Raw genomic sequence first — 56838 nt, forward strand, 5'->3', positions numbered from 1 at the left:
GTGTAAGACCTCAACGAGAGTCCTCTCGGACGAGGCAGTCGTCGGTGAAGCAGGAACCCCCTGGGGTGACCCAGGGAATCCCCGCCCTTTAGGGCGGGGAGGACTGTCAAGGTAGCTCCTGCTTCGGCACACGCCGTCGGTCGGCGACCCGCGAAACTACCGCACCAGGGCAACCGCGCCGCGGTGCCCGCCCCCGCCGTGACGGTCGCCTTCAAGCACGACCCGACGGCCTGACGGAGCCGCAGGCCACCCGTCGGGATCGCCCGGGCCGGCCGACAGCCGGCGCTGCCGAGCGCCCATGGCGTCACATGCGGGCGCGGAGCACGTCTATCTCGCAGCCCGGTTTGGACGGGTCGAAGCCGTGCTCGACCAGCCAGCGGACGTTCAGCAGGCTGCGCAGCGACCACCACGCGCGGATCGCGTCGAGGTCGGCGCCGGGGCCGTAGCCGGCGATGACGTCGTCGAGGTGCTCCTCGTGGCCGAGCGTCAGGCTGGCGAGGTCGAACATGGCGTCGCCCCGGCTCGCCTCGGACCAGTCGAGCACGCCGGTGACCTCGTCGCCGTCGACGAAGACGTGGGAGATGTGCAGGTCGCCGTGGGTGAACGCGGGTGTCCACGGGCGGAGCGCGGCCTCGGCGACCTGGCGGTTGCGGGTGACGAGGTCGGTGGGGAGGACGTCGTTCGCGATGAGCAACGTGCACTCGGTGTCGAGGTCCGCGGCGATGGCGTCGACGGTGCAGCCGGGCCAGGGTGGCAGGGGCGCGTCGTGCAGCTTCCGCACGGTGGCGCCCGCCGCGGCCCACGCCGCCGGCGACGCGGTCGACGGCTCGCCGAGACGGCCGAGCGCCACCCCTGGGAGGGCGGCGAGCGCGAGCACGGGCGGCCTGCGCCACAGGACCTCCGGCGTCGGGACGGGCGCAAGGGTCATCGCCTCGACCTCGATGTCGACGCGTGCCTGATCGGTGTCGACCTTCAGGAACACGTCACCGACGCGCAGCGTCGCGCGCTCGTGATGGGCGATGACCACCTCGATCCGATCCATGGCTGCCATTTTCGTGCAAGGACCCCGGACGTCGCCACGCAATTGGGATTCAGCGGACGGCGGCCGCCTGGCGCGTGAAGCCTGCCGCCTCCTGGCGCAGCGAAGACCGCATCAGCCCGCCGAGCACCGCCATGACGCCGGACAGCGGGCCGTCGGTCTCGATGACGAGTCCCATCCGGGTGCCCGAGCCGGCCGGCTCCAGCAGGTGGCGGCCGGTCAGGCGCAGCCCCTTGCGGCTGGTCTCCCAGGTGAACTCGCGCTCCGGCTCGAGCCGGGTCACGGTCCAGACCGCGCTGCTCTGCGCCGGCTGCTTGATCCGGGCGGTGCTGCCGACCCGCAGCTCGCCGCCGTCGAGCCGCTCCAGCCGCTGCACGGTCGGCAGGAACTTCGGCCAGTCCTCGACCTCGGTGGTCAGGCGCCACATCAGGTCGACCGGCGCGTCAATTCGGGTGAATTCCTCGTAGCGCATGTGGCCACTGTACCATCTGGTACATGTCTGAGTCCCGTGACGATCTGCTCGCCCGCGTCCTCGAGTTCGCGGCCCGCGACGGGCTGGCCGACCGCAGCCTGCGGGAGATCGCGACCGGCGTCGGCACCAGCCACCGGATGCTGCTGTATCACTTCGGCTCCCGGGAGGGACTGCTCGCGGCCGTCGTCGGCGCGATGGAGGCCCAGCAGCGCGCCACGATGGCCGCCCTCGCCGAGACCGCGGCGACCCCGGCCGAGCTGATGACCGGCGTGTGGCAGGCCGTGTCGAGCCCCGAGGTCCGCCCGTTCGTGCGGCTCTTCTTCGAGGTGCTCGCCCTCACCACCCGCGGCGGCGCACCGGGACCGGACGGCCTCACCGCGAGCTGGCTCGACGACGCGGAGAAGGCCGGCGAACGCCTCGGCATCGAGACCGACCGGGCGTCGCTGCGGCTGGGCGTCGCCGTCACCCGCGGCCTGCTCGTCGACCTCGTCGCAGGCGAGGACCCGGCCGAGGTCGACGCCGCCTACGCCCTCTTCATCCAGCTCGCCGCCGACCCGAAGCAGTGATCGGGTATCGGGCGAGTTCGACGACCTGACCGTGACGGTGCCGTGCTGCCACGCCCGGACAGCGCTGGGGTTCGACTGGCCGTGCGGCTCCGCAAGGTTCGAGGCTGTGGCACCTGAAATCGTGGGGTCACGAACGGCCGTCTCAGCCGATCGAGTCAGCTGAAGGGGCGGACCTTTGCGAGGAGTTCGGTGGGGGAGCCGGTGAAGCCGGCGCCGGCCAGTTCGAGGGCCTGGGTGGCCGCGGCCGGTTCCAAAGCGTCGAAGCCGGCGGCCAGCAGCTCCGCCACGATCGAGCGGAGGCGGGGGACGGTCGTGGGGGCCGGGCCGGCCAGGGCGTCGGTGATGCCCAGCAGCTGCGGCACCCGCCGCGGGCGGGCCGCGACCAGTGCCGCCGCGTCGTCGGTGGTCGCGTAGGGGACCTGCACGGGGGCCATGCCGCGCGGGCGGATCAGCACGCCGCGGCCGGGTGGGTCGGCGGTCACGTACGCCTGCGGGATCTTCACCACGGTGTTGAACAGGTGGGCGCGCGGCTGGCGCGGGCCCAGCAGCAGGCCCGCGCCGGAGCGGCCGGCCTCTGCGGCGAAGCTGCCCGGCGGTGGTGCGGCCAGGTCGTCGACGGCGGCTGCGACGACCATCCCGAGGTGCGCGGGGTCCGTTTCGAGGAGGAACTCGCGCAGGACAGCGCCCGCGTCGCCGCGCAGCAGGTGCTCGGCGTCGTCGACGAGGACGACGCACCCGGTGGTGCCGGCGGCGGCGAGGGCCAGCTGCGCCTGGCGGACGGAGGGCTGCCGGACCCCCAGGATGGCCGCGACCCCCGGTACACCGGACAGCGCGTGCAACGGTGAGGTCCGCACCGGCGCGAGGATCACGACCTGCGTGCCGCGTGACAGCAGGTCCAGGGCGATGCCGAGCAGGGCGGTGCTGCGCCCGCTGCGCCGCTCGCCGGTGACGTAGAAGCCGGGGCCCTCGGCGGTCAGGTCGACGCCGAGCAGGTGCAGGTCGTCACCGCCGACGCCGGCCGGAACCCAGGACGGGGAGGTGCCGCCGGCGCCGGCCGGGATCCCGGACGGGGAGGAGTCACGGGGCAGGGTCGCGGCCGAGGCGACGCTGATCTGGTCCGGCAGCTCGTCGACCCGCCACGGGCGGATGGTGACCGCGGCGGCGGTGACACCGGGGTCGGCGACGGCGACCTGGACGATGCGGTGCCGGCCGGTGAGCCGGATCGCCTGCCCGGGGCGCTGGTCGCCGGGCACGGCGGTCGCCGGGATGCCGAGCAGCGCGTGGTCCCCGGGTGCGAACGGCAGCGCGAGCAGGTCCCGTGACGACTCGGTCAGCGCCCGGAAGCGGCCCGACGTCAGCAGTGCGCCGCTGCCGGCGACCGCGACGTGCACGCCGACGGCCGGGCCCTTGCGGGCGATGCGGACCAGCGCGTCGTACAGGGTGCCGTGGTCGACCTCGCCGAACGTCTGCAGCCATGTGTCCCAGTCGTCGACCAGCAGCAGCGTGCGGGGGCCGCCGCCGCGCTCCCGCTCGCGGATCAGCGCCTCGAGGCGGGCCAGCAGCCGCGCGCCGCGGTCCAGCTGGCCGGCGTCCACGACCGCGCCGCAGTGCGGCAGGGCCGCGAGGTCGCCCAGGGTGCCGCCGCAGTCCATCACATAGATGTGGATTTCGCCGGTACGAAGGGCCGCTGCCGCCACGGTCCGCAGGAAGGTGCTCCGGCCGGACCGGGGGCGGCCCGCGACGAGCAGGTTGGTGCCCTCGTGCAGGTCCCAGACGGCGGCGGGCTGGGCGCGCAGCTCCGGCTGGTCCTCCCGCCCGAACACCAGGCCGGACGGTGCGGACAGGGGCACCGAGGACAGCGGCAGCGCCGCCGACAGCTCGTCCAGCCATGGCCGCTCCGGTCCGCTCACCCCGGCGGCGGGCGCCGCCGCGCGGACCGCGTCGACGAGCACGTCCACGTCGCGGGCGGCGCTGCGGGCGGCGTCGGCCGGCGGGTACCCCAGGCGCGGCCACGGCGAGCGGATCAGCCGGACCCGTTCGCCGGGCGCGCGGCGGGTGCCGCCGCCGAGGAACGCGGACTGGAACAGCACCAGGTCGGTGTCCTCGCCGCGGCGCAGGTACGCCTGGCCCTTCCCGGTCAGGGTGCTGGCGTCGGGCCGGCCGATGACGTCGAGGGAGTGCTCGGCCGGCAGGTGCAGCGCGACCTGCAGGTTGATGTTGGGCCGGATCTCCGCCGGCACCACCCCGCGCGGCGTCTGCGTGCCGATGACCAGGTGCAGGCCGAGGGACCGGCCGACGGTCGCGACGTGCACCAGCCGGGTCAGGATCTCCGCCGGCAGCTGCTCCTTGAGCATCGCGAACTCGTCGATGACGACCAGCAGCCGCGGCAGCCGCGGCGGGCAGCCGGGCGGCAGGGTGCCGGCGTCGGCGCGCTGCTGGTACAGCTCCAGCTTCTCCACCCCGGCCGCCGCGAGGTACCGCTGCCGCCGGTCGAGCTCACCGGCGAGCGAGTCCAGCGCCCGCATCACCTGCCGGCCGTCGAGGTTGCTGATGCTGCCGACGGTGTGCGGCAGGTCGGCGAACGCCGCGAACGCCGCGCCGCCCTTGAAGTCGACGAGGACGAACCCGAGCTCGTCGGGGCGGTTGGCGAGGGCGAGCGCGCCGATGAGGCTCTGCAGGAACGCGGACTTGCCCCAGCCGGTCGCGCCGGCGACGAGCAGGTGCGGCCCGTGTGCGGCGATGTCGACGTTGAGCGGCCCGTCGCCGGTGCGGCCGATCGCGACCCGGGTCTGCCGCGGCCGGCGCCGCCACCGGGCGTCGAGGTCGGCCGTGTCGGCGAGGTCGAGCAGCGCCACCTCGGCCGGCATGCCGCCGCCGGCGTGCTGGGTCTCCGGGTCGCGCAGCGGCGCGAGCGCCCGCCCGGCCCGCTCCGCGGCGACGGCGCTGACCTGGTCGGCGACGACCCCGTCGAGGTCCGGCTGGTGCATGCGGCGCAGCCGGACCCGTGCGGCGTCGGTGAAGTCGACGGTGATCGGGCAGCGGTACGGCAGCTGCCCCACCGCGACGATGAACACGCCGGCGTCCGGGCCGTGGGCGAGGACGTCGGCGAGCCCCGGCACGTCGAACTCGGGCAGGTTGTCGACGACGACGAGCCAGTTGTGCCCGAACCGGCGCGGCTGCGCGTCGGGGCGGCGCCGGGCGGCGACGACCGCCGCCAGGGTCTCCACCTGGTGGGTGAGCGTCGCGGTGTCCACGCCGACGCGGGCGAGCGGACCGGTGTCGGGGCGGGCGTGTGGCAGCCACCGCACCCAGTCCCAGGAGGCGGCGGCGCCCGTGTCGTCGGCTGCGTCGCCGGCCCTGGTCAGCACGGCGACGCTGAGGTCGGCGGGGCCGCTCTGCACGACCGCCTGCAGCAGCAGCCACCGGGCCAGGGCGCGGGCCTGCGCGCGCGGGCCGGCGATCCCGACGGTGCCGGCCGTGCCGAGGTCCGCGAGGACCGGCACCTGCGGCTGCACCGGCTGCTGCACCGGTGGCGCGTCCGGGGAGGCGGACGGGTCGCGGACCGTGATCTGGCTCGGCTGGTCGGCCACGCCGATGCGCAGCCGCAGGAAGTCGTCGTGGGTCGGCCGGCGCTGCCACAGCCGCGCGTCGTGGTGCTGGGCGAGCAGGACGGTGCCGGCGACGTCCGGCGACTGCTCCAGCAGTCGCTGCCGCTCCTCGGTGAGCAGCGCGGTCAGCTCGGCCTGCCGGTCGTCGCTGGCGGTGCGGAACCGCTGCTGCTCCCGCCGGCTGTCGCTGCGCCCGCGCCACCACGTCCACACGCCGGTGGCCAGCAGCGTCACGGTGCTCACGCCGGAGAACAGCAGGAACATCGCGTTGTGCCACACGAGGAACGCGACCACGCCGAGGACGAGCCCGCCCGCGGCGCCGATGCCGACGGCGGCGGTCCCGCCGCGACGCTCGTCGGGGCGGCGCGGCAGGTCGACGGTGACCACCGGCGCGGCCGGCACGAACCGGTGCGGCCGGGTCACGCGCAGCGTGCCGTCCGGCAGGGGCCGCGCCGCGTCCGGCGCGTCGGTCGCCGGGGCGTCGGCCGGAAGGAGGTCAAGGACGAGCTCGTCGCGGCCGATCCGCAGCACCGCGCCCGGGACGAGCCGGGCGGGGGCGGTGAGCCTGGCCCCGTCGAGGGTGGTGCCGTTGGACGAGCCGGTGTCGGACACCTCGACCCCGCCGGGCCCGACCCGCAGCGCGGCGTGCCGGCGGCTGATCCCGGTGCCGGTCAGCTGCACGTCGTTGTCTGCGGTCCGCCCGATCGTGACGGTGCCCGTGCCGGGCAGCGCGAACACCACCCCGGCGTCGGGCCCGGCGACCACCCGCAGCCGCCGGCCGGCGGCCTGCCCGGTCGCCGGCGCGGCCGCGCCCGGACCGGTGCCGAGGGTGACGTGCAGGAGGGCGCCGGCTCGTACACCCGCATCCACCAGCGACGCGTCGGCGTCGAGGGGGCCGGCGGCCGTCGCCACCCCGACCTCGCCGGGCGTCGCGAAGTGCGCCGCCAGGGCCCGGGCCAGGTCCTCGACCCGCGCGTCCGGCTGCACCTCCGCGTGCAGCTCGTGCGCCGAACCGGACAACATCACCGTGACCGGGAACCGCACGCGTTTGCCCCCTCCAGAACCGTTGCGCTGAGGAAACTCGACGATCTCCACCGCGCGCAACGGTCCTCCGGTCAGTCCGGGCCGCCGTTCGTTGCGCCGCGGCCGTGTTCAACCGAGGTGCGGCCGCCAGTCGAACATGTCCGCGGGCGGTCGCCGGCATCGCCGCCTGCCTGACCGTTGACTGCGTTGCCGAACAGGCCGAGACTGCCGGAGCCGGCAGGACAGGGGCGACGGCGACGGGGGCGGCGATGAGCGGCGACGAACGGATCGAACGGGCCAGGGACGGCTACGCGCGGGCGGTGTACGGCGGCGACCCGGGCGGGCTGGACGGCGCCGAACGAGGACTGGACGCGGTCGAGGCCGACACGGCGCTGGCGCGCGGCCTGATCCTGCACGCGCGGTATCAGAACGCCGCCGCCGACACTGGTGCGTCGCCGACCGAGGACCCCGCCGAGCTGCGGCTGTTCGAGCGGGCGCTTGAGCTGTACCGGACGCTGGGGGACACCCGCGGCGAGGCCGAGGCGCTGTTCTGGGTCGGTTGCGTGCACCAGTTCATCCGGCATGACGACGAGGTCGCGGTGCCGTTCCTGGAGCGGTCCCGCCTGCTGGCGGAGCGGACCGGCGACAAGCCGACCTGGTCGGAGGCGCTGCGGCACCTGGGCATCGCGGCGCACCGGGCCGGCCGGCTGGACGAGGCACGCGAGCGCCTGGAGGAGTCCTCCCGCCTGCGCCGCGAGATCGGGGCCCTGCCGGGCGTGGCCTCCAACATGATCGGGCTGGCCTACATCGCCGCCGCCCAGGACCGCCGCGAGGACGCGCTCGCCACCCTCGACGAGGCGCACGCCCTCGCTGACGCCAACGGCGCCCACGCCATCGTCCGCCACATCGAGCAGGCCCGAGCGCAGCTCTGACGGGCGGATCCGCGTAGCCTGACGGCCCGCATTGCTACCCGTGACCATCCGCAGGCGCTCACGCGGGTCCCGGCCTGCGCCAGGACGGGACCCGCACCGGGACCGCCGCGCGGCGGTCAGCAGCGTGGCACGCCGGGGATGAAGCCGTCGTAGCCGGTGAGGACGTAGGCGTCGGCGATGAACCGGCCGGAGCCGATCCGGTCCCAGATGTTGCTGGTGCCGTACGTGCCGTCGACCGTCGTGCCCGTCGTCTGGCAGCCGATCGTCACGGCGACCCCGTCGGCGACCGTGTCGACGGGGGCGTAGTTCGTGCCGGGGCCGGACCGCACGGTCAGCGGCGTGCCGGAGGTGTTCACCGTGCCGTTCGCGGAGCCGGACGGGCACCCGTTGTCGCTGGTGTAGTTCTTCGTGCCCCAGTACAGCGCCTGCGTGCCGTTGAACTTGATCTTCACGGCGGTGCCGCCGGAGCGCTGCTCGTAGTGCAGGTGGGGTCCGGTCGAGCCGCCGGTCGTGCCGACGTAGCCGATGACCTGGCCGTAGCGGACGGTCTGGCCGACGGACGCGTTGAAGCGGCTCAGGTGGGCGTAGTAGGTGGTGTACCCGCCACCGTGGTCGATCCGCACGTACTTGCCGTAGCTGGTGTTGCCGAGGTCGGTCACCCGGTCGACGGTGCCGGACGCGCTGGCCACGACGGGGTCGCCGTCGTCGTTGGCGCGGTTGAAGTCGATGGCGTTGGCGGGGCTGTGGTCGGAGCGGGTCTGACCCGACCACACCTGGCCGCACGGGAACGGGACCTTGAACGTGGGCGCCGCGAGCGCGGCGGTCACCGGGACGACCGCGGCGGCGGCACCCACCATGACGGTGAAGGCGCGGATCATTGCGCGCCGGGACGGACGCAGATTCACCATGCGCCACACGATATCGTCAGATATCTATGAATACGCCTAAAGGTTTCGGCAAGACATGAGCCACAACCATCGGTTGTACGTGTTTACGGTGTACCGGTGGACACGGAGGGGCTGCGGTCGTTCGTCCGGGCGGCCGAGCTCGGGCAGTTGCGCCATGCGGCGCTCGAGCTGGGGGTGACGCAGCAGGCGGTCTCGAAGCGGATCGCCGCGCTGGAGCGGGAGCTGGGCGTGCGGCTGTTCAACCGCACCGCCCGCGGCGTGGAGCTGACGCCCGACGGGCAGGCGTTCCTGCCGCACGCCCGGGGGATCGTCGCGGCGGTCGAGCGGGCCGTCACCGCCGTCAGACCCGGCTTCCGGGCGCTGCGGATCGACGTCCTCGGGCTGCGCAGCGCGCAGGCGGTGGTGCTGCACGAGTACTGGCGGTCGCACCCCGGCACGAACCTCGACGTGGTGACGCTGCGGGTCGACGATCCGCGGACGGCGGCCGCCGCCGTCGCGGCCGGTGACGTGGACGCCTCGTTCCGGACCGTCACCGAGCCCGCCTCGCTGCCGCACGAGCTACGGATGATCCACGCGTTCGACTCGCCGCTGGAGCTGCTCACCGGGCCGCGGCACCCGCTCGCCGCCGCGCGGGAACTGACGCCGGAACAGCTGCGCGGGCACCGGATCTGGGTGCCGGGCATCGCGCCGCGCAGCGAGTGGGCCGACTTCTACGACCAGCTGACCATCGCCTTCGACCTGCGCCTGGACGCGGCGGGACCACACTTCGGCGACGAGGTCCTCCTGGACGTCCTCGCCGGGTCCGCGGACGTCGCCACACTCGTCGGCTCGCGCGACCGGTACATCTGGCCGACCGGCCACGACCTGCGCCGCATCCCCATCGTGGACCCCGCGATCGTCTACCCGATCTCGCTCATCCTGCCGCGGACCAACCCGCACCCGGGGCTCCGCGGGATCGTCTCGCACCTCGACACCCTGCCGAAGCCCGCCGCGCCGCTCTGGCGACCGTCATGGACCGTGGAAGGACCACCACATGCCCGATGACCTGCTCATGCGCATCCGCAGCGCGGAGTTCCAGGCGATGTCCGAGCGGGTGCTGCGGGTCACCGAGCTCACCTCCCGCCTGAACGTCCTGCCGTTCGACGACGAACGGGGCAAGGCGGAGCTCCTCGAACAGATCCTCGGCCGGCCGCTGCCCGCGAAGGTGACGATCTACCCGCCGTTCTACACCGACCACGGCCTGCGCCTGGAACTCGCGGAGCGGGTGTTCATCAACCAGAACTGCACGTTCCTCGACTACGCCGGCATCCGGCTCGGCGAGCGCGTGATGATCGGCCCGAAGGCCACGTTCATCACCGTCGGCCACCCCGTCGACCCCGCGCCGCGCCGGGAGTGGCTCACCGGCGCGCCGATCGACGTGGCCGAGAACGTCTGGATCGGCGCCGGCGCCACGATCCTGCCCGGCGTCACCATCGGCCGCGACGCCGTCATCGCGGCGGGCGCCGTCGTGGCCGACGACGTCCCGGCGGCGACGCTGGTGACCGGCCCCAAGGCCACCGTGCGCCGGAAGTGGCAGGGCTGAGGCGTGTTCCGCCGCGCTACGCCCCCGGCTTTCGCGCGGCGACGGCGGTGGGCGCCGATGCTGCCGGCCCGGGTTCCATGGACGACCGGACCGTACGCAGGTTCGTGCGGACCGCGACGCTGAGCATGAACACGCCGCACACGGCCTGCTCGACACGCAGCCAGGTCGGGAACGCGTTCGGCCAGGCGACGACGCCGACGATGGCCGCCAGCACCACCATCGAGATGATGCGCAGCCGGCGGAACGAGCCCCGATCGCCGGCGGCCGCGCGGCGGGCCAGGAAGAGCAGCACCGCCGCGCTCGCCGCGACCAGCGGCGTGCGGATCCAGACGGCCGAGGTGACGAGCGCCGGGTTGTGACGCATCACCACCGCGGCGACGACGGTGGACAGGCTGATCGTCAGGAAGGCTGCCAGCAGCTTGACGACGGTGTGCAGGTGGTCGTTTCCCATGCCGCCCAGACTGCTTCCCAGGGGCGCGGTGAGGCATCGGCGCGCGGGTAGAAGTCGTCTCTCCACCCGCAGGTGGAGACGCGCCTCTACCGACGGGTCGACGCCGGCACGGCGGCACCCGTTTAGGGTCGAAGGGTGCAGACGGAGGATCCCGCGTTGACCCGTCTCCGGGTCGTACGGTGGATGCAGTTGCTGACGCCGCTGATGCTGGCATGGTTCGTGTGGGCCGCGGCCACCGCCGAGCCCGGATTCGGGCTGACCGGGAAGCGGCTGATCGTGGTGCTGGCCACCGCCGTGTTCGTGACCGGGGTGTTCGGCCGCAACGCGACCACCGAGCTGCCGGTCCGACCGGCGCATGTGGTCTTCGTCGGGGCGATGCTCGTCAGCTCGGTGGCGCTGGTGGCGGTGCAGCCGGGCGGTCCGGGCTCGGTGGCGGTGCTGGTCGCGGTGCTGTGCGCGGCGACCGCGCTGATGCCCGTCCGGGTGGCCGTCCCGGCGTTGATCGTGGCGTTCGTGGTGCTGGAGATGGTGGCCTCGATCACCGGGCAGGACTTCGGCTTCCTGGCCGTGCTCGCCGGGTTCGCCGTGCTGTTCGGCCTGCTGTACCTGGCGTTCCGGTTGGCCGAGTCGCAGCGTGAGACCAAGCGGCTGCTCGCCCAGCTGGAAGAGGGCCAGGCGGCGCTGGCCGAGGCGGCCGGGCTGGCCGAGCGGCAGTGGCTGGCCCGGGAGATGCACGACGTGCTCGCCCATTCGCTGTCCGGGCTGCTGCTGCACCTGGAGGGGGCGCGGATGCTGATCACCGAGGATCCGACCGACCCGCGCGTGCCCGTCGCCGTCGACCGCGCCCACCACCTCGCCCGCACCGGCCTGGAGGAAGCGCGCCGGGCCATCGGCACACTGCGCGACGACGACCTGCCCGGACCCGACCGGCTCGCCGCACTGGCCGAGCAGTTCACCCGCGACCAGGCCGTGCTGTGCGACTTCGCGGTGTCCGGCGAGCCGCACCCGCTGAAACCGGAGGCCCGGCTGGCCCTCTACCGGGTGGCGCAGGAGGCGCTGACCAACGTGACCAGGCATGCGTCGCCGACGCGGGTCTCGCTGCGGCTCGCCTACGAGTCGACGGACACCCGCCTGACCGTGGAGGACTTCGCCGACCGCCCGCCCGTGATCCCGGCCGAGACCGACGGCTACGGGCTGACCGGGATGCGCGAACGGGCCGAACTGCTCGGCGGCACCCTCAGCGCGGGCGCCACCGGCCACGGGTTCCGGGTCGAGCTGGTGGTGCCGGCATGATCCGGGTGCTGATCGCCGACGACCAGCGGGTGGTCCGCGAAGGGCTGAGCATGGTGCTCGGGTTGATGAAGGGCTTCGAGGTGGTCGGCACGGCCGCCGACGGCGACGAGGCGGTCACGCTCGCCCAATCCCTGCGACCCGATGTCGTGCTCATGGACCTGCGGATGCCCCGCTGCGACGGGATCGAGGCCACCCGCCGCCTGCGCACCGAGGCGCCCGAGGTCAAGGTGGTCGTGCTGACCACGTACTCGGACGACCGGTCGGTGCTGGACGCGTTCCGGGCCGGCGCCCGCGGCTACCTGACCAAGGACGCCGGCGGCGCACAGATCCACGAGGCGCTGCAACAGGTCCTGGACAACCACGCCGCCATCGACCCGGCCGTACAACGGCACCTCATCGATGCGATCGCCACCGCGCCGCCGCCACGGCCGGCGTTCCCGGACGGTCTCACGCCCCGCGAGGCGGAGGTGCTGTCGCTGATGGCCGGCGGCCTGTCCAACGCCGAGATCGCCGCCCACCTGGTCGTCAGCGAAGGCACCGTGAAGAGCCACGTCAACCACCTGTTCACGAAGATCGGCGCCCGCGACCGCGCCCAGGCCGTCACCTACGCCTTCCGTCACGGCTTGAACGCGTCATGAACCATCCCTGAAGGGGCCGTCGGCCGGGTCAGAAGACGTAGAAGCAGTAGTCGAAGCGGCGGCCTCGGTCGTAGATGGCACGCAGCCAGGGCCGCCTGACCTCGGGCAGGCGGGCCAGTACCTTGAGGAAGATCCGCCCGTCCGGATCGAGCCGGTGACTGGGGAACAGCGGCGGCAGCGCCTCCGGCGGGATCGGAACCGACAGCCCGACCGGTTTGACGTCGCGGTGGAACGCGAGGTGCCGCCATACGTCCCAGGCCAGCGGGACCGGCTTCACCGGCCGGGCCACCGGCCAGTGTTCGCCGGTCTGCGGATGCTCCGGGACGAGGGCGAGGTGGCCGTCGGCGGCCGGAAGGCCGGGCCCGGCCAGGACCAGGGTGCACTCGGACCGCGCGTTGACCGGGTCGACGAGACGGTCGAGGGTGGGCCGGAAGATGGCGGCGACCCGGTGATCCGGGATCAGGATCGGGTCGCCGCCCGAGGCGGCCAGCAGGTGCGCCAGCGCCGAGGCGACGGCGGCCGTCCACATCGGGTGCCAGCCGCCGTCCGGTTCGGACGGCGGGATGCCGGGCCGCTGGTCGATCAGGTCCCTCCAGTCGAGCACCGGGTGCGGACCGGGACCCTCCTCGATCACGTGGGTTGTCAGCGGCTCCAGCCACACCGCCTGCCACAGGCCGCAGTCGTCGATCCGGGTGGCCACCGGCGTGCCACAGGTGACGCAGACCATGTTGGGTTCGCTGCCGTCGAGGCCGCAGCATGCGGAGTCGCCCACCAGCGCCGGATCGATGAAGACGCCGCGGACGTCCCCCGGGGCGAGCAGCACCTGGCCGGCCGGTCCGTCGGAGATGGCGAACCTCGGCGCGTACCAGCCAAGTGCCTCGGCCTCACCAGCTTCGAGCTCGGCCCACCGGCGCCCCGGCGAGCCGGAGGGCAGCGGATCCATCGCGAATGTGCCGGGTTCCAGCAACGGGTCGAGTGAACCCGGCCCGTTGCCGTACCTCTGATACGTGTGGACGGGAAGCGCCACCCTTGACACCGGAACCGTCAGAGCGGCTCCGCAGCTCCGGCAGCCGTGAACCGTCATGTGACCGGCTCCCTCGCTGCGTCGGAGGACCGGTCCTCTTGGTCAGCGGGCGTCACGGCGTGAGGTTACCGATCTCGAGGATGCCCGGCCACGGAGTTGATGCGCCTCTGTGTTCGGAGGTCGCCGGCGGGAACTTCAAGCGGCTCTGTGCCTCAGTCGTCCTCGATGTATCCGGTGGCGGGGTCGACCTGGGCCAGGAAGCCGCGGATGTGCTCTCTGTGCTCGTCGAGTGACAGGTTCGGGGTCGGACTCACGCCGAATCCGTAGCCGGGGTTCGGCCCGCTCAGCCACGCGTAGTCGGTGCCGCCGAACTCGTTCGGGGTGAGGGCGAAAAGCTCTCCGTCAACTTCAAGCGTGAGTGAAGTCGCACCTTCGGTCACGGGGCACACGCCGGGCACGGCATTCGGATCGCCATCACCGTTGTCTGGGTAGATCGCCTTCACTCGACCATCTTCCCGCGCCTGCACGCCGGCGTTCCTGCTATAAACCGGCCGGAAGCGGGAAGACTGCGGATCTCCGGCGTCGAAGGGAGACGGCAGTGGCCAAGCGACGCAAGCTCGTCCGCACCTCACCCGATCGCGTCTTCGCGGTCCTGGCGGATGGCTGGATGTACGCCAGCTGGGTGGTCGGTGCGTCCCACATCCGGGACGTCGACGAGGGCTGGCCGGCGGTCGGGACCCGCCTGCACCACCAGGTCGGGCCGTGGCCGCTGCACATCACGGACGTGACCTCGGTGCGGGCGGTGGTCCCGGGCCAGATGCTCGAGCTGCACGCCCGGGCGTGGCCGATCGGCGCGGCGACGGTGCGGCTGGACCTCGAACCGGTCGAGGGAGGCACCCGGGTGACCATGGTGTACGAGCTGACCGAGGGCATCGGCCGGTACCTGCCGCGCCGGGTCCAGACGGCGCTGCTCGGCCCACGCAGCGCCGAGATGCTCTCCCGGCTGGCCGACATCGCCCTCCGGCGGCGAATCCCGGCCGTTTACTGACCTGGCGGCAGCGTCAGCTCTAGGGATCAGGCGCACGATGTGCCAAGATCATGCCCGTGGCGATCGACCATGACGTGCGTGCGGGGGCGGACTGGGCCGTGGAAGTGCTGACGGCGGCCGGCTACCGCGCCGACTTCTCACCGTCGTCGTTGTGGGAGATCGAGCGGTTCCTGAACGCGGAGGCGCCGGACGGCCGCCCGCGCTCGCGTGGCCTGCTCGGCAAGGACCTGGACGTTCGGGTGGCCATGCTGGGCGGCTACGTCGGCGAGGTGATCCGGCGCCGGGTGGGCGGCACCTGGGTCCGCGACGGTGACCACGCCGCCCTGGACCTGCCCGGCGGCGCCCGGATCTGGCCCGCGCAGCAGGTGATGCACCGCCTCGCCACCGGCGCCGGCGGCAGCCTCACCGCCTACGCGTCGGCAGCCGGCGCGGACCCGGGCCCGTCGACGCCGGTCCTGCAGTGCCGCTGCTGCGGTGCGGTGCCGGCCGCGGACACCAAGTTCCGCGCCGTCCAGTCCGTGCTGATCTGGATCGGCTACACCCGGGCCCGGGCCCGTTCTGCCGCGACTGTGGCACCGCCGTCTTCCGGGACCTCCAGCAGAAGATGTTCACGTTCGGCTGGTACGGCATCTTCGCCGTGGCCGCGCCGATCGTCCTGCTGCTCAACTGGGCCGCCATGACGAAGGTCACCGCGCTGGCGGCCCCGGCCGCGCAGCCGGGCGGTACACCCGTCCGGCCGATGGACGCCGGTCGGCCGCTGCTGCGCAGGCCGCAGGTGATTGCCGGCATCCTCGCCCCGATCGTGCTGCTGACCGCCTTCGCGATCCACGCCCGTTCGACTGGCCCGTGACCGGGGGTCTGCTGCCATCGTCGGGGCCGGACGCGCGTCGCGCGTGTGGCAAGGCCGGTGACTGCGTCATCACGCCGAACCCCCGCGACGCCTACTACAGTCCGGGCGAGGGTGACCGCGCGGTCGGCGTGGAGCTCGGCGGCGGCGTGTTCAGCGTCGTCGTGTGGATGTCGGACACGAGCGACGCGTTCAGCAAGAAGGTCGCCATCGAGGTGTTCCGCGCCGCCCGCCCGAAGGTCGCCTAATCGCCGGGCGCCAGCAACGGAGCCATCCGGGCGACGAACCAGCGGGCGCCGTCGGCGGAGAAGTGCAGGCCGTCGACGCGCAGCAGGACGCCGTCGACGATGGGACGGCAGGTGCCGCCCGGGCACACCGACTCCTGCAGCGTCGCCAGGGTCACGCCGGGCACCTCGTCCCGGACGGCGGCGTAGATCCGGTTCGTGGCCTCGGTCAGCGGGTCCGGCGCCGCGCTGCACGCCGGCGGGGCCGGGTCGCGCAGGCAGTCCGGGCCCGCCGGGACGAGCGGCAGGACGGCGACCAGCACCAGCTTCGCCCCCGCGCGCGTCACGGTCTGCGCGAACGCCCGCAGGTGCTCGTGGACGTCGGCCTTCCAGCGGCTCGACAGGGGCTCGACCCGCTCGCCGGACGGGGTGAGATGCGTGATGAGCTCCCACCGCGAATACGCGATGACCAGATCGGGACGGTGCTCGTCGAGGAGCCGCCGGATGCGGGCCGGCGTCTGCGCCGCGCACTGCCGCATGAACGGTTTCGGCTGGGCGCCGTCGGTGTTGAGCAGGCCGGTGAGCCCGCAGCCGTTGTGGGCGGCGAGCACGTAACCCCAGCCGTTGCGGGCGGCGAGGTCGGCGATGCCGGGGTCGAGCGACCGGGCGATCGAGTCGCCGACGACGGCGACGGTACGGCCGGTCCCTTCGGGCAGGGTCCGGACGCAGATCGACGTCGTGTCGGGGCAGATCGCCCCGGTCGCGGAGCCGGCGGCGACCGCGTGCTCGCCGGCGGTCCGCGCGGCGTCGACCTGCTGGGCCTGGTAGCCGGTCGCGTAGGTGGTGGCGGTCACCGCGAGCGTCGCGCAGGCGGCGAGGGCCGCCACGGCCGCGGTGACGAACCTCGTCCCGGTCCGGCAGGCGGCTCGGGGCCGCCCGCGCAGGACCGGGCGCTCGACCAGCAGGTATGAGCCGGTCGCGAGCAGCAGGGTGACGGCCACGGCGACGGCGGCGGTCCCGGCACCGGACAGGTGCCAGGGCAGCGCGTGCGGCGTGAAGGCGATGACCGGCACGTGCCACAGGTAGATGCCGTACGAGACGCGGCCGGTGCCGCGCAGCGGCGCGGTGGCGAGCAGGCGGGCGACGGGCGTGTCGGGGGCGCTCTCGACACCCCAGATGAGGGCGGCGAAGACGACCGATGCCAGCGCCGCGCCGCCGCGGTAGTAGAACGGTGCCGCGTCGTGGACGAGCAGCATCAGCCCGGCGCAGGCGGCGAGCGCGAACGGCGTGACCAGCCGCGCGCCGGCGGCGCGCCGCGCGACGAGCGCCAGGGCCGCGCCGATGAGGAGCTCCTGGGCCCGGGCGTCGGTGCCCGCGTAGGCGCGGATCGGGTTGCCGGGGTCGTAGGTGACGGCCATGATCAGTGCGCTGGCGGCGGCCAGTACGGCCAGCAGGGTGGCGGCCGTGGCGGGCCGGGGGCGGCGCCGGTGGACCGGCAGCAGCACCAGCGGCCACAGCAGGTACCACTGCTCCTCGACCGCCAGCGACCACATGTGCCGCAGCGGTGACGGCGCGGCGGTCTGCGTGAAGTACGACAGCGGCGCGGTGATGTCCTGCCAGTTGGCGTAGTAGCAGAGGGCGGCGATGAGGTCGCCCCTGCGGTCGGCCCAGAGCCCGGCGGGTTCCCAGTGGCGGACGGCGACGGCGACCGCGGCGACCATCAGCAACAGCGCCGGCAGCAGACGGCGGCCGCGCCGGATCCAGAACGCGATGACGTCGACGGGACCGTTGCGGGCCTCGCGCAGGAGCAGGCCGGTGATGAGATAGCCGGAGAGGACGAAGAACAGGTCCACGCCGAGGAACCCGCCCGGCAGCAGCCGCGGGTCGAGGTGGTAGGCGACGACGGCGGCGACCGCGACGGCGCGGAGGCCGTCGAGGGCGGGCCGCCGGTCGGTCACCGCGGTCCGCTCAGCGCGTGCAGGATCACCTGTACCGCGCGGTCGATCGCGGTCGCGCAGTCGTCGAAGGCGTCCAGGGTCCGGTCCGGGTCGGGGATGTCGTCGGGCGCCACGCTGGACCCGGTCGCGCACCGGGTGCGCCCGCGGCGGCGCACCGCGGCGGCGACCCGCTGCTGTGCCAGCGCGACCGGATCCTCGGGCAGGTCCGGGTCGGCCTCGTGCGCACCGCCGCCGTCCGGCGGGGCGAGGCGGGCGAACTCGTTGATGGTGAACGTGCGGCGGACGGCCGCGGGGTGCAGCGCGAGGACGTCGTCGCGTTCGCGGACGGTGGCGGTGAGCACGAGGTCCGCCCCGCGGATCGCGACGGCGGTCAGCCGGCTGGTCGTGAACGCCGCCGGAGAGGCGCCCCGGGCCGTGAGGACCTGCGCGGTGTACGGGTGCATCGGCTGGCGGTCACGTCCGCGGGTGCCGGCACTGTGGACGTGGAAGCGGTGGGACAGCGCCGGCGGCCACTCGGTGATGGCGCGCTGCGTCAGGTGCTCTGCGAGGACCGAGCGGCAGAGGTTGCCGACGCAGACGTACAGGATGCGGAACTGGCGGTCGGTGGCGGTGATGCTGGTGTTCACAGCCGGATGGCGATCTTCTCGCGCAGGCCGGTGAGGCGTCCGGCGAGCGTGCCGACGGAGGTGGCGGCGTGCCCGGCGGAGTAGGCGTCGTAGTAGTTGTAGGCGTCCTCGGTGTGCCGCGGCGTCATGTTCAGGATGAAGCCGAGCACGTCGACCTCGGCACGGCGTAGCGCCGCGGTCGCCTTGCCGACCTGGTCCCGGCGGGTGTGGCCGTGGCGGACGACGAAGATCGCGCCGTCGCTGAGGGCGGACAGGACGATCGCGTCGGCGACGGGCAGGACCGGCGGGGTGTCGATGATGACCATGTCGTACCGGGAGCGCAGCTCGTCCAGCAGCCGCCGCATGTGGTTGGAGCCGATGAGCTTGCTCGGGTTGGGCGGGACCGGACCGCTGGCCAGCACGGAGAGGGACGTGTCGCCCCACGGCTGGATGACGTCGTCGAGCTCCGCCTGGCCGATCAGGACGCTGGTGAGGCCGGCGCCCGACGGCACGCCGAGGTAGCCGGCGGCCTGCGGGCGGCGGAGGTCCGCGTCGATGAGCAGGACGGAGCGCCCGGACTCGGCGATCGACAGGGCCAGGTTGCACGACGTGACGGACTTGCCCTCGGCGGGCACGGAGCTGGTCACCACGACGACCTTGGTGCGCTGGTCGGCGTCCATGAACTGCATGCTGGTCTGCACCTGGCGGTACGCCTCGACCTGGCGGCCGCTGGAGTCCTCCTCGGTGACGGCGGCGATGCCGGTCTGGTCCGGGTTGCGCGGGATCACGCCGAGCAGCGACGTGCCGGTGATCTCCTCGGCCTGCTCGGTGGTCTTGATCGAGGTGTCCATGGCGTGCCGGACGGTGGCGAGGGCCGCGCCGGCCAGCAGCCCGGCGAGCGTCGCCAGCGCCAGGTTGTGCAGCGGCCGCGGTGAGACCGGCACGCCGGGCAGGTCCGCGGGGCTGACCACGCTGACGTGCACGGGTGACGGGCTGCCGTCGGGGGTGGCCTCGAGGGTCGGGACGAGCCGGATGAACTCGTCGGCGACGGCGTCGGTGATGCGCTGCGCCTGCTGCGGCGAGGTGTCGGTGACGCGGATGGTCAGCAGCACGGTGTCCTCGAGCGTGTCGGTGCTGACCCGCGCGGCGAGGGCGTCCGGCGTGACGGCCAGGTCGAGCTTGTCGATGACGCTGCGCATGACCCGCTTGTCGCGCACGATCACCGAGTACGACTTCACCTTCTGCTGGGACAGCAGGTCGGCCTGGTACGCCTTCGCCGCGTCGCCGCCGTCGGCCCACGCGGACACGAACAGCGTGGTTCTGGCCTCGTACCAGGGTGTCTGGCGGGCGGTGAGCACCATGCCGACGGCGATCGCGGCCAGGACGGTGGCGACCACGGACTTCCAGCGCTCGCGCAGCAGCGGCAGGATCGAGCGGAGCTCCAAGGCCGGGCCTCTTTCGGGTTTCATCGTGTGCGGGACGGTGTGCGGGCGGTCAGCGCACGCGCTGGGCCGCCGGTGCGGTCGGTGTGGGTACGCGCAGCAGCAGGCACACGGCGGTGGTGCCGGCGAGGGCGGCGATGCCGAGCCCGGCGGTGGCCGGCAGCTGACCGGCGCGCACCAGCAGGGCGAGGCCGCCGCAGAGGGCCGCGCCGGTGGCGAGCGCCGCGGCGACCTGCGCCGCCGACAGGCCGAGCAGCCGCAGGCGGTGGGAGGTGTGGTCGGCGCCGCCCTGCCGCCAGGACCGGCCGGCGCGGCGGCGCGCGACCACGACCAGCGCGGTGTCGACGACGGCGATGAGGGCGAGCAGCAGCGGCACCGCCAGCGTGCCGGGGGAGCGGTCGGGTGCGGCGACGACGGTGCCGGTCGCGATGAGGAAGCCGACGAACAGCGAACCGGCGTCGCCGAGGAAGATGCGGGCCGGTGGCCGGTTGTGCCACAGGAAGCCGACGCAGGCGCCGCCGAGGCACCACCACAGCGCCTCGCGGCCGGAGCCGGTGGCGGCGACGCCGAGCAGCACGGCGGTGACGGCGGCGGTCGCGGCGGCGGCGCCGTCCATGTTGTCCAGCAGGTTGAAGGAGTTGGTCAGCAGCACGATCCACGCCACGGTGAGCGCGACGTCGAGCCAGTGCTGTCCGGTGACCGGCACGGTGTGCCCGGCGAGTGCGACGAGACCGGCCGCGCCGGCCTCGACGACCAGGCGGGTGTTGACGCTCAGCGGTGCCAGGTCGTCGATGAGGCCCAGGGTGCCGACGGCGGCGGCCGCGACGGCCAGCAGCAGGGCCGCGGCGGGCGCGGGCCCGCGCGCGACCAGGAGCAGCGCCGGCGCGAGGGTCGCCGCGGCGACGGCGAGGCCGCCGAGGTAGGGCGTCGGCGCGGCGTGGGCCTTGTGGCCGCCGGGGCGGTCGACGATGCCGGTGCGCACGGCCGTGCGCCGGCACACCGCGGTGAGGACGGCGGCCAGCGGGACCGCGACGAGCCCCGCGAGGACCGGTGCGGCCAGCCAGGGCGGGTTCACGACGCGACCAGCTGCCCTTGCGGGACCGGTGCGGCGGCCTCGGCCCGTGCCTCGGCGATCGCCGCGGTCAGCACGTCGTGCAGCGTGCGGCGCGGGGCCCAGCCGGTCAGCTCCCGCAGCCGCCGGGTGTCGGGCACCCGGCGGTGCATGTCCTCGAACCCCGAGCCGTAGGCCTCGTGGTACGGGATCAGCTCGATCGGTGACGGGCTGCCCGCGGCGGCGACGACGAGGTCGGCGAGCCGGCGGATGCTGATCTCGTCGGAGGAGCCGATGTTGACGGTCTGCCCGATCGCGGCCGGCGTGGCCAGCAGCCGCAGCAGCGCGTCGACGACGTCCGCGACGTGGACGAAGCAGCGGGTCTGCTCGCCGGTGCCGTAGACGGTGAGGGGGTGGCCGGCGACCGCCTGCCTGGCGAGGCGCGGGATGACCATGCCGTAGGCGGCGCTCTGCCGCGGCCCGACGGTGTTGAACAGCCGGGCGATGATCGTGGGCAGGCCGCGCTCGCGGTGGTAGGCGTTGAGCAGGATCTCGTCGACGGCCTTGGCGGTGCTGTACGCCCAGCGGACGACCGACGGCGAGCCGAGGATGCGGTCGGCGTCCTCGGGCAGCGGCCCGGTGCTGTTCTTGCCGTAGATCTCCGAGGAGCTGGTCAGCAGGACGGCGCGGCGGTGGCGCCAGGCGGCCTCGACGACGTTCTCGCAGCCGCGGAGGTTCGTGGTCAGCGAGGCCAGGGGCTGCTCGACGATCAGCCGGACACCGACCGCGGCGGCGAGGTGCACGACGACGTCGCACTGGCGCACGAGGTCCTCGACGACGAGCTCGTCGAGGACGGAACCCTGCACGACGCGCAGCCCCGGGTGGCCTTCGACGCCGGCCAGGTTGGCGCGGCGGCCGCTGGAGAAGTTGTCCAGGACGACGACCCGGTCGCCGCGGCGCAGCAGTGCCTCGACGAGGTGCGAACCGATGAAACCGGCGCCGCCGGTGACGAGGTAGGTCTGCGGCTGCGGCGTCGTCCCAGGCACGATCGGTGGCCTCCAATGGCGGTGGGATGGTGTGCAGCGGATGCGGCTCTTGCCGCACGAATCTATCGAATTCCGGCAAAGCGGTTTGCAGAACACGAAAAATCGTTTTATAGCCATATTGAGGTCATATGGTGGTGGCGTGGAAGATGAATCGTCGGCAGGGGGCGCGGCGACGCTCACCGCCGTTCCCGCACAGGCGTCCACGCCGGCGGGTGCGGGACTGCGGGTCTGCATCGTGATCGGGCAGCTGGGCCTGGGCGGCACCGAGAAGCAGATCGTCATGCTCGCCGACGGGCTCCAGCGGCGGGGGAGCGACGTCACCGTCGTGGTCCTGACGGGCGAGGGGCCGCGCTCGGCGGCGCTGCGCGAGGCCGGCGTGCGGACCGTCTATCTCGGCTGGACCCCCCGGCCGGGCTGGCGGGCGGTGTCCTGCCTGCTCGCCACGTTCGTCCGGCTCACCCGCTTCCTGCGCGAGACCCGCCCCGAGCTCGTGCACGCGTTCCTGTTCCACAGCTACGTCATGGCGGCGCCCGCGGCCCGCATCGCACGCGTGCCGGTCGTGATCGCAGGGCGCCGCAGCCTGGACGACTTCAAGCAGGGCCGGCGAATGGCGCTGCTCACCGAGCGGATCGCCACCCGGATGACGCACCTGCTGGTCGCCAACGCCTACGCCGTGGCCGCCTGCGTCCGCCGTACCGAGAAGGTCACCACGACCAAGATCAAGGTCATCTACAACGGGCTCCCGGACGAGGCCTTCGCGGACGCCCGCCCGGCGCACATCCGCAGCAAGCGCCCGGTCGTGCTGTGCGTGGCCAACTTCAAGCGGTACAAGGGCCACGACCACCTGCTCGAGGCGGGCCGGCTGCTCAGCGACCGCGGCACGCCGTGCACGTTCGTGTTCGCCGGCGGTGGCGAGCAGCGCCGGGCCCTGATCCGCCAGGCCACCCGGCTCGGGGTCGACCTGCGCATGCTCGGCCCGCGCACGGACGTCGACCGGCTGCTCGCCCGCGCCGACGCCGTCGTGCTGCCGTCGCTCACCGAGGGCATGAGCAACGCGGTGATGGAGGCGATGGCCGCCGGCCGGCCCGTCATCGCCACCGCGGTCGGCGGTTCGCCGGAGCTGCTGGCCAACGGGCGCGGGCTGCTCGTGCCACCGCGGGACCCGGCCGGGCTCGCCGACGCCATCGCCGGCGTGCTCGCCGATCCGGGCCGGGCCCAGGCGATGGGCCGCGCGGCCCGCCAGTGGAGCCGGATCCACCTGCACAGCGACACGATGGTCGACCAGCACGTCGACCTGTACCGGGGGATGCTCGCCGCGGCGCAGGTCCGCCGCTGATGTGCGGGATCGCGGGTGTGGCCGGCGCCGGCGCGGACGCCGTGCTCGTGCGGCGCATGTGCGACGTGCTCGCCCATCGCGGACCCGACGACGAGGGCATCCACGACGGTCCGGCGGCGGCGCTCGGCATGCGCCGGCTCGCGATCGTCGACGTCGCCGGGGGTCGGCAGCCGGTGTACAGCGAGGACCGGTCGGTGGTCGCGGTCTGCAACGGGGAGCTGTACAACTTCGCCGAGCTGCGCGCCGACCTGATCCGCCGCGGCCACGCGTTCACCAGCGCCGGCGACACCGAATGCCTGGTCCACCTGTACGAGGAGTTCGGCGACGACCTGGTGCACCGGCTGCGCGGCATGTTCGCGTTCGCGATCTGGGACGCCGGCCGGGGGCGGCTGCTGCTCGGCCGCGACCGCGTCGGCAAGAAACCGATGTACTGGCGCGACACCGGCGGCGGCGTCGCGTTCGCGTCGGAGGCGAAGGCGCTGCTGCAGGACCGGGCGTTCACCCCGCGCCTGGACGTGGTCGCCCTGCACCACTACCTGACCTACCAGTACGTCCCCGCGCCGTGGAGCATCTTCGAGCACGTGCACAAGCTGCCGCCCGGGCACCTGCTGACGTGGCAGGCGGGCCGGGTGAGCGTGCGCCCGTACTGGCGGCTGGACTGCACCGAGACGCCGGTGCCCGACGAGCCGGCCGCCGCCGAGCGGCTGCGGGACCTGCTGCTGGACGCGGTCGCCACCCGCCTGGTCGGCGAGCGGCCCGTGGGCGCGTTCCTGTCCGGCGGCCTGGACTCCTCCGCCGTCGTCGCGGCGATGGCCCGCCTGTCGGCGCGACCGGTCCGGACCTTCAGCATCGGGTTCGACGACGACCGCTTCGACGAGCGCCGGTATGCGCGCCAGGTCGCCGACCGGTACGGCACCGACCACCACGAGATGGTCGTGCGGCCGGCCGACCTCGGTCCGCTGCCGCAGCTGCTGGCGGACCTGGCGTGGCACTTCGACGAGCCGTTCGCCGACCCGTCGGCGATCCCGAGTTTCTTCGTGGCCCGGCTGGCCCGGGCCCACGTCACGGTGGTGCTCAACGGCGACGGTGGCGACGAGTGCTTCGGCGGGTACCACCGGTACCTGCTGATGCGGTCGCTCGCGCGGCTGCCCGCGCTGCGGCCGCGGCGGCTCTTCGACGGGCTCGGCGCGTACGGGGACCGGGCGGCGCCGCGCAGCACGCTGCGGCGGGTCGGCAGGACGCTGCACCTGCTGTCCCGCCCACCGATCGGCCGCTACGCCGGCATGATGTCGATCTTCTCCGAAGACCAGCTGCGGACCCTGTACACCGACGACCTGCGGGAGCGGCTGCGCGGGGTGGACAGCGTCGCGCTGCTCGAGGACGCCTTCCGCCGCTCGGCGGCGCCCGACGCCGTCGGCCGGGTCATCGACGCCGACGTCAACACCTACCTGCCCGGCGACCTGCTGGCGAAGGTCGACGTCACCACGATGGCGAACTCCGTCGAGGCCCGCTCGCCGCTGCTGGACCAGCACCTGCTGGAGTGGGCCGCCGCGCTGCCGACCCGGCTGAAGGTCCGGCCCGGCACCACCAAGTACCTGTTCCGGCGGGCGATGGCGGACTGGCTGCCGGCCGAGGTCATCGACCGGCCCAAGATGGGCTTCGGGGTCCCGCTGGCCGCGTGGCTGCGCGGCGACCTGCGCGAGCTGACCTGGTCGGTGCTGACCGACGCCACCGCCCGGTCGCGCGGCCTGTTCCGGCAGGACGCGGTGCAGGCGATGCTGCGGCGCCACGACGGCGGGGTCGACGAGAGCCGGCGGCTGTGGTCGCTGCTGCAGTTCGAGCTGTGGCACCGCCAGTTCGTCGACGCCGGCGGCATGGCGCGTCTCCAGACGTCGCCGTGACCGCACCGTGACCGCATCAGGGCCGTCGCCCCGCGCGATGCGACCGGGCCAGGGCCTGCCGCAGCTGACCCGCAGCGTGGGGGTTCGGCTGCTGCTGGTGGTGCTCGGCGGGACCGCCGGCGTCGTCGTCGCGCGGGCCCTGCAGCCGGAGGGGCGCGGCGCCTACGCGATCGTCGTCGCCGTCGCGACCGCGACGATGGCGGTCGGTCACCTGTCCCTGGAGCAGGCGTACGTCGGGCTGTGGCCGGCCCGGGAGGCCGCCGTCACGGCCGGCAGCGTGGTGCTCGCACCGGTGCTCGGCACCGCCGCCGCGCTCGGCGCCGCCGGCCTGGCCGCCGCCGGCGTGTTCGGCGCGGCGGCCACCGCGGCGCCGGCGGTGCTGGCCTGCGGGCTGCTGGCGGTGCCGGCGATGATGACGGTGCTGCATCTCAACACCGTGCTGATGCTCACCGGTCAGGTGCGGGTGGTCGACCGGGCGCTGCTCACCTCCGGCGTCCTGCAGTGCGCCGCGCTGGTGGGCGTGGCGCTCACCGGCTGGATCAGCGTCGGCTGGGTCGTCGGGATCTGGGCGGTCTCCTCGGCGGTGCCGCTGCTGCTGCAGCTGCGGGCGGTGCGCCCCCGGCTGCCGCTGTTCGACGGCGCCCTGGCCCGGCGGGCACTGGGGCTCGGCGTCCGCTACCACGCCGGATCGACCGCGCTGTACCTGACCTACCGGCTCGACGTCCTGGCGCTCGCGGCGATGACGTCCGCGCGGGCGGTCGGTCTCTACACCGTGGCGGTGACGCTGGCCGAGCTGACCCGCATCCCGACCGACGCGCTGGCCCGGGCCTGCCTGGCCGGCCAGGCCGTCGCCGATCTGCGCTCGGCGGCCGCGGCGACCGTACGGGCCACCCGCGTCTCGGTCGCGCTGGGGCTGGCCGCCGCGGGCGGGCTGGCCCTGGCGGCGCCGCTGCTGGTGCCGCTCGGCTACGGCGCTGCGTTCCGACCGGCCCTGCCCGCCGTGTACGCCCTGGCCCCCGGACTGCTCGCGCTCGGCGTGACCCGGCAGCTCGGCGCGTACCTGATCCGGCTGGAGCGGCCCGTCGTCATGTCCGCGACGTCGGTGGCGGCGCTGGCGGTCAACGTCGGGCTCATCCTGGTGCTGGTGCCGCGGTGGGGGATCGTCGGCTGCGGGCTGGCCGCGTCGATCAGCTACGGGTGCCTCGCGGTGGTCCACCTGGTGTGGTTCTGCCGGGCGAGCGGGACCCCCGCCGCCCGGCTGCTGCCCGATCCCGTCAGCGCGCTGGCGGCCGCCCGCGCGGCCGCCGCGTCACTGCGCCGGCGCAACGACGCGGCGGCCGGTGCCGACCCGCTCGAAGACGTACTCGTTGCAGCCCAGGCCACCGCCGCACGTGGTGAGATGCCGAAGCTCGAAGCCGCGGCCGGTGAGGAACCGGAAGACCTCCTCCGGCTTGGCCACCTCGAACGGGTAGCCGCCGACCCAGTCGACGAGGTCGTGCCGGCGGGACATGCCGCGGGTGCGGGGAGCCGGCCGCGCGGGCGCGGGACGGCGGTGCCCGGTGCCGAGCCTGACGGCCCTGATCAGCGTCTGCAGTGGACGGTGCCGGGCGAGGTAGACGGCGCTGAGACCGACGAGTGCCGCGCGCAGCGCCGGCCCTGAGCGGTTGTACCGGCGTTTGACCCGCCGCCACGCCCGGCTCGCGAAGCCCTGGTCGTTGTAGACGGAGATGTAGAGCCGGCCGCCGGGAGCGACGAGGTCCGTGACCCCGGCGAGGGCCGTCCAGAGCCGGCCGGTGTGGTGCAGCACGCCCCACGAGTAGACGACGTCGAACTGGCCGAGACCGGCGAGGTAGTCCGGGTCCAGGACGGAGCCCGTCTCGATCCGCCAGTCGCTGTGCGGGGCGAACCGCCGGCGCAGCTCGGTGGCGGCCGCCACCGACGCCGGGTCGAAGTCGAAGGCGTGCACCCGGGCGCCGAGGCGGGTGGCGGCGAGCGAGAACAGGCCGCTGCCGCAGCCCGCGTCGAGGAACGTCCTGCCGTCCAGGCGCTTGCCTTCGGGCGGACCGGTCAGGCCGAGCGCCGTGGTCAGCGAGGCGGTCGCCGTGTCGATGCGGACGTCGTCGACGACCTCGACGAAGGACATCCAGTTCGCGCCGAACGCGAACCGGTCGCCGGCACGGACCTCAGTGGTGGAGTCGAGCATCGGTGGTGGTCTCCTCAATGTCGGCGCGCCGGTCGCTGCCGCGACCGGCCAGCAGGACGCCCAGGCACACCCAGAACAGGCCGCTGGCGGTCAGGTTGGACAGGGTGTTGGCGAAGAACAGGTTCGCCGCGCCGGCCGCGACGGCGGCCCGCAGCGGCAGGAAGCCCGCGCCGGCCCGCCAGCACAGCGCGGTGGCGAGCACGGCGAGGAACAGCACCAGGGCGGCCGCCCCGGACTCGGCCGCCAGCCGCAGGAAGTCGTTGTGGGTGTTCATGTAGATGCCGAGCCGTGGATCGGCGGCGGCGATCCGCGGGAACGTCGCATACCCGATGCCGAGCAGCGGGTGGTCCTGCGCGATGTCGACGGCGAGGCGGGCCGCCTGGAGCCGGACCTCGCTGTTGATGGTCAGCTGCGTGGCGCTGCGGCTGCCGACGACCGCGTCCGCCAGCGGGTTGGCCACCCGCACCGTCGCGAGACCGGCGACGCCGGCGAGGGCGGCGCCGGCGATCTGCCAGCGCGCCGGCCGGCCGGCGAGGAGGGCCACGACGATCCCGACGGCGGTCGCCACGACCGCTCCACGGGAGTGCGTCTGCACGATCGCGGCCAGGCAGCAGGCGACCGGGATCAGCCACGCGACGCGGCGCTCGGCGCGGGCCAGGCCCACACCGGTCGCGACGCAGATGGCCAGCAGCGCCCCGAAGTAGTTGGCGAGCAGCCCGGCGCCGGACATCCGGCCGCTCACGTAGACGCCGTCGACCGTCGCGAGCACGGCGGCGACCGCGCCGGTGACGGTCACGACCCGCGCGACGGTGAGCGGACGCGGCGGCAGGAAACCGATGACGGCCGCCAGCATTAGCCCGATGAGCAGGCCGGACAGGTCGCTGTCGCGGCCCGGCGGCCCGTCGCCGCGGGCGCTGACCACCAGCGCGGCGGCGAGCAGCGTGAGGCACACCGGCGGCCAGCCGAGCCGCACGCGGGCGTCCCGGGCGGCGAACGCGCGGCGCACGACGGTGACGATCAGGATCGCGGCGCCCACGTACACGCCGATGTGGGCGAGCGGATAGGCGGTGGTGGCCGTGCTCAGCGGCACGAGCGACGGCACGATCATGCCGGGCCGCATCGCGGCGACGGCGACGGCGAGCGCCAGGCCCAGGCCCAGGGCCAGCAGCGGCTGCCGTAGCGCGATGTAGGCAACGAGGGCGCCCGCCGCCACGCCTTCGACGACCCATCCCGCCGACCAGGTGGAAACGCGAAGGCCGCCCGAAGTCACATTCACGATTTTACGGGTGATTTGGGCGATTAGCTCCTAATATCGGATTCTGTGATGGCAGCGGGCGGTGAGGAGACACGGCACCACCGTCGCGATATCCAGGGGCTGCGCGCCGTGGCGGTCACGCTCGTCGTGCTCTACCACTGCGGACTGCCCGTCCCCGGCGGCTTCGTCGGCGTCGACGTGTTCTTCGTCGTGTCGGGCCACGTCATCTGCGCCATGCTGCTGCGCGAGCTCGCCGCGACCGGACGGATCCGGCTGCGCACCTTCTACGCCAGGCGGGCCCGGCGGCTGCTCCCCGCCCTGGCGGTGGTGTCGGCGGCCACCATCGCGGCGACGACGCTGCTCTTCAGCCCGCTCGACGGCAGCATGTCGGCGGTCGGCTACGCCTCGGCGGCCGCGTCGCTGCTGTGCGCCAACGGCTACTTCTTCCGCTTCGCCGGCAGCTACTTCCAGCCGCACGCCGAGTCCAACCCGTTGCTGCACCTGTGGACGCTGTCCATCGAGGAGCAGTTCTACCTGCTGTTCCCGGCCGCGCTCGGGGCGGTGTGGCTGATCGCCCGCCGCCGGCGTCCGCAGCGACCGGCGACGGCCGTGCTGATCACCGCCCTGGCCCTGGCCGGCGTCGCCTCGCTCGGCCTTGCGGTGTGCCTGACCTACGGCTGGGTGCCGCGCGCCGTCGGGGTGCCCGCGCTGACCGACCCGGAGGTCGTGCGCCGGCTCGCGTTCTACGCGCCGGTGACCCGGGCCTGGGAGTTCCTCGCGGGCGCCGCCGTCGCCGTCGCGACCGCCGGCGGCCGCGCACCGCGGCGCGCGGTCCGGACACTGCTCGCCTGGACCGGAACGGTGCTGCTGGCGGCCGCCGCCTTCGGCATCGACGCCGATGACCCGTTTCCGGGGCTGCTCGCCGCGGTGCCGGTCGCGGCGGCGCTGTGCCTGCTCGTTGCGGGCAGCGCCCCGGGCCCGGCGGCGCCGACCGCCTGGCTGTCCGCGCGTCCCGCCGTCGCACTGGGGGACCTGTCCTACAGCTGGTACCTCTGGCACTGGCCGGTCATCGTCATCGCCGGCACCTGCCTGCCGGACCTGCCCGGCGTCCGGCCGCTCGCCGCGCTCGCCTCGCTGGTGCCCGCCGTGCTGGCCTACCGGCTCGTCGAGCTGCCGATCCACCGCCCGGACCGCCGCCGGAAATCGCCGCTGACCGCGGCCGCCACCGTGCGCCTCGCGGTGGTGTGCCTGCTGCTGCCCGCCGCCGCCGGCCTCGGCGTCGCCGTCGCCACGCGACACGGCTGGTTCCGGCCGGACATCGCCGCCGTCCGCGCGATCACGGCGCCGGCACACATCGACCTGACCGCCGGCTGTGCGCAGCAGCTGCCGCTCGGCGACCCGGCCCGGCGGCCGTGCACGTGGCCCACCCCCGGCTCCCGGGGCACGGCGCTGCTCATCGGCGACTCGAACGCCGGGCACCTCGCCGAGCCGGCGATCGCGGCCGGGCGGGCCGCCGGGCTGGACGTCCAGATCGCCACCATGGGCGGGTGCCCGCTGCTGAGTCAGGTCCGGTACCTCAGCGAGCCGTGCCGGCGGTTCGCCGAAGGCAGCCTCCGCGCCATCGCCGAGCACGATCCGCCCTACGGCGCGGTCATCGTCTCCAACGCCAGCTACGGCTACCTCAACGGCAGCGCCGCCCCGCTGCTGCTGCCCGACGCGCCCGGCGACGCCCACGGGTCCGCCCGGCAGCGGGAGATCGCCGCGTGGAGCACCGACCTGGCGCGGACGGTCGCGACGATCGCGCCGCGCAGCCCGGTCATCGTCATCGGCGCCGTCCCGCAGCATCGGGACCTCCCCGGTTGCCTGCGGCCGCGGCTGTTGTCAACGCCCTCCCCGGACTGCGGTCACCTGCGGCCGGACGAGGTGCGCCGGCTGCGCGACGACATCGTCGCCGCCGAACGCGCTGTGGCGGCGAGCGCCGGCGCGCAGTACCTCGACCTGGGCGAGCGGCTGTGCACCGCGGGCGGCGGGTGCAGCGCGTTCGTCGACGGCGCCCTCGTCTACCGCGACGGCGCGCACCTCAGCGTGTCCGGAGCCATGCTCTACCAGCAGCCGTTGCGCGACGCGCTCACCCGCACCCGGAGCTCGCCATGAACCGTGATCCCGAGGTACGGCGGCTGCGGGTCATGCGGGTGCTGACCCGCCTGAACGTCGGCGGCCCGGCGATGCAGGTGTCCACCCTGTTGCGGGGACTCGACCCGGCGCGGTTCGAGCACCGGTTGTACACCGGGCACGTCGAGCCGGGCGAGGCCGACTACCACCTGCTGCACGGGCTGGACCTGGCGGTGCACCACGTGCCGACGCTGGGCCGGCGGCTGCGCACCGGCGGCGACTACCGGGCGCTGCTGGACCTCACCGCCGAGATGCGCCGCTTCCGGCCGCACATCGTGCACACCCACACCGCGAAGGCCGGGACCCTCGGGCGCATCGCGGCGCTGCTGACCGGCGTCCCGGTGCGGGTGCACACTTTCCACGGGCACCTGCTGCACGGCTACTTCACGCCGGCGAAGACGCGGCTGGTGACCGGCGTCGAGCAGGTGCTCGCGCGGCACACCCACCGGCTGGTCGCGGTGGGCGGCCAGGTCCGCGACGACCTGCTGCGCGCCGGGGTGGGCCGGCCCGCGGCGTACCGCGTCATCATGCCGGGCACTGCCCTCGGCCCGATCCCGGCGCGCGGCGAGGCCCGGCGCGCGCTCGGCCTGCCCGCCGACGGCGCGGTGATCGCCTACGTCGGGCGGGTCACCGCGATCAAGGGACCCGAACGGCTCATCGACGTGGCCCGCCGGGTGCACGCCGCCGACCCCACCGCGACGCTGGTCGTGTGCGGGGACGGGGACCGCCTCGCCGACACCCGCGCCGCAGCCGAAGACCTCGGCGAGGCGGTGCGGTTCATCGGCTGGCGCGCCGACGTGGCGACCGTCTACGCCGCCGCCGATCTCGTCGTGCTCACGTCGGACAACGAAGGCACCCCGGTCTGCCTCATCGAGGCGGCGATCGCGGGGGTCGCGGCCGTCGCGACCCGGGTCGGCGCGGTCGGCGACGTGGTCCGCGACGGTGTCACCGGCGTGCTGTGCCGGCCCGACGCCGCCGAGCTCGCCGAGGCGGTCGTCCGGCTGCTGGGCGACCCGGCGACCCGGGAGCGGATGGGCAGGAGCGCCAGGGAGCTGGCGGCGGCGCGGTTCGGCCCGGACCGGCTGGTCGCCGACACGGACCGGCTCTACACCGCGCTCGCCGTCGAGCGGGGCTGGTGGCCGCGGTCGGCGCTCGGGGTCGCCACGCAACGGTAGGGCCGCGACGTCAGGGTGCCGTCGCGGCCCTACCTGTGGCGACCGTGCTCAGTCCGCGGTGCCGGTCCGCCGGCGCCACCGCACGCCTGCGACGACGAGGAGCGCGCCGAGCATGACCGTGCCCGCGCCGATGAGCGTGATCGTCGGCAGCTGGCCGTTGGCGACGCCGGTCGTGGCCAGTTGTGAGTCGCTGGACGAAGAGTTCGACTGGTTGACACTCCTGGCGAGGACCACGACCTGCTGCGTGACCACGCCGTTGCTGGTCGCCGCGCTCAGCGTGGCGACACCGGGGTAGCTCAGCGACATCGCCAGGGACCAGTTGCCCTCGGCGTCGGCGTTCACGGTGCCCGCCATCTCGGAGCGCCCGTTGGCGTACTTCACGGTGACGGTCACCGTGTCGAACGGCGTGCTCTTGCCGGAGAAGGTCACCGTGCCGTCGCGCCGCACCGTGCTGTCGGAGACGCCACCCGTCGGCGGGGCCGGCGGGTACTCCACCTGGGCATGCGCGGGAGGAGCGAAGGTCATCGCAACGCCGGCCAGCAGCAGGCCGCACAGCAGCGTATACAGCCGTTTCATGGCATCAACCCTCCTTGTCGTAGAAAGTCCCATTTGTGAGCCATGTTCTCAACGTAGCGGCCTCAGCCGCAGGATTCAGCCGAACGTGACTCGACGGTCCAGGGCCTGACGGTCGGCGTCGTGCGCGCCTGCGGCTTCCAGCCCCCGGGCTGGACCTGCTGCGCGACCAGCCGCACCTCGAGCACGCGGCTGGCGCCCGGTGGCAGGTCGACGGACGTGACCACGACCATCCGGCCGCCGTCGGACCCGCTGGCCAGCCGCACCGGGGCACCGTCGAGGGTGCCGCGCTCGACACCCCAGTCCACCGGCGCGTACACGGAGACGAACGTGCGCGCCGTGTACGGGTCGGTGACCTCGGCGAACGTCAACACGCCGGCGGGCAGGCCCGAGGCGGGCGCCGCCGATCGCAGCGTCACCCGCAGCGTCAGCTCCCGCAGCCCGTCGCTCGAGCAGCCCGCCGACACCAGTTCGAGCGACGGCACGAGGTAGTAGTCGAGCTTGGAGCCACCGCCGTCGTTGAGGAACACCCCCACCAGCGGCGCCGCGGCGGCGTCCCGGTCGGGCAGCGCGCCCTCCAGCGGGGTGCCGGCGAGGCCGCGCTGCTCGTCCGGCGACGCGCTCCACACGAGCAGGCGCCGCTCGGCGACGATGCGGCTCAGCTGCGTGAGCAGCGCGCCGCGGTTGAGCGCCCGGCCGGTCAGCGCCTGGAACGTCGCCCGGGCCGCGTCGGCGAAGTAGGCGTCCTGCTGTGCCTGCGTCGGGTACCGCGCGTAGGTCTCGGCCAGCAGCACCCGCACGGCGTTGTCCGTCGCCAGGGCCGGCCCGCCGGCGACCGCCACGGGTCCGGTCGCGGCGAGCAGGTAGGACAGCGCGACCGGATCGGTGGCGACGACACCGTCGACGGTCTCGCCGGAGCGGCGGCGGTACATCTCCCGTGCCACGGCCGCGGCGGTGGGGAAGTTCGGCACCATGGTGATGTTCGCCGGATGGCTGGCGACGCCGGCGCCGTACAGCGACCGCACCTGCGGATCGACGGGCAGCACCGGCGCGTCGAACGCGCGAAGCCCGACGGACGCGGTCCCCTGGGCGGTCATGGTCAGGTGGCCGTCGCGGGCCGCCACGACGGCCCACGCGCCGGGCATCCCGCCGGTGGCCCTGACCTCCGCGAGGTTCTGGAACAGCACGAGGTACCGCCGCTCGCCGCCACCGCCGAGCATCGCCGGCAGGAGCTGGACGGCCTGCTGCGCGGCGCGCAGCGCGTCGCCGCCCCGATCGAGCTTGCGGCGCAGGTCGGTCACCGCCGCGCCCGCCGCCGGGTCGAGCGCCCGCACGGGGATCGTGGCGAGGCGCTTGCGGATCGGGTCCAGCGCCGCGAGCGCCGTCGTCACCGGCTGCTCCAGCGCGCGGATCTGCCGCAGGTCCACGCCCGAGGTGGCCGGCTGCGCCGGCGGGTCGAGCTGCCGCGCCGCGTCGAGCAGCGGTGGGAGCACGTCCCGGGCGAGATCGTCGGCGGCCGTGGCGAGCACGCGGGCGGCCCGGATGTCGCGCCCCCTGCCCGGCAGCAGGCTCGCGAGGCGCACCGCCGGGTCGTTCGCCGCGGCGGCCGCCGCCCCGGTCCGGCGTTGCACCGCCGCGAGCGTCGCGGCCGCACCCTCGCGGTCGCCGGACATGGCCTGCTGCTGCAGCCGGCGGGTCAGGTCGGCGACGGCCTGCAGATCGCCGCGCAGGTCGACCGTGCGGGAGGCGGCCCAACCCGCCGTGGCCAGCAGCACGAGGAGCACGCAGCCCGCACCCACAGCGGCGCGCAGCCGGAACGGCCGTCGGCGTTTTAGGCGGTTTACGGCTGATTCATCCCCCACGGTGGACAGCCTAGGTGCCGGCCGGGGCCGCGGTGCCGGATATGCGGTGCGCGGCCCCGATCGCGTGCGGAGCCAGGCACGGGAGCCGCTCGGGTGCCGGGCCGGTTGCGATGAGGGTGCGGCGCGACGGTCGCCACCTGACATCGCGTCGGGTGGTTGGGCGGAACCCGTGTCCGGGCGGCCCGAGACGGCTCACGGCCAGTGATTTTCCGGCCGCGCCGGGTCATTGTGGAGCTCGCGCCGCGACACGTCAGCGGCGGGAACGGAGATCCCATGCCCAGATCAGCCATGCGGCGTCGGGCGGCGGCAGGACGCCGGATTGTGGCGGCCGCCGTGGCCGCAGCCGCGACTGCTGCCGGCCTCGGTGCGGCCGCGGCACCCGCGCACACCCAGGTCGGTGACGCCGGTTGGGCGTCCAGCGCCTGGCTCGGCAGCAGCACCGGCTCGGCCGGCACGACGCTCGCCACCGTACGCGCCGCCATCAACGCCTCGACGGGCGCGGCGGCCGGACTGACCGGCGCCGGTGTCGGCGTCGCGCTCATCGACACCGGTGTCGCCCCCGTCGCCGGCCTGCCGGCCTCACAGATCGTGAACGGGCCGGACCTGTCGTTCGAGTCGCAGGACCCCGATCTGCGCTACCTCGACACGTACGGGCACGGCACCCACATGGCCGGCATCATCGTCGGCAACGACCCGACCACCCGCACCGTCGGCCTGGCGCCCAAGGCGAAGCTGACGTCGATCAAGGTCGGCACCGCCAACGGCGCGGTCGACGTGTCGCAGATGATCGCGGCGATCGACTGGGTGGTGGCACACCGCAACGACGACCCCGCCAACCCGATCCGGGTCATCAACCTGTCCTACGGCACCGGCGGCACGCCGAACTCGTGGAGCGACCCGGTCCAGTATGCCGTCGAGCAGGCCTGGCTGAAGGGCATCGTCGTCGTCGCGGCTGCCGGTAACGACGGCAACAACGACCTCGTGGTCAGCGACCCGGCCAGCGACCCGGCGGTCCTCGCGGTCGCCGCCAGCTCCATCAAGGGCACCACCAACGTCTCCGACGACGACTTCGCCTCGTTCACCACGATCGGCGGCAACAACCGCAGCGTCGACTTCGTCGCCCCCGGCGAGTCGATCATCTCGCTCGCCAACCCGGGCTCCAACATCGACCTGACGTATCCGTCGGCGAAGGTCGGCTCGACGCTGCTGCGCGGCAGCGGCAGCTCGCAGGCGGCGGCCGTCACGTCGGCGGCGGTGGCGCTGCTGCTGCAGGCCCGCCCGACGCTCACCGCGGACCAGGTCAAGACCGTGCTGACGACCTCCGCCAGCTTCGTCTCGGGCCTGGCGATGACCCGCAACATCAAGGCCCTCAACCTGAACGCGGCGATCGCGTCGCAGAACCTGTATGCGACCGGCTGGAACCGCTCCACCGGCACCGGCAAGCTCGACGACGCCCGCGGCACCAGCCGCCTCGTCCGTGACAACGTGGCGCTCAGCGGCGACAACGCCGTCTGGGGCCCGTTCGCCCCCGCCACGTGGGCGCCGCGCAGCGCCAACCAGACGAGCTGGTCGGGCGGCACCTGGATGGGGTACCGCATCGCCGGCGACAACTGGACCGGCACCTCCTGGGCGTCCAAGACGTGGGCGGCCGCGACCTGGTCGGGCAAGCCCTGGAACGGCGCCGCGTCGTGGGCCGACCCCGACTGGGAGGGCCACTACTGGTCCGGTCACTACTGGTCCGGTCACTACTGGTCGGGCCACTACTGGTCCAGTGACGAGTGGGCCAGTAGCTCCTGGTCGTAAGCACCACCGGACGATGCGCCGGGTCCTTCAAGGGCCCGGCGCATCGCCGTTTCCGCATCCAGCGGCGCGCATCGCCGTTTCCGCTATTGCGTCGGCGGCGCCGAGGCGGGCTTCGGGCGCGCGAGGAAGGCCGCGGCCGCGGCGGCGGCGAGGAGCAGGGCCAGGGCGGCGAAGCCGTACGCGAGCGTGGCGAGGGTGGCGATCGCCGCGACGAGGAGCGGGCCGCCGGCGTCGCCGAGCTCGCGGCCGAGCTCCGCGGTGCCCATCGTCTGGCCGAGGCGTTCCGGTGGCGTGCCGGTGGCGAGCGCTGCGAACCCCAGCGGGGTGATCAGTCCGGTGCCGGCGCCGATCAGGGCGGCGGCGGTGAGCAGCCCGGCGAGGCCCGGCAGCGCCGCGCAGGCCAGGCCCGCGGCGGTGACGGCCAGGCCGGCGGTCAGGCCCGTGCGGGTCGTGAGGCGCCGCCCGTCCAGGGCCCGGCCCGCCCATGGCTGGACGACCGCCGCGCAGAGGGCGAGCAGTGACACGGCGGCGCCGGTGGCGACCGTGCCGAGGCCGGCGGTCCGGCCGTTGACGGGCAGGAACCCGACGCCGACGGACAGGGCGGCGGTCGCCGCGGCGAGCGCGCCGGTCGGGGCGAGGAACGCGCGGTCGGCCAGCCGGCGCGCGAGGTCCACCACGGTCTGCCGCTGCTTCGGCAGGGGAGCGACGGCGGGCACGGCGAGCGCCGCCCAAGCCGCCACGGCCGCGCCGAGGACCGCCAGGACGACGAACAGCAGCCGCAGCCCGCCGGCCCAGACCAGCACGCCGCCGAGCAGCGGGCCGAGGGTGTAGCCGATGGACTTGTGGAAGCCGTACGAGCCGAACGCCCGGCCGTGCCTGGCCGCCGGGTTGAGCCGGGCGACGAGTGCGGACGCGGCGGGGGAGAACGCGGACGCGGCGGCGCCCTGGCCGAGGCGCGCGGCCCACAGCCAGCCGGGGCTGTCGGCGACGGCGTAGAGGGCGGACGCGACGGCGAAGGCGACGAGCCCGCCGAGCAGCACCGGCCGCGCGCCGACCCGGTCCGCGAGGTTGCCGAACACCGGTTTGAGCAGCACCTCGGCGCCGTCGTACAGGGCGAGCAGGCCGCCGAGCACCAGCAGCGACGTGACCGCACCCTCCGCGAACCCGCCCAGGTTGGCGGCGATGCCGTGCGCCCCGAAGGCGGTGGTGAAGCCGGCCGCGTACAACGGCCACATCGGTCGGCGGGTCACCAGGGCCTCCGGGAAGCGGGAAGGTGCCGTCAGTATCTCCTGGTCGGGGCGGGTGGGGCGAAGGCCGACAGCAGGGTCGTGGTGATGACGTCCGGTGCCTGCTCGAGCGTGAGACGGCCGGCGGTGACCTCGTCCGCCGCGCCGTGGATGACGTTGTAGACCACGGCGGTCATCCAGGTCACGGGCAGATCGGTCCGGAACGTGCCGGCCTGCCGGCCGCGCTCGATGAGCTTCTCGACCCGGTCGAGCGGCCGGCGGTGGTGTTCGCGGATCTGGTCGGCGGGCAGCTCCAGCTGGGCGGCGTGCAGCAGCAGCCGGGACCGCTCGACGATCCGCCACGACGACGCGATCAGCCGGCCGAGGGCCTGGCGCTCGTCGCCGTCGAGGTCGACCTCGGCGAGGGCGCGCTCGGCGTCGGCGATCACCTGGGTGAAGACGGCGTCCAGCAGCTCGGCGCGGGAGCCGAAGTGGGCGTACAGGGTGACCCTGCCGACGCCGGCGGCGCGGGCGACGTCCTGCATGCTCGCGGCCGGATCGGCGACGAGGCAGGCCTGCGCGGCGTCGAGGATGGCGCTGATGTTGCGGCGCGCGTCGGCCCGGCGCGGTGTCGTCGGTGGCATCGGGTGGTCCCGCTTCCGTGAAGTGCGGCGAAGTGAAGTCGAACACAGGTGTTCGACTTTAGCAGCGTGCGCCCTACAGTAAGCCGTACATCGCTGTACGACTTATGGGAGGCCGAGGATGGAGCACCACCACGAGAGATCCGGCAGCTGGGGCACGCTCGCGCTGCTGTGCCTGGCGCAGTTCATGGTCATCCTCGACGTGACCGTGGTGAACGTCGCGCTGCCGAAGATGTCCGACGACCTGCGGCTCGACGCCGGCGCGGCCACGTGGGTCGTCACCGCGTACACCCTGTGCTTCGGCGGGCTGCTCGTCCTCGGCGGCCGGCTCGGCGACCTGCTCGGCCGGCGTGCCGTCTTCCTGGCCGGGCTGGCCGTGTTCACCGCCTCGTCGCTCGCCGCCGGGCTCGCCGGCGACGCGGCCGTCATCCTCGGCGCGCGGGCCGCGCAGGGCGTCGGCGCGGCGATGCTGTCGCCGGCGGCGCTGTCGATCGTCAGCACCCTGTTCCACGGCCGGCGCCGGCACCAGGCGCTCGCCGTCTGGGGTGCCGTCGGGGGCGGCGGCGCCGCGGCCGGCGTGCTCATCGGCGGGCTGCTCGTGTCGGGCCCCGGCTGGAGCTGGGTGTTCTTCGTCAACGTGCCGATCGGCATCGCGGTCGGCCTGGCGGTCCGGCTCATGGTGCCACCGTCGCCGCGGCAGCCCGGGCGGGTGGACGTCCCCGGCGCGCTGCTGCTCACCGGCACCGCCGCCCTGGTGATCTACGGCCTCGTGCGGGCCGGCACGGCGGGCTGGACGGCGACCTCGACCTGGCTGTCGTTCGCCGGCGCCGCGGTGCTCGGCCTGGCGACCGCCGCGGTCCAGCGGGGCACCCGGTCGCCGCTGCTGCCCACCGGGCTGCTGCGCCGCCGGCCGGTCATCGCCGGCAACGCCGTCATGCTGGCCGCTTCCAGCCTGCTCATCGGCGGGTTCTTCCTCACGTCGATGCTGCTGCAGCACCGCTTCGGCTACTCCGCGCTGCGCACCGGGGTGCTGTTCCTGCCGGTCACCCTCGCCACGATCGTCTCCGCGCACCTGACCGGCCGGGGGCTGCAGCGCTTCGGTGCCCGGCCGGTGATGCTGGTCGCGTTCGCCGTGGCCGCCGCCGGGTTCGGGCTGCTGGCCCGGATCGAGCCGCACGCCCAGCCCTTCAGCGCGGTGCTTCCGGGTTTCGTACTGGCGGCGGCCGGCCTCGGCGCCGGGTTCGTCACCGCGTCCACCTCGGTGATGACCAGCGTCGACCACGCGGCCGCCGGCGGCGCCTCCGGCCTGCTCAACACCGGCCACGAGCTCGGTGCCGCGCTGGGCGTCGCGCTCGTCTCCGCCATCGCCGCCGGTGACCTGGCGGCGGCGCCGGGCGGCCCGCTGGACGGCTTCACCGCCGCCTACACCGCGGCCGCCGTGGCGGCGGCGGTCAGTGCCGTCGTGCTCGCGGCCGCGCTGCCCGGCGGCCGCCCGGCCGTCACGGAGGGCCCGGTCTTCGTGCACTGACGCCAGTACGTGTCGCGGGCCACCGTTGCGTAGATACCCCAGGGGGGTATAGTCGGCACCGGAAAAGGGAGGTCGACATGGATCACACGCATCACCACCCGGTCAGCACCGCGGCGACGACGACGTGGGCGGCGGCGGCGCAGGCGACCCTGCACTGCCTGACCGGCTGCGCGATCGGCGAGGTCCTCGGCATGGTGCTGGGCACCGCGTTCGGGCTGCACAACGCCGCCACCGTCGGGCTGTCCGTCGCGCTCGCCTTCGTGTTCGGCTACGCGCTGACCATGCGCGGCGTCCTGCGCGCGGGTGTCGGCGTGCGGACGGCGCTGAAGGTGGCGCTCGCCGCCGACACCGTGTCCATCGCCGTCATGGAGGTGCTCGACAACGCGGTCATGGTGACCGTGCCGGGCGCGATGGACGCCGGGCTGACCGCGTGGCTGTTCTGGGCCTCGCTGGCGTTCTCGCTGGCCGTGGCGTTCGTGCTCACCACGCCCCTGAACCGGTGGATGATCTCCCGCGGCAAGGGCCACGCGGTCGTCCACCAGTACAACCATGGTCACTGAACCGCGCATTTCGGACCTATGCGGTATGGTCGTGTGAAATCCTGGCACCGTGGCAGGGATCGGCGGCCGGCTGGGGTCGGTGGCCCGGCTCGCGGCCGTCCGCCGGGCCCGTGACGACTCGGCGGGATGGCGGCCGATCATCGACCACGTCGTCGAGCTCACGGCCGCCGCGACCGGCCTGCCCGTGGCGCTGGCGTCGTTCATCACCGCCGACCGGCAGGCCGTCCTCGGCGCCACCGGTGTCGACGGCGTCGCCGCCGGTTACGAGCTGCCGCTGACGGTGTCGCTGTGCGGGCATGTCGTCGCCAGCGACCTGCCAATGATCGTGGCCGACGCCGTGGCGGACGAGCGGTTCACCGGCAGCGACGCCGTCCGGTTGCACGGCATCCGCGGGTATGCGGGTTTCCCGGTCCGGGACGACGACGGCAGCATCCTCGCCGTCGTCGCCGTCGCCGCCCACCGGCCGGTCGACTGGTCGGCGGAGCAGCTGCGCTGCCTGGACCACGCCGCCCGCGTGCTCGCCGCGCTGATGACCGGCACCCACGCCGCCGACGTCGCCGCCCGCACCAACGCGCAGCGGCAGCGGGCGTTCCTGCACGCGCTGCTGGAGTGCCTCGACACCGGCGTCGCCGCCTGCGACGAGCAGGGTCGGCTCGTGCTGCTCAACCGGGCGCTGCGGGACTTCCTGACCGGTAGTGAGGGCTACGAGGACAGCCCGCCGGAGCAGTGGGCCGACCTGTTCCACGTGACGCACCCCGACGGCCGCCTGTTCGCCGCCGACGAGATGCCGCTGGTGCGGGCGCTGTGCGGGCAGACCGTGCGCAGCGACGACCAGATCATCCCCGACCGGCGGGGCCGGCCGCGCCGGTACACCGTGAACGCCACCCCGATCACCGACCGCGACGGCCGGCGGCTCGGCGCGGTCGCCGCCGTGCACGACGTCACCGACCAGCGCCGCGCCGAACGGTTCCGCCGGTGCGAGCTGGCCGTCGCCCGGACCCTGCCCGCCGCGACCGACCTGGAGGCCGCCGGGCGGGCGGTCCTCGCCGCCGTCGGCGAGACGCTGGGCTGGCCGTACGCCGAGCTGTGGCTGTTCGACCCGCTCACCGACGTGATGCGCCCCGCCGCCGCCTGGACCCGCGACGGCCCCGGCCTGCCGATGCCGGCGCACCTGCCGACCGGCGCCGGGCTGGCCGGCGTCGCCTGGACCGAGCAGCAGCCGGTCTGGGTCGAGGACATCCGCGCCGGCGGCCTGTTCGCCGCCGACGAGCTGGAGCAGGTCTTCGAACGCTTCCACCGCAGCAGCCGGGTGCGCGACCTCGGCATCCCCGGCACCGGCCTCGGCCTGCCCGCCAGCAGGTTGATCGTGCACCGCCACCACGGCACGATCACGCTGCGGCCGACCCCGGGCGGCGGCGTCACCGCCACCGTCCGCCTCCCGCTCGACCAGCCGCCGAACGGCCTCTGACGCCCGGTGGCGGCCGCACCCGACAGCCTTTGCCGTCCGGCAAGTTTCGTCACGTGAACGGGTGGGGTACTGCACGGGCCGTGACGGCAACTGCGAGCGCAGGCCCGCCGCGGTGAGCCCTCTCACCGCGCACTTCGACCTCCCGATCAGCGACGGGGCGCCCGCCATCGCACGGCGGGCGATGGTGTCGACGTTCGCCGGCTGGGGGCTCACCGACGCCGACTGGATCGACCGGGCGATGCTGGCCGTCACCGAACTGGTCACCAACGCGGTGCGGTACGGCGGCGGCCGGGTCGTGTTGGCGCTGCAGGCGGACGAGCGGCACGTGACCATCTCCGTCGCGGACGGGTCCGCGGTCGTGCCGCGCATGCCGGCCGACGCCGACACGATCGACCGCGACAGCGGCCGGGGGATCGCGATCATCGCCGCCCTCGCCGAGCGGTGGGGCGTCGAGGACCACGAGGGCGGCAAGCGGGTGTGGGTGCGGCTGCCGCCACACCCGCCGGCCTGACCTGCTCAGCCGTGCCGCGGCGCGTACATGATGACCGCCACGCCGAGCAGGCAGACGGCGGCGCCGATGATGTCGTAGCGGTCGGGCCGGAACCCGTCGACGACCATCGCCCAGCCGAGCGAGCCGGCGACGAAGACACCGCCGTACGCGGCGAGGATCCGGCCGAAGTTCGCGTCGGACTGGAGGGTGGCGACGAAGCCGTAGGCGCCGAGGGCGGCGATCCCGGCGCCGATCCACAGCAGCCCCTTGTGCTCCCGGACGCCCTGCCAGATCAGCCACGCACCGCCGATCTCGGCCAGCGCGGCGAGCAGGAACAGCAGGATGGACCGGATGATCGTCATGCGTGTATCGCAGCACATCGTCGCGGAAGGACGCCCTTGTGGTGCGGGTCAGCAGCCGCATCCGCCGCCGCAGCCGCAGGCGGCGCCCGCGGCGGCGGCCCGCCGGGCGCTGCGGCGGCGGTGCAGCCACCACATGCCGAGCGCGACGGCGGCGAGTCCTGCGGCGACCGCGAGGAGGGTCTGCTCGACGACCGCGGCGCCGGCGGTGGTGAGCACCCCGGCGGCGATGAGCAGCGGCAGGGCGCAGCAGGCGGCGCAGGCGGCAGCGGCGAGGACGCCACTGACCTTGCTCCGCATCGGCGGCGCGTTGTCCACCGCCGCCGGTTTCGGGTCGTGGTGGGTGTGCACCGGTCGCAGTGGCAGGCTCATGTGGCAGCTCCGTCAGTAGGCAGGGAGAGCGGGTCGGTCACCGGGGCGCCACGGCCGTCGCCCGGCCGGCCAGAGAGGCGAGGACGTCGGTGTACGCGGCGGGGACCTCGATGTCGAGGACGAGCGCGCCGTCGGCGGGGCCGGGCGTCAGGGTGAAGGTGAAGAACGAGCAGCACGCGGTCTCCCGCGTGGCGAGGTCGCGGACCGTCGCCTCGAGGCCGGCCGGCCCGGCCAGCCGCATCCGGGCATGGGTCGGGCTCACGGCCTCGACCGACCGGACGGCGCTGCTGAACAGCGCGTCGAACTCGGCGAGCCGCAGCGGCCGTTCCGCGGTCGGCAGGGTGCAGGCGTCAGGGGCGTCGAACGACATGACAGGCTCCTCGGGCTGGTGTCCCTCGACGGTAAGCCTGTACCTGGGTACCGGATGCAACCCTGGAATCGGCGCCGGGCCGCCTCACCGGGCGGATCGGTAGCGGTGCGTCGTGGACCAGCGCTACCAGGTATTCGTCAGCTTCACCCGGCGGGACCCGTCGGAGGGGCGTCAGAAGGTGGCTGTTACGAATCCAGCCGGTAGGTCATCGATGGGTTCGCGTGCGGCGGGGCCACGGTCCACAGTTGACGGTTCGTGACGTGGGGTGGCACGGTGCGGCTGTGTCGGTCGATGTCTCGAATCTTCCCGTCCCGCGTATCAACCTCGTCGATCCCGGACTCTACTGTGACGGTGACCCGTTCGTGCAGTGGCGGTGGCTCCGGGAGAATGACCCCGTCCATCTGCACGAGGCCACGGACTATCCGGCGTTCTGGGCCCTGACGAAGTATGACGACGTGAAGGCGGTCTTCCGTGACGCCGAGACGTTCAGTTCGGCGCGGGGGATTCTGCTGCGGCCTTCGGGGCACGGAGCGGATCCGGGTGGCGGCCGGACGTTGGCGCTCACCGACCCGCCACGGCACCGGCAGCTGCGAGGGCTGGTCGACGAGTGGTTCACGGTCCGCTCGGTGCGGGCCATCGAGGCGAAGATGCGTGAGGTGGCGGGCAGCGTCATCGACCTCGCTGTCGAGCGGGAGCAGTGCGACTTCGTGGAGGACATCGCCGCGAGGATCCCGCTGTACATGATCTGCAGCATGATGGGTGTGCCGCAGGCGGACTGGGAGAAGCTGTTCAGGCTGAGCCGCGAGGCGTTCGGGGCCGGTGACGCGATGACCCGCCGCTTCGCGCACATGGACATCATGGGCCATTTCCAGAACCTTGCGGCCGAGAAGGCGGCGAACCCGGGCGACGACCTGGTGAGCGTGCTGGTGGCCGGGCGGATCGACGGTGAGCGGCTCAGCCAGGAGGAGATCCTGCTCAACTGCGACAACCTGTTCGTCGGCGGCGCGGAGAACACGCGCATCGCGGCGTCCGGGGGGATGCTCGCCTTCATGGAGCATCCGCAGCAGTGGCGGCTTCTGGTGGACGATCCGGGCCTGCTGCCCACCGCGGTCGACGAGGTGCTGCGGTGGACGTCGACGCCGACGCACATCATGCGGACGGCCACGCGGCCGGTCGAGATCCGCGGGCGGCAGATCGCCGCCGGTGATCTGGTCACCCTTTGGCTGCCGTCGGCGAACCGCGACGAGGACGTGTTCGACGACCCCGACCGGTTCGACGTGCGGCGGCAGCCCAACCGGCACCTGGCCCTCGGTTTCGGCGAGCATTTCTGTGTCGGCAGCGTGCTGGCCCGTGTCGAGATTCGCTTCCTGTACCAGGAAATCATCGAACGGAAGCTGGACGTGGAGGCCGCCGGTGAACCGGTGCCGCTGGACTCGATCGTGGTGAACGGCCCCAAGAGCCTGCCGGTGAGGCTGGTGCCGCGCCGCTAGAGGACGGCGCGGCCGGCGTTCAACTGTCGATCTGGGCAGTTGAACGGCAGCGGTGAATGTTGATCGATTCGCCCGCCCTCGCGATGATGGCACGGAGCCGCGTGGTGACCGCCGATGGTGATGTCGAGGGCGCGGCCGGGTTCGTCACGTGGAGAGGCGGCAGCCGTACAATGCGCTTCATAACGGCCAACGGCATCAAGCTCGCGTACGAGCGCAGCGGTGCCGGCGATCCCGTCCTGCTCATCATGGGTTCCGGGGCGAGCGGGCGGGTGTGGACGGCGCACCAGACGCCGGCGTTGAACAAGGCCGGGTACGAGACGATCATCTTCGACAACCGCGGCGTCGCGCCGTCGGACGCGCCGCCGGGCCGTTACAGCCTGGACGACATGGTGGCCGACACGATCGGCCTGATCGAGGCCCTGGGCATCGGGCCGTGTCACGTGGTGGCGACGTCGCTCGGCGCGGTCATCGCGGAGGAGATCGCGATCGACCGGCCCGAGCTGGTGCGGTCGGCGGTGCTGATGGCGACGCGGTCCCGGTCGGATCTGGTCCGGCGGGCGTTGCACCGGGCCGACCAGGTCCTGTCCGAGAGCGGCGTCCGGCTGCCGACGGCGTATTCGGCCCCGACGTCGGTGCTGCAGATGTTCTCGCCGCGGACGCTGAACGACGACGCGGCCGTGTCGTTGTGGCTCGACGTGTTCGAGCTGTCCGGCGACGCCACGGCCGGCGGGCAGGACTGGGTGGATGTCGGGTCGGACCGGCGGGAGAGGTTGCGGCGGGTGCCCGTGCCGTGCCGGATGATCGCCTTCTCCGACGATCTGATCTGCCCGCCGCACCTGGCAGCGGAGGTGGCCGAGACCATCCCGGACTGTGACCTCGTGGAGATCGACGGCGCCGGTCACCTCGGGAACCTGGAACGTCCCGACGAGGTCAACACCGCCGTCATCGAGTTTCTCGGCAAGTTCTGAGAGGACCCGGCACCATCCCTGTCCATCGACCTCACGGAGGACCGATCACGATGATCCGGACGGCCGTCAAACCACGCCCCAAGCGTCGCATGTGGGGCTGGACCTACCGATGACCATCAGCCTGGAAGACGCCCGGCCCGAGGAGCTGAACCTCCTGGCCGCCGGCCCGGGACCCGCCCGCATTGCCGGCGTCGGCACGGCCGTGACCCCCGACTCGTACACCCAGCAGGAGCTCTTGGATCTTCTCGCGATCACCGATCCGAAGATCCGCTCCGTCTTCCTTAACAGCGCCATCACCCGCCGACACCTGACGCTCCCGCCGCCGGACGCGCACGGCAACCGCGTGCCCGAGCTGCAGGGGGAGCTGCTGGCCAAGCACACCCGGCTCGCCGTCGACATGGGACTGCGGGCCTTGCGGTCCTCTTTGGACAGTGCCGGGGCGACGCTGGCGGACGTCGACTATCTCTGCTGCGTCACCACGACCGGGTTCCTCACCCCGGGGCTCAGTGCGCTGATCATCCGCGAGGCCGGGATCGACCCGGGCTGCCACCGGGTGGACGTCGTCGGGATGGGCTGCAACGCCGGGCTCAATGCCCTCAACGGCACGGTGGCGTGGGCCCGCAGCAATCCGGGCCGGCTCGCCGTGATGGTGTGTGCGGAGGCATGCTCGGCCGCGTACGCGTTCGACGCCACGATGCGCACCGCAGTCGTCAACAGCCTGTTCGGCGACGGGGCCGCGGCCGTGGCACTCGTGGCTGGTGACGGCGACGCCGCCCCGGGCCCGCGGGTGTTGTCGTTCGCCAGTCACATCATCACCGACGCCATCGGCGCGATGCGGTACGACTGGGACGGCGACCAGAACAGGTTCAGCTTCTACCTGGACCCCGACATCCCGTACGTGGTGGGCGCGCACGCCGAACGGGTCGTGGACCGGCTGCTCGCCGGCGCCGGCCTGCCGCGCAGCGCGATCCGGCACTGGCTGGTGCACTCCGGCGGCAAGAAGGTCATCGACGCGGTGCGGGTGAACCTCGGGCTCACCCGCCACGACGTGCGCCACACCACCGGCGTGCTGGCCGACTACGGCAACCTGTCCAGCTGCTCGTTCCTCTTCTCGTACGAGCGCCTGCTGCGCGAACGGGTCGCGGAGCCGGGTGACTACGGGGTCATGATGACGATGGGCCCCGGTTCCACGATCGAGACAGCGCTGGTCCAGTGGTGACGGGGGAGACCATGAACCGGAATGCATCCACGGCCGGCACCGAGACGCTGGCCGTCGACGGCGCGCAGCCCATCTCCGTCGAGCTGGTGGCGAGGGTCGGCGAGGCGTGTGACCGGGCCGAGCCCGGCCAGGCGGTGTGGCAACTCGTCGTGCACGCCTCCGGCGCTCCTGCCCGGGCGCGGCTCGAGGAGCTCACGGTCGGCCTGGTGAGCCGGTGGGAGCGGACGCTGCGGCGACTGGAGCGGCTGCCGGTCCCCCTGATCGGGATCGCCGACGGCGATGTCGGCGGGCCGGCCCTGGACGCGCTGCTGGCGACCGACTACCGCATCGCCACGCCCGACGCGCGACTGGTGGTGCCCGTCGGCGCCGGTGCGACGTGGCCCGGCATGGCGCTGTACCGCCTGGCCCATCAGGGATCGCAGACCGCCGCGGTACGCCGGGCGCTGCTGTTCGGTGAACCGATCGGTGCGCCGGACGCGCTGGCGCTGCAACTGGTCGACGAGGTCACCGACGACGTCGCTGGGGCGCTGGAGATCGTGGCCGCGCGGACGGCGACCGTAGCCGGGCCCGAGCTCGCCATCCGGCGGCAGCTGATGTTCGACGCGGCCACCACCAGCTTCGAGGAGGCCCTCGGCGCGCATCTGGCGGCCTGCGACCGCACGCTGCGGCAGGTGGCGGCCGGGGCCGACGGGGTCGCGGCGTGACTGCCGCGGTGATCGGATCCGGCCCGCAAGCGGTGCGAGGGGTGTTCGCCGATGCCCGCGCGGCACTGGCGGCGGCCGCGGCACGGGCCGCGGCCACGCTCGCGGCGCTGCCGGAGGCCGGACGGCGTTCGCCGGAGGAATCAGCGGCGGCGGTGAAGAACGAGATCAGGGCCCTGCGGTGCGCGTTCCTGGACGCACACGTCGACGCCGTCTATGCCGAACTGACCGACGGCCGGACCCGGCACCTGCGGCTGGCCGAGCTCGCCGGGTCCGCCGCGATCCGGTTTCCGGGCCTCGTGCCGACCGCGGCGGAACTGGCGGCCGAGCGGGGCCGGTCCCAGGCCGCCAAAGAGGGTCACGAGATCGACCAGGGCATCTTCTTCAACCGGGTGCTCGGCTCGCGCGCCAGCGGGCCGCACCTGCTCGACGCGATGCTGCGCCCCACGGCCCGGGCACTGGAGGCGGGGCCGGAGTTCGCGCGGACCGGAACGGTCGACCTCGGCTCGGTCCGTGTCGAACGGCGCGGGGCCGCGGCGCACGTGACGATGTGCCGCGACGACTGCCTCAACGCCGAGGACGGGCGGCAGGTCGACGACATGGAGACCGCGGTCGACCTGGTGCTGCTCGATCCGGCCACCGAGGTCGGCCTGGTCCGCGGCGGGGTGATGAGCCATCCCAAGTACGCGGGGCGGCGGATCTTCAGCGCCGGCATCAACCTCAAGGCCCTGCACGCCGGCGACATCTCGCTGGTGGACTTTCTGCTGCGACGCGAACTGGGCTACATCCACAAGCTGCTGCGGGGCGTCCTGGTCGAGGACCCGGCCCGCTGGCACTCCCGGACCTTGGAGAAGCCCTGGGTCGCGGCGGTGGACGGGTTCGCCATCGGCGGCGGGGTCCAGCTGCTGCTGGTCTTCGACCACGTCATCGCCGCCTCCGACGCGTTCTTCAGCCTGCCCGCGGCGCAGGAGGGCATCGTTCCCGGTGCCGCGAACCTCCGGCTCGGCCGGGTCGCAGGGTCCCGGTTCTCGCGCTCGCTCGTCCTCGGCGGACGCACGGTGCGGGCCACCGAGCCGGACGCGCGGTACCTCGTCGACGAGGTGGTGGACGCGCCCGAGATGGACGACGCGATCGAGCGCGGCCTCGAGTCGTATCGCGGCCCGACGGTCGTGGCGAACCGGCACATGCTGATCGCGGCGGAGGAGCCGATCGACGCGTTCCGCCGGTACATGGCCGAGTTCGCGCTGGCGCAGGCGCTGCGGATGTACGACGACGACGTGCTGGAGAAGGTCCGCCGGTTCTCGACCCGGCGGGCGACGGCGGTCGCGTGAGCGGTGACGAACGGCGCGTGCGGTACCGGAAGGAGCACGGCGTCGCCCATGTCACCATCGACCGCCCGGCCGTGCTCAATGCCCTGGACCTGCGCACCCACGAGGAGCTCGCGACGGTCTGGGACGACTTCGAGGCGGACGACGAGCTGCGGGTCGCGGTGCTCACCGGCGCCGGCGAGCGGGCCTTCTCAGTCGGCCAGGACCTTCGCGAACGCGCGCGGCTGAACGCGGCCGGCGCGGCGCCGACGACGTTCGGCAGCCGCGGGCAGCCCGGCTGGCCCCGGCTCACCGAGCGGTTCGACCTGACCAAACCCGTGATCGCGAGGGTCGACGGTTACGCGCTGGGCGGCGGGTTCGAGCTCGCCCTCGCGTGCGACATCATCGTGGCCAGCGACCGGTCGGTCTTCGCCCTGCCGGAGGTCCGGCTGGGGCTCGTCCCCGGCGCCGGGGGCGCGTTTCGCCTCGCCCGGCAACTGCCGTTGAAGACCGCGATGGGGTACCTGCTGACCGGCCGCCGGATGACCGCCGGCGACGCGCTGCGCCTCGGGCTGGTGAACGACGTCGTGCCGGCCGACCGGCTCGACGCGTGCGTGGGGGAGTGGACCGCGGATCTGGTGCGGGCGGCGCCGCTGGCCGTCCGCGCGCTCAAGGAGGCCGTGATGCGGTCCCTCGACATGCCACTGCACGACGCGTTCGCGGCCCCGTTCGCCTGGGAGCGGCGGCGGATGCACAGCGAGGACGCCGTCGAGGGGCCGCGTGCGTACACCGAAAAGCGCGAACCACACTGGCGTGGACGCTGACACGGGTGTTCAACCGTGCTGATGTTCAGTTGAACGAGGCCACGGCCCCTAAGCGCCTGATCAATACTTCTGTCTGTAACTCTCGGGCAGCCATGGCGAGGTCCAGGGTGCGGCGGTGGTGAGGTTTTGGTCGTTGGTGCGGTTGCGGAAGAAGGCATGGGCTTGCCGGACGCGATCGGGCATGGTGGCTGGGGCGGTGTTGGCGATGTGTTGCTTGAGGACGGCCCAGATCCGTTCGACGGGGTTGTCCTGGGGGCTGTAGCGGGCGCCCTCGATCAGTGCCATGCGGGGGTGCTCGGCGAGCCACCGTTTGGTGATGCCGCTGTGGTGGGTGGTGCCGTTGTCGCAGATCACCGCGATGATCGGGGCGTCGGGGTAGGCGGCGAGGAGCAGGTCCAGGAAGTAGCAGAACACCACCGAGACGTTCTTCACCGAGACGTGGTGATGCCAGGCGCCGGTGGCAAGGTTGACCGCGCCGTGCACGGTGCGGCGAATGTTGGTGCCGGGCGTCATCACCCGGTGGCGGACGCCTCTGGGCATCCAGCAGGCTCGCACCCGGGCCAGCAGATCCAGGTGTGTCTCGTCCTCGGCGAGGACGACCGATCCGGCGGGCAGGGCGGTGATCTGGTCGCGGATGCTGGCGCAGATCTGGTCGTGGTCGGGGTCGCTTTTGGCGATCAGCCGCGGTCGGGACCAGCGGGCGTGTTCGCGGGTGCGGCGGTAGATGGTGCGTAGGCTCAGGTTCGGTCGTCCGAGGGCGCGCCAGATCCGGGCGGTGGTCCAGGCTTTCGGGGTGTTGAGCAGCCGGCGGATGCGATCGCCCAGGCCGTGGCTGCCCAACCGCGGCCGGCCGGTTCGGGGCCGGTCCGGCAGGCCGCTGAGTCCTTCCAGACCGTGCCGGACGATCCACCGCCGCACGGTGCGTGGGTCGAAGTGCAGCACGTCGGCGATCTCGGCGGCGGACATGCCACCGGCGGACAGCAGCACCATCACTGCTCGAGCGGCGACCCGCCACTGCTGGTGCAGGGCGGTGACGAGCTCGGTGTGCTGCTCGTCGGACAGGTTGGCGTAGATGTGCGCCGGGCGCATACTGGTCGAGGCCTCGTCGTGGTCGGACTTGTGTGTGGTAACCAAATCCAAACTCGACGAGGCCTTTCCATGCCCTCATCGATCAACTTGGGCGAGTTACGGACATAACTTCAGGCAACCCGCTTAGCAGCCCGGCCCTGCTTTGGGAACGCGTGGCCGGGCGTCCGCGGCCGTACGCCGGACCGTGGCCGGACAGGGCATACGCTGCGATCGACACGGGTCGAAGGCCGGCGTGAGCGCCGAGCCGGCGTGTTATGAGCGGATCGGCGCGCACGACACGGCCCGGAAGAAATCCTGAACTGCGCTCGCAGGAGGCCGGATGGTGGCACGGAGCATTCCCTTCATCGAGCTGTACGCCGGCGATCACGAAAGGACGGTCGAGCACCTCACCACGGAACTGGGGCTGTCCCGGGTCGCGGAGGCGGCCGGCCGGACGTCGCGGGCCGTCCTGCTGCAGCAGGGCACCCTGCGGCTGGTCGTGACGTCCGGGGACGGCACCGAGGACTTCCTGGAGGCGCACGGCGACGGCATCGCCGACATCGCGCTCGCCTGTTCCGACGTGACCGGCACCCGTGCCGCGGCTCTCGCGGCGGGCGCGGCCGACCTCGGTGCCACGGGCGACGCTCCGGTCGTCTCCGGTTTCGGGGCCGTCCGGCACACGCTCGTGCCGGAGTCCCGCGCCGGCGGGCTCCCGCCCGGCCGCGAGTGGGTGCCGGTGGCAGACCGGCAGCGCCCCGCGGCTCGGATCCGGCTGCTCGATCACGTCGCGATCTGTGTGGAGGGCGGTTCGCTGGAGCGGCACGTGGAGTTCTACGCCGCGTTCGGGCTCCAGCGGTACTCCTCGGAGTTCGTCGACGTCGGCGACAGTTCGATGGATTCGGTGGTGGTGCGCAGTGCGTCCGGCGAGGTCACGTTCACGCTGGTGGCGCCCGGATCGACGACCGGCACGGGCCAGCTCGACGCGTTCCTGCGCCGTAACGACGGCCCAGGCGTGCAGCACCTGGCGCTGCTGGTCGACGACATCGTGGCCGCGGTGACCGAGGCCGCCGCGCGCGGGGTGGTCTTCCTGCAGACACCGGCGCCGTACTACGACGCGCTCGCCGCGCGGTTCCCCGACATCCCCGAGGAGATCGGCCGGCTGCGGGCCACCAATGTGCTCGCCGACCGCGACGAGTGGGGCTACCTGCTGCAGCTGTTCACCACCTCACCGCACCCGCGGAACACGCTGTTCTACGAGTTCATCCAGCGGCACGGGGCCCGCGGGTTCGGGTCCGCCAACATCCGCGCCCTCTACGAGGCCGTCGAGCGCGACCGCCCCGCCGTCCCCTGACCGGGCACCGACCCACATAACACGCTGATTCCCCCGGGACAATGCCATATAAGTATCTCGATGGAACTCGGCGGGGCCCACCGGCCGATGGTTAGGCTGCGAATGGCATGGCCAGTCCGGGGTGGCTTGCGACGGGGGAGCCCGCTTGGAACATTCGAACATTGCAAAGACCAGACCAGAACGATCGGCGTCACGGGGGCCCGAACCGGTCGGTGGAAAACACCTCGACCTGTTGGTCGGTGGAGCGTCGCCGACGCAGTTCGTGCCGATCGCGTCGTTGCGCGCGGCGGACTCGCCCCGGCTGGGTGGCGAGGACTTCGAGCACATCCAGATGCTGGCGGGCGTCGAGTCCAGACTTCCGCCGATTCTGGTGCACCGCCCGACGATGCGGGTGATCGACGGCATGCACCGGCTGCGGGCCGCGCAGCTGCGCAACGACGAGTCGATCGAGGTGCAGTTCTTCGACGGCCCGGAGCAGGAGGCGTTCGTCCTCGGGGTGAAGGCCAACATCACCCACGGCCGGCCGCTGTCACTGCTGGACCGCACGACCGCCGCCGAGCGGATCATGGTGACCTATCCCGGCTGGTCGGACCGTGCGATCGCGGCGGCAGCCGGGCTGAGTGCCCGCTCAGTCGCGAACGTCCGCCGCCGCCTGACGGACGAGCTCGACGAACTCGAGGAACAACACGCACGGACCGGTCGTGACGGACGCGTGCGTCCGGTGGACAGCGCCGTGGGGCGGCTGCGGGCGGCCGAGTTCATCGCCGAGCACCCGGACGCGTCGCTGCGGCTGATAGCGCGCAACGCCGGGCTGTCGGTGGCGACGGCGCGCGACGTCCGGCAACGGCTGGAGCGCGGCGAGAGCCCCGTGCAGCCGGGCCGGGACCGCCGGCAGCCCGGCCCGGCGCGCGACACCGGGCAGGTCGCCACGTCTGATGTGATCGGCATCGAGGCGCTGATGCACGGGCTGAAGGCGGACCCGTCGCTGCGGCTCACCGACGGGGGCCGCCGGCTGCTGCGGTGGGTGCTGTCCAAGGTGCTGGTCCCCGAGGAGTGGCGGGAGGTGAGCGACGGGCTGCCACCGCACGCGGCCTACGTGCTGAGCGATGTGGCGCGCCGGTGCGCCGTCGAGTGGCAACGCGTTGCCGACGATCTGGAGCAGCGCACCCGCAACATGGCCTGATCGTCCGCACGCGATCAACGAACGCCGGAAGGGCCGGCCCCCGTGAGTGGGGCCGGCCCTTCCGCTGTGGGCACGTCGCCTACGACCAGCGCCACTCGCGCTTGTTGAACAGGTGCTCGGCGGTGATGCCCTTGTCGGCGCACCAGCCGAGGAACTCCTCGATCTGCTTGATCTGGTACGTGTCCTCGTTGTACGTGGTGGCCATGACGTGGCCCTGCCAGCTCTCCTCGCCCATCGCGTAGATGTACGCCTCGTCCGAGCCGAGCTCGGTCATGATGGATGCGGCCTGCTCGGCGTTGGAGCCCGACAGCTTCCGCGACTTGCTCATCTTCTTCGACACCGTGACGGTGAGGATCGCCTGATACAGCCACGTCAGCGGCGCGCCGTCACACTCCATGCCCAGGAAGGCCATGTCGGCCTTGCCGAGGTGGTTGCGGATGTGGCGGTACAGCACCGGGTCGATGCCGGAGGAGTCCGCACCGACGAAGATCTTCTTGCCCGCCAGCTCCACCCAATAGGTGGACTTCGAGCGGATGTCGAGGTCGGAGTGCTCACCGAGGAACGGGGTGGCGGTTACCTTCCCGCCCGGGAACGGGATCTCGTCGAACTCGTCGACCTCGATGACCGGCAGGTTCATGCTGCGCAGGTATGCGCCGAGCGACGGGTCGACGATGCTGCCCTTGGACGAGCGGGGCACCACGACCGCGCCGAGCCGGCCGCGCAGCTGCAGCAGCGTCTCCAGCACGATGTGGTCCTGGTGGCCGTGCGTGATGAGGACGAGGTCGATGAAGTCCGGCAGGTCGTCCAGCGTGTACCGGTCGCCCTTGGTGTTGTCGGCGCTGATGAACGCATCGGTGACGATCGCGGCCTGTGAGGTCTGCATCACCAGGCAGGCGTGGCCGAAGTAGCGGATGCGGCCGCCGGCCTCGATGTGCCGGTCCGGGCTGAGGCTGGGCTTGGTGTCCAGCAGCCGGTCCAGCCACAGCGCCTGCGCGTCGTCGAGCTCCAGCGCCTCCCGCAGCCGGCCCGCGGTGGTCGGCTGGATACGCGCCTTCACCAGCTCCTCCAGGCCGGGGTGGCGGAACGGCAGCTGCAGGTCCAGCACCTTGGGTCCGGGCAGGCGCGGCGTGGCGAGGATGAACGGGCGTTCGATGCCGTCCTCCAGCGACAGCTGCACCGACTGCCGTGACTCGTCGAACAGCGCGCTCTTGTAGACCACCGGCTCCATGAAGTGCAGGGAGGCCTGGTTGCCGGCGTCGTACGCCAGCTCGACCATGCCGTTGAGCAGGCCGGGCAGCTTCGGGTACAGCGGCGTGAGGTCGAAGCCGTTGGCCGACTCCCGCACCAGGTCAGCGCCCTCGATGATGGCCTTGGCGAAGGCGAGCATGTCGGCGCGGTCGCGTTTGATCGACGCGAGCAGCTCGGCGACCTCCTGCTTGCGGGCCTCGTCGATGCCGACGAAGTAGCCGCCGCGCAGCTCTGGGTTGTTCACCGCCGCGATGTGCACCTGGGGGTTCTCCAGATACGACTCGAGCAGCGGCACCTGCAGGAAGGCGAGGTTCATGGCGCCCTGCACGGGCGCGACGGTGTGCAGCCAAGCGTAGAAGCGGTCGACCAGCGGCTCCAGAATCGCGTTGGAGCGCAGGAACCGCGGCTCGCCAGCGTCACTCATCAGTGTCCTCCACGTAGATTGGTCAGTGCCGCGGGAACACGTTGGAATGGTGGCGGGAAGCTCGCCGCTGTCCAAGGTCTGAGGGAATCGCGTCTCCGCCACCACGCGCACCTGGCATCGCGAGGCCTCACTATGGCATCGCGCCGCGATCGGGCCAACCGCGTCGATGTGCGTTCAACTGAAGCGCTGACGAGGTTGAACGGTGTGTCGTGCGCACCGTTTCCGTCGACATTGATCGGAACCCTGGCGGTGGGTCATAGTGAGCCGCGTTCCCGGAGCGGACCGAGCCTTCCCGCGCTCGGGTCGGTGACCTTGTCCGGATGCCGCATGGCGGTACCGCCGCGATCGGGCGCCGACGCGATCCATCTTTCTGAATGAAAGGGCGGCGTGATGAACCCGTTCGACGACCCCGAAGGCCGGTTCCTCGTTCTGGTGAACGACGAGGGGCAGCACTCGCTGTGGCCGGTTTTCGCCAACGTGCCCAAGGGCTGGACGACCGTGTTCGGCGAGGCGGCCCGGGACGAGTGCCTGGAGTACATCGAGAAGAACTGGACCGACATGCGCCCGAAGAGCCTGATCGAGGCGATGGCGAAGATGGACCAGGAGAAGCGCGAGCAGGCGAGCCTGGAAGCGCAGCCGAGCTGAGTGCAAAGGCCGGGTGTTCAACCGCTGAGGTATGCGGTTGAACACCCGCACTGTTTGTGGCGCAATGTCTGGCAGCTCGGCCCGGCCTGACCAGGACGGCGTGACGATCGCCGGGGCCTGCGTCGCCGCCGCGGCCGACGCTGCCTCGTCTGAAGGGGGCTGCGGCCGCACCATGGGATACGTCACCGCCAACGGTATTCGGCTCTCGTACGAGCTCACCGGCGCAGGAGAACGAGTCCTGCTCATCATGGGATCCGGGGCCAGCGGCCGGGTGTGGGGCGCGCATCAGACGCCCGCGCTGACCAGGGCCGGCTACCGGTGCCTCACGTTCGACAACCGCGGCATCGCGCCGTCCGACGCGCCGCCGGGCCGGTACAGCATGGCCGACATGGTCGCCGACACCATCGGGCTGATCGAGGCTCTCGACTTCGGGCCGTGCCACGTGGTCGGCACGTCGCTGGGCGCGATGATCGCCGAGGAGATCGCCCGGCGGCGTCCGGACGTGGTGCGTTCGGCCGTGCTGATGGCGACCAGGTCCCGGTCGGATCTCGTCCGTCGGGGTCTGATCCGGGCGGACCAGGCGCTGTCGGAACACGGCGTGCAACTGCCCGGGGCGTACTCGGCCCCGACGACGGTCCTGCAGATGTTCTCGCCCAAGACGCTGAACGACGACGCCGCGGTCTCGCTGTGGCTGGACGTCTTCGAGTTGTCCGGCAACTCCGGCGAGCCGAACGGACAGGACTGGGCGGACGACGGCTCGGACCGGCGGGAGGCGTTGCGCCGGATCACGGTTCCGTGCCGGGTGATCGCCTTCGCCGACGACCTGATCTGCCCGCCGCACCTGGGGGCCGAGGTCGCCGACGCGATCCCGGACTGCGACCTCGTCGAGATCGACCGGGCCGGTCACCTCGGGAACATCGAGCGCCCGGACGAGGTCAACACCGCGATCATCGAGTTTCTCGCCAAGCACTGACGCATCGCTCAAACGCCCTCCCGCGTGACGTTCGCCGTCGCGGGAGGGCGTTGTCGTCCGCCGCTGTCCTCAGCGCGTGGCGACCACGGGATCGCCGCTTTCGCCGTACACCTGCTGGGTGGCGAACTGGCTGCGGTACAACTCGGCGTAGAGGCCGCCGGCGGCCAGCAGCTCGTCGTGGGTCCCGCGTTCGCGGACCCGGCCGGCGTCGATGACGAGGATCTGGTCGGCGTTGCGGACCGTCGACAGGCGGTGGGCGATCACCAGCGACGTGCGGCCGGCCAGGGTGGTCTCGAGCGCGCGCTGGATGGCCGCCTCGGACTCGGAGTCCAGGTGGGCCGTGGCCTCGTCCAGGATCACGACGGGCGGCGACTTGAGCAGCAGCC

At 73.3% G+C, this 56838-nt stretch carries 53 protein-coding genes (1 of these 53 only partly in view); 29 read left to right on the forward strand and 24 right to left on the reverse strand.

The genetic code is table 11. From position 1 onward, the window contains the following. Positions 1-304 precede the first annotated feature (304 nt). Positions 305-1042, reverse strand: coding sequence for an aminoglycoside phosphotransferase family protein (locus ABD332_RS55460; RefSeq protein ID WP_344514449.1), 738 nt, complete (start codon positions 1040-1042; stop codon positions 305-307). Between the two features lie 49 nt (positions 1043-1091). Next, complete coding sequence (locus ABD332_RS55465) at positions 1092-1511, reverse strand: SRPBCC family protein (RefSeq protein WP_344514451.1); 420 nt, start codon at positions 1509-1511, stop codon at positions 1092-1094. Between the two features lie 23 nt (positions 1512-1534). Between ABD332_RS55465 and ABD332_RS55470 the strand changes: the two genes are divergently transcribed. After that, positions 1535-2077, forward strand: a complete 543-nt coding sequence (locus ABD332_RS55470; protein WP_344514453.1) for a TetR family transcriptional regulator — start codon at positions 1535-1537, stop codon at positions 2075-2077. 155 nt (positions 2078-2232) lie between these two features. Here the strand turns inward: ABD332_RS55470 and ABD332_RS55475 are convergent, their stop codons facing one another. After that, positions 2233-6729 carry an FtsK/SpoIIIE domain-containing protein gene (locus ABD332_RS55475; protein ID WP_344514455.1) on the reverse strand — a complete coding sequence of 1499 codons (4497 nt, stop codon included), beginning with the start codon at positions 6727-6729 and terminating at the stop codon, positions 2233-2235. 248 nt (positions 6730-6977) lie between these two features. Here ABD332_RS55475 and ABD332_RS55480 point away from each other — a divergent pair, with 248 nt between their 5' ends. Then, a complete protein-coding gene (locus ABD332_RS55480; protein ID WP_344514457.1) occupies positions 6978-7640 on the forward strand; it encodes a tetratricopeptide repeat protein in 663 nt (220 codons plus the stop codon). A gap of 116 nt (positions 7641-7756) precedes the next feature. On the opposite strand, the gene ABD332_RS55485 is transcribed toward ABD332_RS55480, so the two are convergent. Beyond that, entirely contained in the window at positions 7757-8548 is a 792-nt protein-coding gene (locus ABD332_RS55485; protein WP_344514459.1) for a peptidoglycan DD-metalloendopeptidase family protein, read from the reverse strand. A 96-nt stretch (positions 8549-8644) separates the two neighbouring features. Between ABD332_RS55485 and ABD332_RS55490 the strand changes: the two genes are divergently transcribed. Continuing rightward, positions 8645-9592 (forward strand): LysR family transcriptional regulator, encoded by a 948-nt coding sequence (locus ABD332_RS55490; protein WP_344514461.1) that lies wholly within the window; start codon positions 8645-8647, stop codon positions 9590-9592. Then, the gene (locus ABD332_RS55495; RefSeq protein ID WP_344514462.1) at positions 9582-10130 is read left to right on the forward strand and encodes a DapH/DapD/GlmU-related protein; all 549 of its coding nucleotides are present in this window, start codon (positions 9582-9584) and stop codon (positions 10128-10130) included. The genes ABD332_RS55490 and ABD332_RS55495 overlap by 11 nt, the downstream gene beginning before the upstream one ends. 16 nt (positions 10131-10146) lie before the next feature. Here the strand turns inward: ABD332_RS55495 and ABD332_RS55500 are convergent, their stop codons facing one another. Beyond that, positions 10147-10581 carry a hypothetical protein gene (locus tag ABD332_RS55500; RefSeq protein WP_344514464.1) on the reverse strand — a complete coding sequence of 145 codons (435 nt, stop codon included), beginning with the start codon at positions 10579-10581 and terminating at the stop codon, positions 10147-10149. A gap of 135 nt (positions 10582-10716) precedes the next feature. Here ABD332_RS55500 and ABD332_RS55505 point away from each other — a divergent pair, with 135 nt between their 5' ends. Both ABD332_RS55505 and ABD332_RS55510 read left to right on the forward strand, forming a co-directional pair. Beyond that, positions 10717-11874, forward strand: coding sequence for a sensor histidine kinase (locus ABD332_RS55505; protein ID WP_344514466.1), 1158 nt, complete (start codon positions 10717-10719; stop codon positions 11872-11874). Continuing rightward, a complete protein-coding gene (locus tag ABD332_RS55510) occupies positions 11871-12512 on the forward strand; it encodes a response regulator (RefSeq protein ID WP_344514467.1) in 642 nt (213 codons plus the stop codon). Before ABD332_RS55505 ends, ABD332_RS55510 begins: the two co-directional genes overlap by 4 nt. 28 nt (positions 12513-12540) lie before the next feature. On the opposite strand, the gene ABD332_RS55515 is transcribed toward ABD332_RS55510, so the two are convergent. Both ABD332_RS55515 and ABD332_RS55520 read right to left on the reverse strand, forming a co-directional pair. Then, a complete protein-coding gene (locus ABD332_RS55515; protein WP_344514469.1) occupies positions 12541-13596 on the reverse strand; it encodes a hypothetical protein in 1056 nt (351 codons plus the stop codon). A 152-nt stretch (positions 13597-13748) separates the two neighbouring features. Next, the gene (locus ABD332_RS55520; RefSeq protein ID WP_344514471.1) at positions 13749-14039 is read right to left on the reverse strand and encodes a hypothetical protein; all 291 of its coding nucleotides are present in this window, start codon (positions 14037-14039) and stop codon (positions 13749-13751) included. Positions 14040-14134: 95 nt separating this feature from the next. Between ABD332_RS55520 and ABD332_RS55525 the strand changes: the two genes are divergently transcribed. The 4 genes from ABD332_RS55525 to ABD332_RS55540 are packed head-to-tail and all read left to right on the forward strand — an operon-like array spanning position 14135 to position 15679. After that, positions 14135-14584, forward strand: coding sequence for an SRPBCC family protein (locus tag ABD332_RS55525; RefSeq protein ID WP_344514473.1), 450 nt, complete (start codon positions 14135-14137; stop codon positions 14582-14584). A 56-nt stretch (positions 14585-14640) separates the two neighbouring features. Then, on the forward strand, positions 14641-15264 hold the full coding sequence (locus ABD332_RS55530; protein ID WP_344514475.1) for a hypothetical protein: 624 nt from the start codon (positions 14641-14643) through the stop codon (positions 15262-15264). Beyond that, entirely contained in the window at positions 15222-15434 is a 213-nt protein-coding gene (locus tag ABD332_RS55535; protein WP_344514476.1) for a hypothetical protein, read from the forward strand. Before ABD332_RS55530 ends, ABD332_RS55535 begins: the two co-directional genes overlap by 43 nt. Further along, a complete protein-coding gene (locus tag ABD332_RS55540; RefSeq protein ID WP_344514478.1) occupies positions 15431-15679 on the forward strand; it encodes a hypothetical protein in 249 nt (82 codons plus the stop codon). Before ABD332_RS55535 ends, ABD332_RS55540 begins: the two co-directional genes overlap by 4 nt. Here ABD332_RS55540 and ABD332_RS55545 read toward each other — a convergent pair. Genes ABD332_RS55545 through ABD332_RS55565 form a run of 5 tightly spaced genes read right to left on the reverse strand, consistent with a single transcriptional unit; the run spans position 15676 to position 21757 of the window. Then, positions 15676-17613, reverse strand: a complete 1938-nt coding sequence (locus tag ABD332_RS55545; protein WP_344514480.1) for an acyltransferase family protein — start codon at positions 17611-17613, stop codon at positions 15676-15678. The two genes, ABD332_RS55540 and ABD332_RS55545, sit on opposite strands and share 4 nt — an antisense overlap. Further along, positions 17610-18239 (reverse strand): arsenate-mycothiol transferase ArsC, encoded by a 630-nt coding sequence (locus ABD332_RS55550; RefSeq protein ID WP_344514482.1) that lies wholly within the window; start codon positions 18237-18239, stop codon positions 17610-17612. Before ABD332_RS55550 ends, ABD332_RS55545 begins: the two co-directional genes overlap by 4 nt. Further along, positions 18236-19687 carry a tyrosine-protein kinase domain-containing protein gene (locus tag ABD332_RS55555; protein WP_344514484.1) on the reverse strand — a complete coding sequence of 484 codons (1452 nt, stop codon included), beginning with the start codon at positions 19685-19687 and terminating at the stop codon, positions 18236-18238. The genes ABD332_RS55550 and ABD332_RS55555 overlap by 4 nt, the downstream gene beginning before the upstream one ends. A gap of 25 nt (positions 19688-19712) precedes the next feature. Beyond that, positions 19713-20735 carry a glycosyltransferase family 4 protein gene (locus tag ABD332_RS55560; protein ID WP_344514485.1) on the reverse strand — a complete coding sequence of 341 codons (1023 nt, stop codon included), beginning with the start codon at positions 20733-20735 and terminating at the stop codon, positions 19713-19715. Continuing rightward, positions 20732-21757: an NAD-dependent epimerase/dehydratase family protein gene (locus ABD332_RS55565; RefSeq protein ID WP_344514487.1), complete on the reverse strand. Its 1026-nt coding sequence runs from the start codon at positions 21755-21757 to the stop codon at positions 20732-20734. Before ABD332_RS55565 ends, ABD332_RS55560 begins: the two co-directional genes overlap by 4 nt. Before the next feature lie 139 nt (positions 21758-21896). Here ABD332_RS55565 and ABD332_RS55570 point away from each other — a divergent pair, with 139 nt between their 5' ends. Both ABD332_RS55570 and asnB read left to right on the forward strand, forming a co-directional pair. Beyond that, on the forward strand, positions 21897-23093 hold the full coding sequence (locus tag ABD332_RS55570) for a glycosyltransferase (RefSeq protein ID WP_344514489.1): 1197 nt from the start codon (positions 21897-21899) through the stop codon (positions 23091-23093). Further along, positions 23093-24994: an asparagine synthase (glutamine-hydrolyzing) gene (asnB, locus tag ABD332_RS55575; RefSeq protein ID WP_344514490.1), complete on the forward strand. Its 1902-nt coding sequence runs from the start codon at positions 23093-23095 to the stop codon at positions 24992-24994. The genes ABD332_RS55570 and asnB overlap by 1 nt, the downstream gene beginning before the upstream one ends. Positions 24995-26303: 1309 nt before the next feature. Here the strand turns inward: asnB and ABD332_RS55585 are convergent. Further along, entirely contained in the window at positions 26304-27197 is an 894-nt protein-coding gene (locus ABD332_RS55585; protein ID WP_344514493.1) for a class I SAM-dependent methyltransferase, read from the reverse strand. Further along, the gene (locus ABD332_RS55590) at positions 27178-28467 is read right to left on the reverse strand and encodes an O-antigen ligase family protein (RefSeq protein ID WP_344514495.1); all 1290 of its coding nucleotides are present in this window, start codon (positions 28465-28467) and stop codon (positions 27178-27180) included. The genes ABD332_RS55585 and ABD332_RS55590 overlap by 20 nt, the downstream gene beginning before the upstream one ends. Before the next feature lie 54 nt (positions 28468-28521). Here ABD332_RS55590 and ABD332_RS55595 point away from each other — a divergent pair, with 54 nt between their 5' ends. Together ABD332_RS55595 and ABD332_RS55600 are read left to right on the forward strand one after the other, a co-directional pair. Further along, positions 28522-30606 (forward strand): acyltransferase family protein, encoded by a 2085-nt coding sequence (locus ABD332_RS55595; RefSeq protein WP_344514497.1) that lies wholly within the window; start codon positions 28522-28524, stop codon positions 30604-30606. Then, positions 30603-31799 (forward strand): glycosyltransferase, encoded by a 1197-nt coding sequence (locus ABD332_RS55600; RefSeq protein ID WP_344514499.1) that lies wholly within the window; start codon positions 30603-30605, stop codon positions 31797-31799. Before ABD332_RS55595 ends, ABD332_RS55600 begins: the two co-directional genes overlap by 4 nt. Positions 31800-31847: 48 nt before the next feature. Here the strand turns inward: ABD332_RS55600 and ABD332_RS55605 are convergent, their stop codons facing one another. Together ABD332_RS55605 and ABD332_RS55610 are read right to left on the reverse strand one after the other, a co-directional pair. Beyond that, entirely contained in the window at positions 31848-32375 is a 528-nt protein-coding gene (locus ABD332_RS55605; protein WP_344514500.1) for an Ig-like domain-containing protein, read from the reverse strand. Positions 32376-32437: 62 nt separating this feature from the next. Next, positions 32438-34156, reverse strand: a complete 1719-nt coding sequence (locus ABD332_RS55610; RefSeq protein WP_344514502.1) for a DUF4012 domain-containing protein — start codon at positions 34154-34156, stop codon at positions 32438-32440. A gap of 351 nt (positions 34157-34507) precedes the next feature. On the opposite strand from ABD332_RS55610, the gene ABD332_RS55615 reads away from it, so the two are divergent. Then, positions 34508-36037: a S8 family serine peptidase gene (locus ABD332_RS55615; RefSeq protein ID WP_344514504.1), complete on the forward strand. Its 1530-nt coding sequence runs from the start codon at positions 34508-34510 to the stop codon at positions 36035-36037. Positions 36038-36120: 83 nt separating this feature from the next. Here the strand turns inward: ABD332_RS55615 and ABD332_RS55620 are convergent, their stop codons facing one another. Together ABD332_RS55620 and ABD332_RS55625 are read right to left on the reverse strand one after the other, a co-directional pair. Further along, entirely contained in the window at positions 36121-37287 is a 1167-nt protein-coding gene (locus ABD332_RS55620; RefSeq protein ID WP_344514505.1) for an MFS transporter, read from the reverse strand. A gap of 29 nt (positions 37288-37316) precedes the next feature. Beyond that, on the reverse strand, positions 37317-37907 hold the full coding sequence (locus ABD332_RS55625) for a TetR/AcrR family transcriptional regulator (RefSeq protein WP_344514507.1): 591 nt from the start codon (positions 37905-37907) through the stop codon (positions 37317-37319). Between the two features lie 118 nt (positions 37908-38025). On the opposite strand from ABD332_RS55625, the gene ABD332_RS55630 reads away from it, so the two are divergent. The 4 genes from ABD332_RS55630 (at position 38026) to ABD332_RS55645 (ending at position 41971) form a co-directional block, all read left to right on the forward strand. Then, positions 38026-39432: an MFS transporter gene (locus ABD332_RS55630; protein ID WP_344514509.1), complete on the forward strand. Its 1407-nt coding sequence runs from the start codon at positions 38026-38028 to the stop codon at positions 39430-39432. 77 nt (positions 39433-39509) lie between these two features. Continuing rightward, on the forward strand, positions 39510-39992 hold the full coding sequence (locus tag ABD332_RS55635; RefSeq protein WP_344514511.1) for a DUF4396 domain-containing protein: 483 nt from the start codon (positions 39510-39512) through the stop codon (positions 39990-39992). Positions 39993-40041: 49 nt separating this feature from the next. Further along, the gene (locus ABD332_RS55640) at positions 40042-41460 is read left to right on the forward strand and encodes a GAF domain-containing protein (protein ID WP_344514513.1); all 1419 of its coding nucleotides are present in this window, start codon (positions 40042-40044) and stop codon (positions 41458-41460) included. A 112-nt stretch (positions 41461-41572) separates the two neighbouring features. Then, complete coding sequence (locus ABD332_RS55645; protein ID WP_344514515.1) at positions 41573-41971, forward strand: ATP-binding protein; 399 nt, start codon at positions 41573-41575, stop codon at positions 41969-41971. A 5-nt stretch (positions 41972-41976) separates the two neighbouring features. Here ABD332_RS55645 and ABD332_RS55650 read toward each other — a convergent pair whose 3' ends face one another. The 3 genes from ABD332_RS55650 to ABD332_RS55660 are packed head-to-tail and all read right to left on the reverse strand — an operon-like array spanning position 41977 to position 43051. Further along, positions 41977-42312, reverse strand: a complete 336-nt coding sequence (locus ABD332_RS55650) for a YnfA family protein (protein ID WP_344514517.1) — start codon at positions 42310-42312, stop codon at positions 41977-41979. A gap of 48 nt (positions 42313-42360) precedes the next feature. Next, positions 42361-42681, reverse strand: a complete 321-nt coding sequence (locus ABD332_RS55655; RefSeq protein ID WP_344514519.1) for a hypothetical protein — start codon at positions 42679-42681, stop codon at positions 42361-42363. 37 nt (positions 42682-42718) lie between these two features. After that, positions 42719-43051 (reverse strand): hypothetical protein, encoded by a 333-nt coding sequence (locus tag ABD332_RS55660; RefSeq protein WP_344514521.1) that lies wholly within the window; start codon positions 43049-43051, stop codon positions 42719-42721. A gap of 281 nt (positions 43052-43332) precedes the next feature. Between ABD332_RS55660 and ABD332_RS55665 the strand changes: the two genes are divergently transcribed. The 6 genes from ABD332_RS55665 (at position 43333) to dpgD (ending at position 49560) form a co-directional block, all read left to right on the forward strand. Continuing rightward, complete coding sequence (locus ABD332_RS55665; protein ID WP_344514523.1) at positions 43333-44541, forward strand: cytochrome P450; 1209 nt, start codon at positions 43333-43335, stop codon at positions 44539-44541. Positions 44542-44597: 56 nt separating this feature from the next. Continuing rightward, on the forward strand, positions 44598-45509 hold the full coding sequence (locus ABD332_RS55670; protein ID WP_344514525.1) for an alpha/beta fold hydrolase: 912 nt from the start codon (positions 44598-44600) through the stop codon (positions 45507-45509). A gap of 109 nt (positions 45510-45618) precedes the next feature. Beyond that, positions 45619-46728, forward strand: a complete 1110-nt coding sequence (gene dpgA, locus ABD332_RS55675) for a 3,5-dihydroxyphenylacetyl-CoA synthase DpgA (RefSeq protein WP_344514527.1) — start codon at positions 45619-45621, stop codon at positions 46726-46728. Between the two features lie 11 nt (positions 46729-46739). Then, entirely contained in the window at positions 46740-47432 is a 693-nt protein-coding gene (gene dpgB, locus ABD332_RS55680; RefSeq protein ID WP_344514529.1) for an enoyl-CoA-hydratase DpgB, read from the forward strand. Beyond that, positions 47429-48760 (forward strand): (3,5-dihydroxyphenyl)acetyl-CoA 1,2-dioxygenase DpgC, encoded by a 1332-nt coding sequence (gene dpgC, locus ABD332_RS55685; RefSeq protein ID WP_344514531.1) that lies wholly within the window; start codon positions 47429-47431, stop codon positions 48758-48760. Before dpgB ends, dpgC begins: the two co-directional genes overlap by 4 nt. Before the next feature lie 17 nt (positions 48761-48777). Continuing rightward, positions 48778-49560 (forward strand): enoyl-CoA-hydratase DpgD, encoded by a 783-nt coding sequence (gene dpgD / locus ABD332_RS55690; protein WP_344514533.1) that lies wholly within the window; start codon positions 48778-48780, stop codon positions 49558-49560. A 60-nt stretch (positions 49561-49620) separates the two neighbouring features. Here dpgD and ABD332_RS55695 read toward each other — a convergent pair whose 3' ends face one another. Next, positions 49621-50649 carry an IS630 family transposase gene (locus ABD332_RS55695; protein ID WP_344514557.1) on the reverse strand — a complete coding sequence of 343 codons (1029 nt, stop codon included), beginning with the start codon at positions 50647-50649 and terminating at the stop codon, positions 49621-49623. A 319-nt stretch (positions 50650-50968) separates the two neighbouring features. Between ABD332_RS55695 and hppD the strand changes: the two genes are divergently transcribed. Both hppD and ABD332_RS55705 read left to right on the forward strand, forming a co-directional pair. Then, a complete protein-coding gene (gene hppD, locus ABD332_RS55700) occupies positions 50969-51979 on the forward strand; it encodes a 4-hydroxyphenylpyruvate dioxygenase (RefSeq protein ID WP_344514535.1) in 1011 nt (336 codons plus the stop codon). Between the two features lie 232 nt (positions 51980-52211). Then, on the forward strand, positions 52212-53162 hold the full coding sequence (locus ABD332_RS55705; RefSeq protein WP_344514537.1) for a ParB/RepB/Spo0J family partition protein: 951 nt from the start codon (positions 52212-52214) through the stop codon (positions 53160-53162). 79 nt (positions 53163-53241) lie between these two features. On the opposite strand, the gene ABD332_RS55710 is transcribed toward ABD332_RS55705, so the two are convergent. Beyond that, positions 53242-54834, reverse strand: a complete 1593-nt coding sequence (locus tag ABD332_RS55710) for an MBL fold metallo-hydrolase (protein WP_344514538.1) — start codon at positions 54832-54834, stop codon at positions 53242-53244. 390 nt (positions 54835-55224) lie between these two features. Here ABD332_RS55710 and ABD332_RS55715 point away from each other — a divergent pair, with 390 nt between their 5' ends. Both ABD332_RS55715 and ABD332_RS55720 read left to right on the forward strand, forming a co-directional pair. Then, on the forward strand, positions 55225-55479 hold the full coding sequence (locus ABD332_RS55715; protein WP_344514540.1) for an MbtH family protein: 255 nt from the start codon (positions 55225-55227) through the stop codon (positions 55477-55479). Positions 55480-55579: 100 nt separating this feature from the next. Then, entirely contained in the window at positions 55580-56452 is an 873-nt protein-coding gene (locus ABD332_RS55720; protein ID WP_344514542.1) for an alpha/beta fold hydrolase, read from the forward strand. A 69-nt stretch (positions 56453-56521) separates the two neighbouring features. Here the strand turns inward: ABD332_RS55720 and ABD332_RS55725 are convergent, their stop codons facing one another. After that, on the reverse strand, positions 56522-56838 hold the 3' portion of the coding sequence (locus tag ABD332_RS55725; RefSeq protein ID WP_344514544.1) for an ABC transporter ATP-binding protein. It continues 1567 nt past the right edge of the window; the window shows 317 of its 1884 coding nt (coding positions 1568-1884); its start codon lies off the right edge, out of view; its stop codon occupies positions 56522-56524.

Source organism: Dactylosporangium maewongense, from assembly GCF_039531485.1.
In the GTDB taxonomy this organism is placed as follows: Bacteria; Actinomycetota; Actinomycetes; order Mycobacteriales; family Micromonosporaceae; genus Dactylosporangium; species Dactylosporangium maewongense.

What these genes read in the sequence shown, in the direction of transcription:
- ABD332_RS55460 (WP_344514449.1), bottom strand. Translation starts at nt 1,042, where the DNA reads ATGGATCGGATCGAGGTGGTCATCGCCCATCACGAGCGCGCGACGCTG.
- ABD332_RS55465 (WP_344514451.1), bottom strand. Translation starts at nt 1,511, where the DNA reads ATGCGCTACGAGGAATTCACCCGAATTGACGCGCCGGTCGACCTGATG.
- ABD332_RS55470 (WP_344514453.1), top strand. Translation starts at nt 1,535, where the DNA reads ATGTCTGAGTCCCGTGACGATCTGCTCGCCCGCGTCCTCGAGTTCGCG.
- ABD332_RS55480 (WP_344514457.1), top strand. Translation starts at nt 6,978, where the DNA reads ATGAGCGGCGACGAACGGATCGAACGGGCCAGGGACGGCTACGCGCGG.
- ABD332_RS55485 (WP_344514459.1), bottom strand. Translation starts at nt 8,548, where the DNA reads ATGGTGAATCTGCGTCCGTCCCGGCGCGCAATGATCCGCGCCTTCACC.
- ABD332_RS55495 (WP_344514462.1), top strand. Translation starts at nt 9,582, where the DNA reads ATGCCCGATGACCTGCTCATGCGCATCCGCAGCGCGGAGTTCCAGGCG.
- ABD332_RS55500 (WP_344514464.1), bottom strand. Translation starts at nt 10,581, where the DNA reads ATGGGAAACGACCACCTGCACACCGTCGTCAAGCTGCTGGCAGCCTTC.
- ABD332_RS55510 (WP_344514467.1), top strand. Translation starts at nt 11,871, where the DNA reads ATGATCCGGGTGCTGATCGCCGACGACCAGCGGGTGGTCCGCGAAGGG.
- ABD332_RS55515 (WP_344514469.1), bottom strand. Translation starts at nt 13,596, where the DNA reads ATGACGGTTCACGGCTGCCGGAGCTGCGGAGCCGCTCTGACGGTTCCG.
- ABD332_RS55555 (WP_344514484.1), bottom strand. Translation starts at nt 19,687, where the DNA reads ATGAAACCCGAAAGAGGCCCGGCCTTGGAGCTCCGCTCGATCCTGCCG.
- asnB (WP_344514490.1), top strand. Translation starts at nt 23,093, where the DNA reads ATGTGCGGGATCGCGGGTGTGGCCGGCGCCGGCGCGGACGCCGTGCTC.
- ABD332_RS55585 (WP_344514493.1), bottom strand. Translation starts at nt 27,197, where the DNA reads ATGCTCGACTCCACCACTGAGGTCCGTGCCGGCGACCGGTTCGCGTTC.
- ABD332_RS55595 (WP_344514497.1), top strand. Translation starts at nt 28,522, where the DNA reads ATGGCAGCGGGCGGTGAGGAGACACGGCACCACCGTCGCGATATCCAG.
- ABD332_RS55600 (WP_344514499.1), top strand. Translation starts at nt 30,603, where the DNA reads ATGAACCGTGATCCCGAGGTACGGCGGCTGCGGGTCATGCGGGTGCTG.
- ABD332_RS55605 (WP_344514500.1), bottom strand. Translation starts at nt 32,375, where the DNA reads ATGAAACGGCTGTATACGCTGCTGTGCGGCCTGCTGCTGGCCGGCGTT.
- ABD332_RS55615 (WP_344514504.1), top strand. Translation starts at nt 34,508, where the DNA reads ATGCCCAGATCAGCCATGCGGCGTCGGGCGGCGGCAGGACGCCGGATT.
- ABD332_RS55625 (WP_344514507.1), bottom strand. Translation starts at nt 37,907, where the DNA reads ATGCCACCGACGACACCGCGCCGGGCCGACGCGCGCCGCAACATCAGC.
- ABD332_RS55630 (WP_344514509.1), top strand. Translation starts at nt 38,026, where the DNA reads ATGGAGCACCACCACGAGAGATCCGGCAGCTGGGGCACGCTCGCGCTG.
- ABD332_RS55635 (WP_344514511.1), top strand. Translation starts at nt 39,510, where the DNA reads ATGGATCACACGCATCACCACCCGGTCAGCACCGCGGCGACGACGACG.
- ABD332_RS55650 (WP_344514517.1), bottom strand. Translation starts at nt 42,312, where the DNA reads ATGACGATCATCCGGTCCATCCTGCTGTTCCTGCTCGCCGCGCTGGCC.
- ABD332_RS55655 (WP_344514519.1), bottom strand. Translation starts at nt 42,681, where the DNA reads ATGAGCCTGCCACTGCGACCGGTGCACACCCACCACGACCCGAAACCG.
- ABD332_RS55660 (WP_344514521.1), bottom strand. Translation starts at nt 43,051, where the DNA reads ATGTCGTTCGACGCCCCTGACGCCTGCACCCTGCCGACCGCGGAACGG.
- ABD332_RS55670 (WP_344514525.1), top strand. Translation starts at nt 44,598, where the DNA reads ATGTTGATCGATTCGCCCGCCCTCGCGATGATGGCACGGAGCCGCGTG.
- dpgA (WP_344514527.1), top strand. Translation starts at nt 45,619, where the DNA reads ATGACCATCAGCCTGGAAGACGCCCGGCCCGAGGAGCTGAACCTCCTG.
- dpgB (WP_344514529.1), top strand. Translation starts at nt 46,740, where the DNA reads ATGAACCGGAATGCATCCACGGCCGGCACCGAGACGCTGGCCGTCGAC.
- ABD332_RS55695 (WP_344514557.1), bottom strand. Translation starts at nt 50,649, where the DNA reads ATGCGCCCGGCGCACATCTACGCCAACCTGTCCGACGAGCAGCACACC.
- hppD (WP_344514535.1), top strand. Translation starts at nt 50,969, where the DNA reads ATGGTGGCACGGAGCATTCCCTTCATCGAGCTGTACGCCGGCGATCAC.
- ABD332_RS55710 (WP_344514538.1), bottom strand. Translation starts at nt 54,834, where the DNA reads ATGAGTGACGCTGGCGAGCCGCGGTTCCTGCGCTCCAACGCGATTCTG.
- ABD332_RS55715 (WP_344514540.1), top strand. Translation starts at nt 55,225, where the DNA reads ATGAACCCGTTCGACGACCCCGAAGGCCGGTTCCTCGTTCTGGTGAAC.